Annotated in this window: 53 protein-coding genes, 1 tRNA gene and 1 pseudogene (2 of these 55 only partly in view); 25 read left to right on the top strand and 30 right to left on the bottom strand. The window is 70.0% G+C overall.

Annotated elements, in window-relative coordinates:
• Positions 1-261: the 3' portion of a group II truncated hemoglobin gene (locus tag N5I75_RS02345; RefSeq protein ID WP_476673689.1), read on the top strand. Its footprint begins 195 nt before the window's first position; the window shows 261 of its 456 coding nt (coding positions 196-456); its start codon lies beyond the left edge, outside the window; its stop codon occupies positions 259-261.
• On the opposite strand, the gene N5I75_RS02340 is transcribed toward N5I75_RS02345, so the two are convergent.
• A complete protein-coding gene (locus N5I75_RS02340) occupies positions 251-1,096 on the bottom strand; it encodes an ATP-grasp domain-containing protein (RefSeq protein ID WP_476673687.1) in 846 nt (281 codons plus the stop codon). The genes N5I75_RS02345 and N5I75_RS02340 overlap by 11 nt on opposite strands.
• 174 nt (positions 1,097-1,270) lie before the next feature.
• Positions 1,271-1,666 (bottom strand): superoxide dismutase, Ni, encoded by a 396-nt coding sequence (sodN, locus tag N5I75_RS02335; protein ID WP_476673685.1) that lies wholly within the window; start codon positions 1,664-1,666, stop codon positions 1,271-1,273.
• A gap of 157 nt (positions 1,667-1,823) precedes the next feature.
• On the opposite strand from sodN, the gene sodX reads away from it, so the two are divergent.
• Complete coding sequence (sodX, locus tag N5I75_RS02330; RefSeq protein WP_476673683.1) at positions 1,824-2,276, top strand: nickel-type superoxide dismutase maturation protease; 453 nt, start codon at positions 1,824-1,826, stop codon at positions 2,274-2,276.
• Here the strand turns inward: sodX and N5I75_RS02325 are convergent.
• Positions 2,171-2,809, bottom strand: a complete 639-nt coding sequence (locus tag N5I75_RS02325; protein ID WP_476673681.1) for a CGNR zinc finger domain-containing protein — start codon at positions 2,807-2,809, stop codon at positions 2,171-2,173. The genes sodX and N5I75_RS02325 overlap by 106 nt on opposite strands.
• A 139-nt stretch (positions 2,810-2,948) precedes the next feature.
• On the opposite strand from N5I75_RS02325, the gene N5I75_RS02320 reads away from it, so the two are divergent.
• Positions 2,949-3,710, top strand: a complete 762-nt coding sequence (locus tag N5I75_RS02320; RefSeq protein WP_476673679.1) for a class I SAM-dependent methyltransferase — start codon at positions 2,949-2,951, stop codon at positions 3,708-3,710.
• 324 nt (positions 3,711-4,034) lie between these two features.
• Here the strand turns inward: N5I75_RS02320 and N5I75_RS02315 are convergent, their stop codons facing one another.
• From N5I75_RS02315 to N5I75_RS02305, 3 genes are all read right to left on the bottom strand, one after another.
• A complete protein-coding gene (locus tag N5I75_RS02315; protein ID WP_476673869.1) occupies positions 4,035-4,787 on the bottom strand; it encodes an amino acid ABC transporter ATP-binding protein in 753 nt (250 codons plus the stop codon).
• 26 nt (positions 4,788-4,813) lie between these two features.
• Positions 4,814-5,749: an amino acid ABC transporter permease gene (locus N5I75_RS02310; RefSeq protein ID WP_476673677.1), complete on the bottom strand. Its 936-nt coding sequence runs from the start codon at positions 5,747-5,749 to the stop codon at positions 4,814-4,816.
• Positions 5,750-5,834: 85 nt separating this feature from the next.
• Positions 5,835-6,812 carry an ABC transporter substrate-binding protein gene (locus tag N5I75_RS02305; protein WP_476673675.1) on the bottom strand — a complete coding sequence of 326 codons (978 nt, stop codon included), beginning with the start codon at positions 6,810-6,812 and terminating at the stop codon, positions 5,835-5,837.
• 578 nt (positions 6,813-7,390) lie between these two features.
• Here N5I75_RS02305 and N5I75_RS02300 point away from each other — a divergent pair.
• The 4 genes from N5I75_RS02300 to N5I75_RS02285 all read left to right on the top strand — a co-directional run bounded on the left by N5I75_RS02300 (position 7,391) and on the right by N5I75_RS02285 (position 10,600).
• Positions 7,391-8,614 carry an NAD(P)-dependent malic enzyme gene (locus N5I75_RS02300; protein WP_476673673.1) on the top strand — a complete coding sequence of 408 codons (1,224 nt, stop codon included), beginning with the start codon at positions 7,391-7,393 and terminating at the stop codon, positions 8,612-8,614.
• 148 nt (positions 8,615-8,762) lie between these two features.
• Positions 8,763-9,725 carry a zinc-binding dehydrogenase gene (locus N5I75_RS02295; RefSeq protein ID WP_476673671.1) on the top strand — a complete coding sequence of 321 codons (963 nt, stop codon included), beginning with the start codon at positions 8,763-8,765 and terminating at the stop codon, positions 9,723-9,725.
• 108 nt (positions 9,726-9,833) lie between these two features.
• Complete coding sequence (locus N5I75_RS02290; protein WP_476673669.1) at positions 9,834-10,043, top strand: helix-turn-helix domain-containing protein; 210 nt, start codon at positions 9,834-9,836, stop codon at positions 10,041-10,043.
• Complete coding sequence (locus N5I75_RS02285; protein WP_476673867.1) at positions 10,043-10,600, top strand: Clp protease N-terminal domain-containing protein; 558 nt, start codon at positions 10,043-10,045, stop codon at positions 10,598-10,600. Before N5I75_RS02290 ends, N5I75_RS02285 begins: the two co-directional genes overlap by 1 nt.
• 140 nt (positions 10,601-10,740) lie before the next feature.
• On the opposite strand, the gene N5I75_RS02280 is transcribed toward N5I75_RS02285, so the two are convergent.
• A complete protein-coding gene (locus N5I75_RS02280; protein WP_476673865.1) occupies positions 10,741-11,736 on the bottom strand; it encodes a PadR family transcriptional regulator in 996 nt (331 codons plus the stop codon).
• A gap of 27 nt (positions 11,737-11,763) precedes the next feature.
• On the bottom strand, positions 11,764-12,801 hold the full coding sequence (locus tag N5I75_RS02275) for a DUF4097 family beta strand repeat-containing protein (RefSeq protein WP_476673667.1): 1,038 nt from the start codon (positions 12,799-12,801) through the stop codon (positions 11,764-11,766).
• 153 nt (positions 12,802-12,954) lie between these two features.
• On the opposite strand from N5I75_RS02275, the gene N5I75_RS02270 reads away from it, so the two are divergent.
• Complete coding sequence (locus N5I75_RS02270; protein ID WP_476673665.1) at positions 12,955-13,788, top strand: hypothetical protein; 834 nt, start codon at positions 12,955-12,957, stop codon at positions 13,786-13,788.
• 173 nt (positions 13,789-13,961) lie between these two features.
• On the opposite strand, the gene N5I75_RS02265 is transcribed toward N5I75_RS02270, so the two are convergent.
• The 5 genes from N5I75_RS02265 to N5I75_RS02245 all read right to left on the bottom strand — a co-directional run bounded on the left by N5I75_RS02265 (position 13,962) and on the right by N5I75_RS02245 (position 20,952).
• Positions 13,962-14,147 (bottom strand): DUF6104 family protein, encoded by a 186-nt coding sequence (locus N5I75_RS02265; protein WP_024761804.1) that lies wholly within the window; start codon positions 14,145-14,147, stop codon positions 13,962-13,964.
• Between the two features lie 99 nt (positions 14,148-14,246).
• Complete coding sequence (locus N5I75_RS02260; protein WP_476673662.1) at positions 14,247-18,059, bottom strand: multifunctional oxoglutarate decarboxylase/oxoglutarate dehydrogenase thiamine pyrophosphate-binding subunit/dihydrolipoyllysine-residue succinyltransferase subunit; 3,813 nt, start codon at positions 18,057-18,059, stop codon at positions 14,247-14,249.
• 234 nt (positions 18,060-18,293) lie between these two features.
• Complete coding sequence (locus N5I75_RS02255) at positions 18,294-19,436, bottom strand: HAMP domain-containing sensor histidine kinase (RefSeq protein ID WP_476673660.1); 1,143 nt, start codon at positions 19,434-19,436, stop codon at positions 18,294-18,296.
• Positions 19,433-20,170: a response regulator transcription factor gene (locus N5I75_RS02250; RefSeq protein WP_361064207.1), complete on the bottom strand. Its 738-nt coding sequence runs from the start codon at positions 20,168-20,170 to the stop codon at positions 19,433-19,435. The genes N5I75_RS02255 and N5I75_RS02250 overlap by 4 nt, the downstream gene beginning before the upstream one ends.
• Before the next feature lie 95 nt (positions 20,171-20,265).
• A complete protein-coding gene (locus N5I75_RS02245; RefSeq protein ID WP_476673657.1) occupies positions 20,266-20,952 on the bottom strand; it encodes a spermidine synthase family protein in 687 nt (228 codons plus the stop codon).
• Between the two features lie 147 nt (positions 20,953-21,099).
• Between N5I75_RS02245 and N5I75_RS02240 the strand changes: the two genes are divergently transcribed.
• On the top strand, positions 21,100-21,924 hold the full coding sequence (locus N5I75_RS02240) for a rhomboid-like protein (protein ID WP_476673655.1): 825 nt from the start codon (positions 21,100-21,102) through the stop codon (positions 21,922-21,924).
• Here N5I75_RS02240 and N5I75_RS02235 read toward each other — a convergent pair.
• Positions 21,849-22,511 carry a GNAT family N-acetyltransferase gene (locus N5I75_RS02235; RefSeq protein WP_476673653.1) on the bottom strand — a complete coding sequence of 221 codons (663 nt, stop codon included), beginning with the start codon at positions 22,509-22,511 and terminating at the stop codon, positions 21,849-21,851. The two genes, N5I75_RS02240 and N5I75_RS02235, sit on opposite strands and share 76 nt — an antisense overlap.
• 162 nt (positions 22,512-22,673) lie before the next feature.
• Here N5I75_RS02235 and lon point away from each other — a divergent pair, with 162 nt between their 5' ends.
• Positions 22,674-25,091, top strand: a complete 2,418-nt coding sequence (lon, locus tag N5I75_RS02230) for an endopeptidase La (protein WP_476673651.1) — start codon at positions 22,674-22,676, stop codon at positions 25,089-25,091.
• Between the two features lie 139 nt (positions 25,092-25,230).
• On the opposite strand, the gene N5I75_RS02225 is transcribed toward lon, so the two are convergent.
• Entirely contained in the window at positions 25,231-26,052 is an 822-nt protein-coding gene (locus tag N5I75_RS02225; RefSeq protein WP_476673649.1) for a lysozyme, read from the bottom strand.
• 312 nt (positions 26,053-26,364) lie between these two features.
• Here N5I75_RS02225 and N5I75_RS02220 point away from each other — a divergent pair, with 312 nt between their 5' ends.
• Complete coding sequence (locus tag N5I75_RS02220) at positions 26,365-26,865, top strand: MarR family winged helix-turn-helix transcriptional regulator (RefSeq protein ID WP_476673863.1); 501 nt, start codon at positions 26,365-26,367, stop codon at positions 26,863-26,865.
• Positions 26,866-26,940: 75 nt separating this feature from the next.
• Here N5I75_RS02220 and N5I75_RS02215 read toward each other — a convergent pair whose 3' ends face one another.
• Positions 26,941-27,729: a protein phosphatase 2C domain-containing protein gene (locus N5I75_RS02215; RefSeq protein ID WP_476673647.1), complete on the bottom strand. Its 789-nt coding sequence runs from the start codon at positions 27,727-27,729 to the stop codon at positions 26,941-26,943.
• 503 nt (positions 27,730-28,232) lie between these two features.
• Between N5I75_RS02215 and N5I75_RS02210 the strand changes: the two are divergent.
• The 6 genes and pseudogenes from N5I75_RS02210 to N5I75_RS02185 all read left to right on the top strand — a co-directional run bounded on the left by N5I75_RS02210 (position 28,233) and on the right by N5I75_RS02185 (position 34,161).
• Positions 28,233-31,117: pseudogene (locus tag N5I75_RS02210) on the top strand (sensor histidine kinase).
• Positions 31,114-31,326: a hypothetical protein gene (locus N5I75_RS02205; protein WP_476673645.1), complete on the top strand. Its 213-nt coding sequence runs from the start codon at positions 31,114-31,116 to the stop codon at positions 31,324-31,326. Before N5I75_RS02210 ends, N5I75_RS02205 begins: the two are co-directional and overlap by 4 nt.
• Positions 31,323-31,850, top strand: coding sequence for a roadblock/LC7 domain-containing protein (locus N5I75_RS02200; protein WP_476673643.1), 528 nt, complete (start codon positions 31,323-31,325; stop codon positions 31,848-31,850). The genes N5I75_RS02205 and N5I75_RS02200 overlap by 4 nt, the downstream gene beginning before the upstream one ends.
• A complete protein-coding gene (locus N5I75_RS02195) occupies positions 31,847-32,251 on the top strand; it encodes a DUF742 domain-containing protein (RefSeq protein ID WP_476673641.1) in 405 nt (134 codons plus the stop codon). Before N5I75_RS02200 ends, N5I75_RS02195 begins: the two co-directional genes overlap by 4 nt.
• Complete coding sequence (locus tag N5I75_RS02190) at positions 32,232-32,861, top strand: GTP-binding protein (protein ID WP_476673640.1); 630 nt, start codon at positions 32,232-32,234, stop codon at positions 32,859-32,861. Before N5I75_RS02195 ends, N5I75_RS02190 begins: the two co-directional genes overlap by 20 nt.
• A gap of 49 nt (positions 32,862-32,910) precedes the next feature.
• Positions 32,911-34,161: a styrene monooxygenase/indole monooxygenase family protein gene (locus N5I75_RS02185; RefSeq protein WP_476673638.1), complete on the top strand. Its 1,251-nt coding sequence runs from the start codon at positions 32,911-32,913 to the stop codon at positions 34,159-34,161.
• A 5-nt stretch (positions 34,162-34,166) separates the two neighbouring features.
• On the opposite strand, the gene N5I75_RS02180 is transcribed toward N5I75_RS02185, so the two are convergent.
• From N5I75_RS02180 to N5I75_RS02165, 4 genes are all read right to left on the bottom strand, one after another.
• Positions 34,167-35,312 carry a C40 family peptidase gene (locus N5I75_RS02180; protein ID WP_476673636.1) on the bottom strand — a complete coding sequence of 382 codons (1,146 nt, stop codon included), beginning with the start codon at positions 35,310-35,312 and terminating at the stop codon, positions 34,167-34,169.
• Between the two features lie 128 nt (positions 35,313-35,440).
• Positions 35,441-35,710 (bottom strand): hypothetical protein, encoded by a 270-nt coding sequence (locus N5I75_RS02175; protein ID WP_476673634.1) that lies wholly within the window; start codon positions 35,708-35,710, stop codon positions 35,441-35,443.
• 130 nt (positions 35,711-35,840) lie between these two features.
• Positions 35,841-36,566, bottom strand: a complete 726-nt coding sequence (locus tag N5I75_RS02170; RefSeq protein WP_476673632.1) for a TetR/AcrR family transcriptional regulator — start codon at positions 36,564-36,566, stop codon at positions 35,841-35,843.
• Between the two features lie 40 nt (positions 36,567-36,606).
• Positions 36,607-37,545 (bottom strand): AurF N-oxygenase family protein, encoded by a 939-nt coding sequence (locus tag N5I75_RS02165; RefSeq protein WP_476673630.1) that lies wholly within the window; start codon positions 37,543-37,545, stop codon positions 36,607-36,609.
• 129 nt (positions 37,546-37,674) lie between these two features.
• Between N5I75_RS02165 and N5I75_RS02160 the strand changes: the two genes are divergently transcribed.
• Entirely contained in the window at positions 37,675-38,781 is a 1,107-nt protein-coding gene (locus N5I75_RS02160) for a ferritin-like domain-containing protein (protein ID WP_476673628.1), read from the top strand.
• A gap of 30 nt (positions 38,782-38,811) precedes the next feature.
• Here the strand turns inward: N5I75_RS02160 and N5I75_RS02155 are convergent, their stop codons facing one another.
• The 5 genes from N5I75_RS02155 to N5I75_RS02135 all read right to left on the bottom strand — a co-directional run bounded on the left by N5I75_RS02155 (position 38,812) and on the right by N5I75_RS02135 (position 44,411).
• On the bottom strand, positions 38,812-40,284 hold the full coding sequence (locus N5I75_RS02155) for a penicillin-binding transpeptidase domain-containing protein (RefSeq protein ID WP_476673626.1): 1,473 nt from the start codon (positions 40,282-40,284) through the stop codon (positions 38,812-38,814).
• Positions 40,281-41,666, bottom strand: coding sequence for an FtsW/RodA/SpoVE family cell cycle protein (locus N5I75_RS02150; protein WP_476673624.1), 1,386 nt, complete (start codon positions 41,664-41,666; stop codon positions 40,281-40,283). The genes N5I75_RS02155 and N5I75_RS02150 overlap by 4 nt, the downstream gene beginning before the upstream one ends.
• Before the next feature lie 40 nt (positions 41,667-41,706).
• Positions 41,707-42,186, bottom strand: coding sequence for an SH3 domain-containing protein (locus tag N5I75_RS02145; RefSeq protein WP_476673622.1), 480 nt, complete (start codon positions 42,184-42,186; stop codon positions 41,707-41,709).
• 159 nt (positions 42,187-42,345) lie between these two features.
• The gene (locus tag N5I75_RS02140) at positions 42,346-43,650 is read right to left on the bottom strand and encodes an ATP-binding protein (protein WP_476673620.1); all 1,305 of its coding nucleotides are present in this window, start codon (positions 43,648-43,650) and stop codon (positions 42,346-42,348) included.
• A complete protein-coding gene (locus tag N5I75_RS02135) occupies positions 43,647-44,411 on the bottom strand; it encodes a hypothetical protein (RefSeq protein ID WP_476673618.1) in 765 nt (254 codons plus the stop codon). Before N5I75_RS02135 ends, N5I75_RS02140 begins: the two co-directional genes overlap by 4 nt.
• Before the next feature lie 228 nt (positions 44,412-44,639).
• Between N5I75_RS02135 and N5I75_RS02130 the strand changes: the two genes are divergently transcribed.
• A complete protein-coding gene (locus N5I75_RS02130) occupies positions 44,640-45,443 on the top strand; it encodes a nuclease-related domain-containing protein (protein ID WP_476673616.1) in 804 nt (267 codons plus the stop codon).
• An 86-nt stretch (positions 45,444-45,529) separates the two neighbouring features.
• Here the strand turns inward: N5I75_RS02130 and N5I75_RS02125 are convergent, their stop codons facing one another.
• Positions 45,530-46,426 (bottom strand): ATP-dependent DNA ligase, encoded by an 897-nt coding sequence (locus N5I75_RS02125; protein WP_476673614.1) that lies wholly within the window; start codon positions 46,424-46,426, stop codon positions 45,530-45,532.
• Positions 46,423-47,316, bottom strand: a complete 894-nt coding sequence (gene ligD, locus N5I75_RS02120; RefSeq protein ID WP_476673612.1) for a non-homologous end-joining DNA ligase — start codon at positions 47,314-47,316, stop codon at positions 46,423-46,425. The genes N5I75_RS02125 and ligD overlap by 4 nt, the downstream gene beginning before the upstream one ends.
• 117 nt (positions 47,317-47,433) lie before the next feature.
• Between ligD and ku the strand changes: the two genes are divergently transcribed.
• Positions 47,434-48,417: a non-homologous end joining protein Ku gene (gene ku / locus N5I75_RS02115; RefSeq protein WP_476673610.1), complete on the top strand. Its 984-nt coding sequence runs from the start codon at positions 47,434-47,436 to the stop codon at positions 48,415-48,417.
• A gap of 48 nt (positions 48,418-48,465) precedes the next feature.
• On the opposite strand, the gene N5I75_RS02110 is transcribed toward ku, so the two are convergent.
• Entirely contained in the window at positions 48,466-49,602 is a 1,137-nt protein-coding gene (locus tag N5I75_RS02110; RefSeq protein WP_476673608.1) for an acyltransferase family protein, read from the bottom strand.
• 247 nt (positions 49,603-49,849) lie between these two features.
• On the opposite strand from N5I75_RS02110, the gene N5I75_RS02105 reads away from it, so the two are divergent.
• Together N5I75_RS02105 and N5I75_RS02100 are read left to right on the top strand one after the other, a co-directional pair.
• Positions 49,850-50,275 carry a BlaI/MecI/CopY family transcriptional regulator gene (locus N5I75_RS02105; RefSeq protein ID WP_476673606.1) on the top strand — a complete coding sequence of 142 codons (426 nt, stop codon included), beginning with the start codon at positions 49,850-49,852 and terminating at the stop codon, positions 50,273-50,275.
• A gap of 5 nt (positions 50,276-50,280) precedes the next feature.
• Positions 50,281-51,204: a M56 family metallopeptidase gene (locus N5I75_RS02100; RefSeq protein WP_476673604.1), complete on the top strand. Its 924-nt coding sequence runs from the start codon at positions 50,281-50,283 to the stop codon at positions 51,202-51,204.
• 98 nt (positions 51,205-51,302) lie between these two features.
• Here the strand turns inward: N5I75_RS02100 and N5I75_RS02095 are convergent.
• Both N5I75_RS02095 and N5I75_RS02090 read right to left on the bottom strand, forming a co-directional pair.
• Positions 51,303-51,381 (bottom strand) — tRNA-Ser (locus tag N5I75_RS02095).
• A gap of 80 nt (positions 51,382-51,461) precedes the next feature.
• Positions 51,462-53,456, bottom strand: a complete 1,995-nt coding sequence (locus N5I75_RS02090; RefSeq protein ID WP_476673602.1) for an ATP-binding protein — start codon at positions 53,454-53,456, stop codon at positions 51,462-51,464.
• A 238-nt stretch (positions 53,457-53,694) separates the two neighbouring features.
• On the opposite strand from N5I75_RS02090, the gene N5I75_RS02085 reads away from it, so the two are divergent.
• From N5I75_RS02085 to N5I75_RS02075, 3 genes are all read left to right on the top strand, one after another.
• Entirely contained in the window at positions 53,695-54,735 is a 1,041-nt protein-coding gene (locus N5I75_RS02085) for a DNA cytosine methyltransferase (RefSeq protein WP_476673600.1), read from the top strand.
• 222 nt (positions 54,736-54,957) lie between these two features.
• Complete coding sequence (locus tag N5I75_RS02080; protein WP_476673598.1) at positions 54,958-56,061, top strand: GmrSD restriction endonuclease domain-containing protein; 1,104 nt, start codon at positions 54,958-54,960, stop codon at positions 56,059-56,061.
• Between the two features lie 89 nt (positions 56,062-56,150).
• A protein-coding gene (locus N5I75_RS02075; RefSeq protein WP_476673861.1) for an MAE_28990/MAE_18760 family HEPN-like nuclease crosses the window boundary here: on the top strand, positions 56,151-56,668 show its 5' portion. It continues 46 nt past the right edge of the window; 518 of the gene's 564 nt are visible here — the first part of the coding sequence; its start codon is at positions 56,151-56,153; its stop codon lies beyond the right edge, outside the window.

Raw genomic sequence — 56,668 nt, 5'->3', positions numbered from 1 at the left:
CGTGACCTGGGCTTCCGCCACCTCATCGACGTGCACAGGAACCTGGCGATCACCGAGGAGCAGCGGGCGCGCTTCGCCGAGCTGTACGAGGAGTCGCTGGACGAGGCGGGGCTGCCCGACGACGGGCCGTTCCGGGAGGCGTTCCGCTCGCACATCGAGTTCGGTACCCAGGTCGCCCGGCAGAACTCCCTGGCCGGGAGCGAGGAGGAGTTGCACCCGTTGCGTGAGGTGCCGCGGTGGCAGTGGCCCGCTAGTGGGTGAGGGCGGCGCGGAGTGAGGCGGTCATCGCCGTCACGAACGCGTCGCGTGCCGGGGCGTCCAGGACGTCGAGGGAGAGGTACGGGTTCAGGTCCTCCAGCTCGACGAGGAGGAGGTCGCCGGCGCGGGTGCGGCAGGCGTCGACGCGCTGGATGCCGTACGGCAGGGCGTTCCAGTCGATGAAGTGCTGGGCGAACGCGCGGTCGGCGGCGGTGGGTTCGTACGGGCGCAGCTGCCAGCGGCGCTCGGGGTCGGGGGCGTGGAGCGCGTACTGGAGCGTGCGGTCGACGAAGTAGAACGAGACCTCGTAGACGAAGTCGATGCGGGGCTGGATCAGGAGCGCGTGGGCGGAGTGGGTGAAGTGGGTGGCGGGGAGGTCGCGGAGTTCGGTCGGGGACACCACGCGCATACCTGTCGAGTCCGCGCCCAGTTTCGGCTTCACCACGTACGCGGCGGACTCGGGGAGGCGGTCGAGGTCGGCGGTGCTCTCGACCGTCGGGATCACCGGGTGGCCGGCGCGGGACAGGTCCGGCAGGTACTGCTTGCCCGCCATGTCGGCGCGGCCGGTCAGCGGGTTGTAGACGGTCGTGCCGCGGGCGAGGGCCGCGGCGCAGAAGGCCGCGTACGCCTCCGGGTGGGCGAGGACCGGGCCGCTGTTGCGGACCACGACGGCGTCGAAGCCGTCCATGAGCGCGGTCGCGTCCAGGGGGTGACAGAGCGCCAGGTCGAAGGCCGGCCGCAGACGCGAGGTGAGGTGGATGTCCTCGTCGCAGTAGCGGCGGCCACGGGCCTGGTAGGCGAGGTCGGTCACGTACAGGACGCGGGGGCGGCGGGGCACGGGTCTCCTGGAGGTGGTGTACGCCGAAGGGGCCCGGCCGAGTTCTGTCGGCCGAGCCCCTTCTATCGGTCCGGGGCCCGCGAGGGTGCACCGCCCGCCGGTCACCGGAACCGGTGAATTCAGCAGCCCTGGATCAGGCTGTGAAGACCGTGATCAATCTTGATCAGGCCTTGATCAGGCCTTCTTGGTCTCCCAGAAGATCTTGTCGATCTGGGCGATGTAGTCGAGCGCCTTCTGGCCCGAGGCCGGGTCCGTCGACGCCTTGGCGGCCGAGAGGGCCTTCAGGGTGTCGTTGACCAGCTGGTGCAGCTCCGGGTACTTCTCGAAGTGCGGCGGCTTGAAGTAGTCGCTCCACAGCACCGAGACGTGGTGCTTGGCGAGCTCGGCACGCTGCTCCTTGATGACCGTGGCGCGCGCCTGGTAGTGCGGGTCGTCGTTGCCGGCCATCTTCTCCTGGACGGCCTTGACCGACTCGGCCTCGATACGGGCCTGGGCCGGGTCGTACACGCCGCAGGGGAGGTCGCAGTGGGCGCTGGCCTTCACCTTGGGGGCGAACAGGCGGGAAAGCATGTGCTGTCCTTCCTCGTGATCGTCTTCTCGGATGCGACATTACTCCGTGCAGCACGTGTTTTCGCGGGTGCCCCCGGGGGCTTAGGCCAAAAGTCCAGGGTGACACTGGGACAGGTGGAGGATGGGACCGGCGGACGGAAACCGGGGAGGTCGGCAGATGCCCGAGACGATCGAAGAGGGGCGCGGGACGAAGGTGCCGTTTCAGATCATCGAGGTGGACGGCCCGTCGATGGTGCCGACGCTGTACCACGGGGACTGGATGCTGGTGCAGTACGGCGCGCGGGTGCGGCCCGGCGACGTCGTCGTCCTGCGCCACCCCTTCCAGCAGGACCTGTTGGTGGTGAAGCGGATCGCCGAGCGGCGCGAGGGCGGCTGGTGGGTGCTCGGCGACAACCCGGGCGCCGGCGGTGACAGCACGGTGTACGGGGTCGTGCCGGACGACCTCGTGCTCGCCAAGGTCCGCGGGCGGCTGCGGCGGCGCAGGCCGTGGGCCGAGGGCGAGGGTCAGCGCTCGGCGGCCGCCGTGGTGTCCTGGGCGCTGGGCGCGGTGCGGCCCGTGCTCTCGGGCCGGTCGGGCCGCTCGGCCTCCAGGCGCTTGCGGGCACGGTAGGCGGCGACGTTGGCGCGGGTCGCGCAGCGGTCGGAGCAGTAGCGCCGGGAGCGGTTGGTGGAGGTGTCGAGGTACGCGTTGCGGCACGGGGACGCCTCGCACAGGCCGAGGCGGTCCACGCCGTACTCGGTGAGGTGGAAGGCGAGGCCCATCGCGGCGATCGCGGCGTAGCCCGCCGACGCGTTCGAGGGGTGGTCGGCGAGGTGCATGTGCCACAGGGGGCGGCCGTCGTCGTCGCGGTGGTCGTGGCCGGAGATCTGCGGGCTCACCGGGAACTCCAGGAGAAGCGAGTTCAGCAGGTTGACCGCGAGGGTCTCGTCGCCGCCGTCGGCCGCCTCGAACACCGCGCGCAGGCGGGCCCGGACGCTCCTGAACCGGGTCAGGTCGGCGTCCGCCGCGCGGCGGGCCGCCTCCTGGTTGGCGCCGAACAGCGCGCGCACCGCGTTCACGGACGTCAGGCTGTCCTTGCCGCGGACCGGTTCCTCGGTGTTGACGAGGCGCACGGCGTAGTCCGAGTAATAGGCCAGTTCCACTTGTAGTCCTTACGGGGGCGGGCTAGGGTCCGAGCAGGGCGCTTGTAATGCCTGTTCTGGCTTTCAGGGTATTACTCAGCGTATTACGCACTGGCTGACGCAGGGCATCACGCACACGATGCCCGTACGGGAGGGCTTCATGACCGAGATCGCCGCAGGTACCGACTGGCAGGCCTGGCAGCGGAGCTGGGACCGGCAGCAGGAGTGGTACATGCCCGACCGCGAGGAGCGGTTCCGGGTGATGCTCGACATGGTCGAGGCGTGCGTCGGGCGGGCGCCCCGCGTCCTCGACCTCGCCTGCGGCACCGGCAGCATCACCGCGCGGCTCCTCGCCCGGTTCCCGGAGGCGACCAGCGTAGGGGTCGACCTCGACCCGGCGCTCCTCGCCATCGCGGGCGGCACCTTCGAGGGCGACCCGCGCGTCGAACTCGTCACCGCCGACCTCAAGGACCCGCGCTGGACGGAGGCGCTGCCGCACACCTCGTACGACGCCGTGCTCACCGCCACCGCCCTGCACTGGCTGCACTCCGGACCCCTCGCGACGCTCTACGGCCAGGTCGCCGGAGTCGTCCGGGACGGCGGCGTCCTGATGAACGCGGACCACATGATCGACCAGTCGACGCCGCGGATCAACGCCGCGGAGCGGGCGCTTCGGCACGCGGGTATGGAGGCGGCGAAGGCGCGGGGGGCGCTCGACTGGGCCGCGTGGTGGGAGCTGGCCGGCGCGGATCCTCTGCTGGCCGGGCCCACCGCTCGGCGGTTCGAGATCTACGGGGAGCATGCGGAGGGGGATACGCCGTCCGTGGGGTGGCATGTGGGGGCGCTGCGTGATGCGGGGTTCTCCGAGGCGCGGGCGGTGTGGGGGTCGCCGTCCGATGCGATGGTGCTGGCGCTGAAGTGACGTTGGCGCGGTGCTGGAGTGAGGTGCCGGGCGCGTCTGCGGGGTTCTGGTGCGTCGCGGGGTGCGGCTCTCGTCGTGGCCGGTCGCGCAGTTCCCCGCGCCCCTGAAGGCGTGCGGCTGCGCCGCGCCTTCCCCTCGGCGTACCCGCGCCCCTGAAGGCATGCGGGCGCGCCGTGCCTTCCCCGATGGGTGACCCCGCGATCACATGTCCCGCGCACGCGAGCCCCGCGCACTCGCGCCCCTGACATGGCGCACGTAGTGCGCATGTCAGGGGCGCGGGGAACTGCGCGAGCAACCACGACGAGAGCCGCGCTGTCAGGACGGCTAGAGGACCTTCGAGAGGAAGCCCTGCGTCCGCTCGTGCTGCGGGTTGGTCAGGACATCGCGGGGATGGCCTGATTCCACGACCACGCCCTCGTCCATGAACACGAGGCTGTCGCCGACCTCGCGGGCGAAGCCCATCTCGTGGGTGACGACGACCATCGTCATGCCGGACTCGGCGAGCCCGCGCATGACGTCGAGGACGTCACCGACCAGCTCGGGGTCGAGCGCGGAGGTGGGCTCGTCGAAGAGCATCAGCTTCGGGTCCATCGCGAGCGCCCGCGCGATGGCGACGCGCTGCTGCTGACCGCCGGAGAGCTGCGAGGGGTAGTTCTTCGCCCGGTCGGCGAGGCCGACGCGTTCGAGGAGCTGCCCGGCCTTCTCGCGGGCCTGGGCCCGGGAGACGCCCTTGACCTGGACCGGCGCCTCCATGACGTTCTCGAGGGCCGTCATGTGCGGGAAGAGGTTGAAGCGCTGGAAGACCATGCCGATGTCGCGGCGCTTGAGGGCGACCTCGCTGTCGCGCAGCTCGTACAGCTTGTCGCCCTTCTGGCGATAGCCGACCAGCTCCCCGTCCACGTACAGGCGCCCGGAGTTGATCTTCTCCAGGTGGTTGATGCAGCGCAGGAACGTCGACTTGCCGGAGCCCGACGGGCCGATGAGGCAGAACACCTCGCCCTGCTTGACCTCCAGGTCGATGCCCTTGAGGACCTCGACGCTGCCGAAGGACTTGTGCACGCCCTCGGACTTGACCATGGCAGCACTCGCGGAGCTGTTCGTGCTCATGCCGTGCCTCCCTTCGGGCGGCCGACGACGGTGCGCAGGCGCTGCAGCGGAGTCGGGGGCAGCGAACGGGACGTGCCGCGCGCGTAGTACCGCTCGATGTAGTACTGCCCGACGCTGAAGATCGAGGTGAGGACCAGGTACCAGGCGGCGGCCAGGAAGTACATCTCCACCGTGGAGGCGGACGACTGGCCGATGTCGGAGGCCACCTTGAACAGGTCGAGGAACTGCACGGCCGAGACGAGCGAGGTCGTCTTCAGCATGTTGATGACCTCGTTGCCCGTGGGCGGCACGATGACGCGCATGGCCTGCGGGATCACGATGCGGCGCAGGGTCTTGGAGTGGCTCATGCCGAGCGCGTGCGCGGCCTCGGTCTGGCCTTCGTCGACGGCGAGGAGGCCGGAGCGGCAGATCTCCGCCATGTACGCGGCCTCGTTGAGGCCGAGCCCGAGGAGCGCGGTCAGCAGCGGGGTCATGAACGAGGACCAGTAGTCCTTGTAGATGAACCCGAGGTTGATGTACTCGAAGACCAGGCCCAGGTTGAACCAGATGAAGAGCTGGACGAGGACCGGGGTGCCGCGGAAGAACCAGATGTAGAACCAGGCGATGGTGCTGGTCACCGGGTTCTTGGACATCCGCATCACGGCGAGGACGATGCCGCCGACCACGCCGATGATCATCGAGAGGACGGTCAGTTCGAGCGTCTTCCCGACGCCGGTGAGGACCCGGTCGTCGAAGAAGTAGTCCGGGATCGTGCCCCACTCGATCTTGCCCTGCGAGAAGGCGTAGACGATGGCGCCGAGCAGCGCCAGGGCGACGGCCGCGGAGACGTAGCGGCCCGGGTGCCGCACCGGGATGGCCTTGATGGCCTCCGGCGGGGCACCCGCGGACGCGCTGTCCGCGGGCTCGTTCGCCTTGCTGAGGGGTGGAGTCATGGGTGGTGCCTTTCAGGCCTGTCAGAGTGCCCGTCAGAGGGGAGAGGCCCGCCGCCGGTTCGGGGGCGGGCCGGGGTGACAGGGGTCAGGAACCACCGTTGATCTTCGACTCGGTGACGGCGCCATCGTCGACGCCCCACTTCGCGATGATCTTCTTGTACTCGCCGCTCTCGATGATCGCGGTCATGGCGGCCTGGAGGGCGTCGCGCAGCTGCGTGTTGTCCTTGGCGACGGCGATGCCGTAGGGGCCCGCCTCGACCTGGTCGCCGACGATCTCGAAGTACTTGCCGCCGCCGGACTTCTTCACCGAGTACGCGGCGATCGGGTAGTCGGCGGAGACGACGTCGGCGCCCTTGGAGCGCATCCGGGTCTCGGCCTCCGGGTTGGTGGCGAAGTCCTCGACCTTCAGCGCCTTCTTGCCGTCCTTGGCGCACTTCTTCGCCTGGTCCTTGGCGAGGTCCTGCGAGAAGGTCGCGGTCTGCACGGCGATCGTCTTGCCGCACAGGTCGTCCCAGGTCTTGATGCCCTGGTCGTCGCCCTTGTTGGTGTAGAGCGAGACGCCCGCGGTGAAGTAGTCGACGAAGTCGACGCCCTTGCCGACCTTCTTGCCGGTGTCGCTGTCGATGCCGTTCTGCCGGTCCATGGTGTCCGTCATGGCCGACATGGCGATGTCGTAGCGCTTGGAGGCCAGACCGCCCACGAGGTCGGCGAACTTGCCGTTCTGGAAGTTGAACTCCACGCCGAGCTGCTTGCCGAGCGCCGCGGCGATGTCCGGGTCGATACCGACGGCCTTGCCCGAGTCGTCCTTGTACTCGACGGGTGCGTACGCGATGTCCGAACCGACGTTGATGACGCCCTTGTCGCGGATCTGCGCCGGCAGCTTGTCGGCGAGCGGCGCGGACTTCGACGAGCCGGACGCGGAGGACGAGTCGTCGTCCTTCGACTTCGTCTGGTCGCCGCAGCCGGTCAGGAGCAGGGCGCCGGCGACCGCGATCGCGCCGACCGCGGCTATCCGGGACTTCGCGGAATTCGCGGTCGTGCGACGGGTGGTGCTTGCGGTCATGGTGGGGTCCTCCGGCGGAATGGGTGGAGTTGCCGTTCGGTCGCCTGGGCACACACCTTCGGGTGTCGCGACCTCGTGCGATGTCGTTGCGATGAACGGCATCTTGCCATTCGGACGGGCGGCCGCAGGGGGTCGGCGATGTCAAAATCGGATAACAGGTCCGCCAAGACGGCCAACACGGCGGCACATCAGGGTGCATGGAGCCGCATCTTCTGCGGGTCCGCCGCGCGGCGACGGGAAATTCTCCGGCGAACCGTCCGTCGTCTCACCATTTGAACCGCTTTCCGGCGGACGTCGAGCGCGACTTGAGGACTTGTCCACATATTCGGCTATGAGTCATGTCACCGGGCTGTGATCGATCACGTATGGGGTCGTCCGCACCCTGCTCCGTCGGGTAAGAAGGTTCTTTACACCCCTCATCCGGGGCTCAGGGCGCGCGTGCGGCGCGCCCGTCGTGTACGCACCTGTGCAGCGGTTCCCCAACAGGAACCGAGTGGGGCGTACGCGGTGCCCGCCCGCTCCTCAACCAGGAGCGGATCCACCCTCACCTGATGTTCAAAACCTAAGGGGTAAGACAAGTGGCAGCGGAGATCGTCAATCCTCGCAGCGACAGCGGTACCGGCACCGAAGGCAGCAGCGACCTCGCCGATCCCTTCGATCCGGCGTTCGCGCTGCACCGCGGCGGCAAGATGGCCGTGCAGGCCACCGTGCCGGTCCGCGACAAGGACGACCTGTCCCTGGCGTACACGCCCGGCGTCGCGAAGGTGTGCAGCGCGATCGCGGAGCAGCCGGAGCTCGTCCACGACTACACGTGGAAGTCGAGCGTCGTGGCCGTCGTCACCGACGGCACGGCCGTGCTCGGCCTCGGCGACATCGGCCCCGAGGCGTCCCTCCCGGTGATGGAGGGCAAGGCCATTCTCTTCAAGCAGTTCGGCGGCGTGGACGCGGTGCCGCTCGCCCTCGCGACGACCGACGTGGACGAGATCGTCGACACCGTCGTGCGGCTCGCCCCGTCCTTCGGCGGCGTCAACCTGGAGGACATCTCGGCACCGCGCTGCTTCGAGATCGAGCGCAGACTCCAGGAGAAGCTGGACATCCCCGTCTTCCACGACGACCAGCACGGCACGGCCGTCGTCACGCTGGCCGCGCTGAAGAACGCGGCCCGGCTCAGCGGCCGTACGCTCGGCGAGCTGCGCGCCGTGATCTCCGGCGCCGGTGCGGCGGGTGTCGCCATCGCCAAGTTCCTCCTGGAGGCGGGGCTCGGCGACGTCGCGGTCACCGACCGCAAGGGCATCGTCAGCCGCGACCGCGAGGACCTCACCGCGGTCAAGCGCGAGCTGGCGGAGATCACCAACAAGGCGGGCCTGTCCGGTTCCCTGGAGGACGCCCTCGCGGGCGCCGACGTCTACATCGGCGTCTCCGGCGGTACGGTCCCCGAGGCCGCGGTCGCCTCGATGGCGCCGGGCGCCTTCGTCTTCGCGATGGCCAACCCGAACCCCGAGGTCCACCCCGACGTGGCGCACAAGTACGCGGCCGTCGTCGCGACCGGGCGCTCGGACTTCCCGAACCAGATCAACAACGTCCTCGCGTTCCCGGGGATCTTCGCGGGCGCGCTGCAGGTCCGGGCGTCGCGGATCACCGAGACGATGAAGATCGCCGCGGCGGAGGCGCTGGCCGCGGTGGTGGGCGACGACCTGTCCGCCGAGTACGTCATCCCGTCGCCGTTCGACGAGCGGGTCGCTCCCGCGGTGACGGCGGCCGTGGCCGCGGCCGCTCGGGCCGAGGGTGTCGCGCGACGCTGAGTCCCGCGTCCTGCTTCTTGACAAGGGCCCCGCCGAACGGCGGGGCCCTTTCCTTTCCTTTCCTTGCTCGCCGCCTCGGTGTCCACAGGATGTGTGTCACAGGCGGAGGTGGTTCCTTGGGTCCCGCCCGGCGCCTATCGTCAAGGTCATGTTCGCCGCCTACGCCGCCCGCATCGACCGCGACCAGCCGCTGAACGGACTCGAGTTGGGGGAGCGGCCCGCCCCCCAGGACCGGCCCGGCTGGACGACCGTGAACGTCAAGGCCGCCTCCCTCAACCACCACGACCTCTGGTCCCTGCGCGGGGTCGGGCTCGGCGAGGAGGCGCTGCCCATGATCCTGGGCTGCGACGCCGCCGGTGTCGACCGCGACGGCAACGAGGTCGTGCTCCACTCCGTCATCGGGCAGTCCGGGTACGGCGTCGGGCCCCGCGAGGGCCGCTCCATCCTCACCGAGAAGTACCAGGGCACCTTCGCCGAGCAGGTCACGGTGCCCGAGTGGAACGTGCTGCCCAAGCCCAAGGAGCTCTCCTTCGAGGAGGCCGCGTGCCTGCCGACGGCGTGGCTGACCGCGTACCGGATGCTCTTCACCAACGCGGGCGTGCGGCCGGGCGATTCGGTCCTCGTGCAGGGCGCGGGCGGCGGTGTCGCCACGGCCGCGATCGTCCTCGGCAAGGCCGCAGGGCTACGGGTCTTCGCCACCAGCCGCGACGAGGCCAAGCGCAAGCGCGCCCTCGAACTCGGCGCCGTCGAGGCCGTCGAGTCCGGGGCGCGGCTGCCGCAGCGGGTGGACGCCGTGATCGAGACCGTCGGCGCCGCGACCTGGTCGCACTCCGTCAAGTCGCTCAAGCCGGGCGGCACGCTGGTCATCTCCGGCGCGACCAGCGGGCCGAGCCCCAAGTCCGCCGAGCTGAACCGCATCTTCTTCCTGGAGCTGAAGGTCGTCGGCTCCACGATGGGCTCCAAGGACGAGCTGGAGGACCTGCTCTCCTTCTGCGCGGCGACCGGGGTGCGGCCCGTCATCGACGAGACGCTGCCGCTGGACCGGGCGCGGGAGGGGTTCGAGAAGATGGCGGGCGGGGAGCTGTTCGGGAAGGTCGTGCTGACCGTTTGAGCCTTGGAGGGGAGGCCGGTCGGGGAAGGGGCGCTGCGGCGCCCCTTTTTCGCGGGGTATCTGTCAACTGTGGTTGACGCCAGCGCTCCGTCAACCTACATTGACACCATGACCGAGGCCACAGATCTTGCCGAGCAGGCAGGCGCCCCCGACCCGCGCGTCGGGCTGCGCTCCGTCGCCGCCCTGCGACGGCTGCTCGAGCGACTGGAAGCGGTACAGGTGCGCAGCGCGCGCAATCAGGGCTGGTCGTGGCAGGAGATCGCGGCCGAGCTCGGGGTCAGCCGACAGGCCGTGCACAAGAAGTACGGGAGGCGATGATGTTCGAGCGGTTCACCGAAGGCGCCAGGGACGTGGTCAAAGGCGCCGTCACCCACGCGGAACGAGAACGCGCCCCGCACATCGACGAGGGCCACCTCCTCCTCGCACTCCTCGACGCCCGTGGCACCCGGGGCTCCTTCGCCCTGGGCGCGCTCGGCGCGGACGCCGAGGGGAAGCGGGCGGCGATCGGCGAGGCGCTGCTCACCGCGCGCCGTCGCGCCGGGCTCAGCCAGGCCGACACGGAGGCCCTGGCCGGGCTCGGTATCGACGTGGACCAGATCGTCGCCCGGGTCGAGGACGCCCATGGCGTCGGGGCGCTGAGCGGGGGTCGTCGCCTCGGCGGACGGCGCCCCTTCACCAAGGAGGCCAAAGGCGTCCTGGAATCGTCCCTGCGCATGGCCCTGGCCCACCACGACCGCGCGATCGGCGACGAACACCTCCTCCTCGCCCTGGCGGCTCGCCCCGGCATCGCCGCCGAAACCCTGGCCGGGCACGGGGTGACGGTGCCGGCGGTGGAGCGGGTGCTTTATGGGGGCGGGGAGGCGGCAGCGGGCTGAACCGTGAGCCCGCGCCGGCGCCCCGGGGCTTGGGGGGAGTCGGGCCCAGATCCCTGGGCCCGACCTGCGCCCTTGGCGGGGCCGAGCCCAGGGCCCAGGATTCGGGCACCCCGGGCCCTCGCGGCTCAGCCCGCTGACCCTCACCCCTTCGGCGTTCGCAGTACCCCCGTGATCCGTGCCGCCGCCTCCGAGAGTGCCTCCCGGGCCGCTTGGAACTGGTCCTCCGTGACGCCGTGGTCGCGGGCCGTGTCGCGGATGTCGTCGCGGAAGCGGTCGAGGAGGCGGTCCAGGTCGCGGGCCGGGTCGCCGGTGGAGTCCTCCGTCGCCCAGGACGGGACGTACTCCGCCGACACCCGCTCCGACGCCGGACGGTATGCAGGCTCCTTCTCCGAAGCCGGGGTCGAGGTCGACGCCGGGGCGCCGAAGTTCCTGCCGAACTCGCCGAACTCCTTCGCCAGCTCGGACAACCCCTCCCGCACCCCCGACGGCCAGTCGCCCCGCGCGAAGTGGTCCTGCACCTGGTCCTGCACGCGCTTGGCCATCCGCTGGAACTCGTCCTGCGCCTGCGCCCGCACCTTGTCCTGCGCCTCCTTGGCCTGGCGGCGCGCCCGCTGGGCCTCCTCGCGGGCCCGGCGGCTCTCGTCCTTCGCGCGCCGCGCCTGCTCCTTCCACTCCTGTTTCGCGCGGCGCAGCTCCTCCTTGGCGGTGCGCCAGGACTCCTTGTCCGTGAAGTCCATGAGGCTGCTCAGGTCCGGCGCCGGGCCGCCACGGGCGCCGCGTGTCTGGGAGGTGGCGGCGCGGACCTCGCGGCGCAGATCACCCGCCGCGCCGCGTACGTCGTCCCGGATCTCGGCGGCCAGCTCGGCGACCGACTCGCGGATCTCCAACTCCAGGTCGGCCAGTTCGCCGCTGCGGTCGGCCAGCTCGGCGCGGCCCGCGTCGGTGATCGCGTACACCTTCCGGCCGCCCTCGGTGGTGTGGGTGACGAGCCCCTCGGACTCCAGCTTGGCGAGGCGCGGGTAGACGGTGCCCGCCGAAGGCGCGTACAGCCCCTGGAAGCGCTCCTCCAGGAGGCGGATCACCTCGTAGCCGTGGCGCGGGGCCTCGTCGAGGAGCTTGAGGAGGTAGAGCCGCAGGCGGCCGTGGGCGAAGACGGGGGCATGTCAGAGCACCTTCTTGTCGGCGGGGGCGGCGTCTGCCAGGCCGGGGCCGGCGGGACCGGTGTAGGTAGGGCCGGTGTCGGCGGGGGTGGCGTCTGCGGGACTGGCGTTGGCGGGGCCGGTGTCGGTAGGACCGGCGTCAGCGGGGCTGGGGTTGGCGGGACCGGTGTCGACAGGGCCGGCGTCGGAAGGGACCCCGCTCGGCGGCGCCGCGTCGGGGGTCGGGGCCTCGTCCTCGCCCGGTGGCCTGCGCAGCAGGGCGATCGAGCCGGAGACCGTGGTCGCCTTCACGCTGCCGGTGCCCGCGCCGAGGCGGCCGGCGATCTTGTGGGCGCCCCACTGGCCGGAGACGCGCAGCCCCTCGAAGGCGTTGGACACCGCGCCGCTCGCGGTGTTCGCCTCGACCTCGGTGTCGGCCGGGTGCGGGATGCGGATGGCTATCTCGCCGGAGACGCTCGTCAGGGCCACGTCCGTCGGGCCCGCCGGGTCCAGGTCCACGATCATCGAGCCGCTGACGGTCTCCGCCTTCACGAAGGGGCCCGAGCCCTCGACGACCGTCAGATCGCCCGAGACCGAGTTGAACCGCAGGCCACCGGTGACGGCCTGCGCCTCGACGCTGCCGGAGACCGTGCTGGTGCGCACCGGCCCCGTGACGCCCACGAGCGTGGTGTCGCCGGTGACGCTCTTCACCTCGGTGCGGCCCTCGACACCGGAGACGATGGCGCCCGCGCCCACCGCGCCCAGCTCGACCCGGGTGCCGCTCGGCACGGCGAGCGAGACGACCGCGCTGCGGTGCCAGCCCTTGCGGTCGAGCCACTTGAGGAGGTTCTTCCAGGGCAGGTCGTCATAGGCGACGGTGAGCGTGCCGCCCTCCTGCGTGACGCGCAGCGGCGGCCCCTCGATCTCCGAGACCTCGAGGCGGGCGGAGTCCCCCTCCGTGCCCACCACGTTCACCGTGCCGTTCACGATGCGTACGTGCAGGGCCGTGACCGGCTCGTCGAAGACGAGCTTCTGCGGCTCCGCGACGGACCACTCGGACATGGTGCGACCTCCTCCGGAGTGAACGCGCCATATCGCGCCCTCTGCACAACACGATATATCGCGGGCACGGGAAGTCAAGACTGTCGCGATCGCTGCCAAGTAGTGCTGCGGCATTTATGGCGATAAGTGACGTCATTGTCTTAGCGTGGAGCCATGCCGTCCCCGCGATCCGCCACCGGTGCCCTGCTGCTCTGCCGCGCCGAACCCGACGTCGTCGGCCCCGCCGCCCGCCTGCTCCGCCAGCGGATGCTGCTCACCCGCGCCGGGTCGGAGTGGAGCGTGCTCGTGCCCGAGGGCGAGCCGTGGCGGGCCACGACGGACGGCGCCGGCGACCCCGGCGAGGTCGTGGACCGGGTCCTCGGCGGCTGGGCGGGCGCGCTCGCCGTCGGCGCACCCTGGCCGGTGCTCGCCCTGTGGTGGGACGCCGAGCGCAGCGGCTTCACGCTCGCCTCCGGCTTCCGCCGCCCCGTCGGCTACGAGTGGCTCGCGAACGGTACGCCGGTCGGCGAGGAGGAGGCCATGCGCACCTTCGCCGCCCGCCTCGGTCTCGACCCGGTGCTCGACATGCAGTCCCTCGACGTGCTGACCACGCCCGACACCGCGGCCGACGCCCGTGCCCGGTTGCGTGGCCTGCTCGCGATCCTCACCCGTACCGGCCTGGCCCTGCCGCCCGGACTCGACCCCGGCGCATCGTCCGACCGCCTGCGGGGCGCCGCGCAGCGCGGCGGCGCCGAGACCGTCGAGTGGCCCGGCTGGCGGGACGCCGTCCACGCCGAGCTGGACGTCGTGGAGACCACCGGCATCGGCCCCTGGATGCGCGGCCCCAAGGGGCGCCGCCTGGCCGCCGCCCAGCTCGCGGCCGGGGTGCCGCTCACGGCGTACGGCCTGCGGCGGCGCAGCGGCGGCTGGCTCACGGCGGGCGGCCTGCTGCTCGTGCACGGCGTGCTCGGACTCGCGTACGACAGGGTGCGCGCGGCCCGCGACTGACGCCGCACCGACCACCCGTGGGCCGGACCACCCGTGGGCCGGACCACCCGTGGGCCGGACCACCCGTAGGCCGGACCACCCGTAGGCCGGACCACCCGTAGGCCGGACCACCCCTAGGACGGACCACCCCTAGGGCCGACCACCCCTAGGACGGACCACCCCGTAGGACGGACCTACTCGTCGTCGTCCTCATCGTCGTCCAGGCGCGCCAGCCACGTCGCGAGGCGCTCCACCGGCACCTCGAAGTCCGGGTTGAGATCGACGAACGTCCGGAGCTGCTCGGCGAGCCACTCGAAGGTGACCTCCTCCTCGCCGCGCCGCTTCTCCAGCTCTTCGATGCCACGGTCCGTGAAGTACATACCCCCAGGATAAGCGGGGGAATTACGGCGGATACGCGGCAGGGCCGCACCCCCTGACGGGGTTGCGGCCCTGCACGAAGAGCGGAGTGACCGGGGCGCCTACGCCTCGAACACCTCGCGCACGAGCTGCTCCTGCTCGGCCTGGTGGCGCTTGGCGGAGCCGACCGCGGGGGACGAGCCGTGCGGGCGCGAGATGCGCCGCAGCCGCTCGCCGTGCGGGATGTCGGCGCCGACGGCCAGGTCCAGGTGGTCGATCAGGTTGAGGGCGATGAACGGCCAGGCACCCTGGTTCGCCGGCTCCTCCTGCGCCCACAGGTACTTCTCGGCGTTCGGGTACTTGGCGATCTCCGCCTGGAGCTCGGCACCCGGCAGCGGGTACAGGCGCTCGACGCGGATGATCGCGGTGTCCGTGTGGCCGCTCTTCTTCCGCTCGGCCTCAAGGTCGTAGTACAGCTTGCCCGCGACGAAGACGACCTTGCGGACCGCGCTCGCCTCGACCGAGTCGTCGCCGATGACCGGACGGAAGCCGCCCGACGTGAACTCCTCCACCTTCGACGCGGCGGCCTTGAGGCGCAGCATCGACTTCGGGGTGAAGACCACCAGCGGCTTGTGGTGCGGGTTGTGCACCTGCCACCGCAGGAGGTGGAAGTAGTTCGACGGGAGCGTCGGCATGGCGACCGTCATGTTGTTCTGCGCGCAGAGCTGGAGGAAGCGCTCGACACGGGCCGAGGAGTGGTCCGGGCCCTGGCCCTCGTAGCCGTGGGGGAGGAGCAGCGTCACACCGCTCGTCTGGCCCCACTTCTGCTCGGCGGCCGAGATGTACTCGTCGACGACCGTCTGCGCGCCGTTGACGAAGTCACCGAACTGCGCTTCCCACATCACGAGGGACTCGGGGCGCGCGAGCGAGTAGCCGTACTCGAAGCCCATGACCGCGTACTCGGAGAGCAGCGAGTCGTAGACGTTGTAGCGGGCCTGCTCGGGCGAGAGGTACAGCAGCGGCGTGTAGTCCTCGCCGGTCTCCCGGTCGATGAGGACGGCGTGGCGCTGGCCGAAGGTGCCGCGGCGCGAGTCCTGGCCCGAGAGGCGCACCGGGGTGCCCTCCAGGAGCAGGGAGCCGACGGCGAGGGTCTCGCCCATGCCCCAGTCGATCGTCCCGTCCTCGATCATCGCGGCACGGCGCTGCAGCTGCGGCAGCAGACGCGGGTGCACCGTGACGTTGTCCGGGATGTTGACCTGGGACTCGGCGATGCGCTTGACGACCTCCTGGGAGATCGCGGTCTGCACGGGCACCGGGAACTCGGCCTGCGGCTCGGGCATCTGGGCCTCGCCCGGCTGCGCGACGGCCTCGCGGACCTCGGTGAAGACCTTCTCGAGCTGGCCCTGGAAGTCCTGGAGCGCCTGCTCGGCCTCTTCCAGGGTGATGTCGCCGCGACCGATGAGGGACTCGGTGTAGAGCTTGCGCACCGAGCGCTTCTTGTCGATCAGGTCGTACATCAGCGGCTGCGTGAACGCCGGGTTGTCCGACTCGTTGTGACCGCGGCGGCGGTAGCAGATGAGGTCGATGACGACGTCCTTGTTGAACGCCTGGCGGAACTCGAAGGCCAGACGCGCGACGCGGACGACGGCCTCGGGGTCGTCACCGTTCACGTGGAAGATCGGCGCCTCGATCATGCGGGCCACGTCGGTGGCGTACATGGAGGAGCGCGAGGACTCCGGGGCGGCGGTGAAGCCGACCTGGTTGTTGATGACGATGTGGACCGTGCCGCCCGTGCGGTAGCCACGCAGCTGCGACATGTTGAGCGTCTCGGCGACCACACCCTGGCCCGCGAAGGCCGCGTCACCGTGCAGGGCGACGGGCAGGACGGTGAAGTCCGTGCCGCCCTTGTTGATGATGTCCTGCTTGGCGCGGGTGATGCCCTCGATGACCGGGTCGACCGTCTCCAGGTGGGACGGGTTGGCGGCGAGGGAGACCTTGATCTGCTCGCCGTCCAGGCCGGTGAAGGTGCCCTCGGCGCCCAGGTGGTACTTGACGTCGCCGGAGCCGTGCATCGACTTCGGGTCGAGGTTGCCCTCGAACTCGCGGAAGATCTGCGCGTACGACTTGCCGACGATGTTGGCGAGCACGTTCAGGCGGCCGCGGTGGGCCATGCCGATGACGACCTCGTCGAGGCGGGCCTCGGCGGCGGAGTCGATGACCGCGTCGAGCAGCGGGATGACGGACTCGCCGCCCTCCAGGGAGAACCGCTTCTGGCCGACGTACTTGGTCTGCAGGAACGTCTCGAACGCCTCAGCGGCGTTCAGACGGCGCAGGATGCGCAGCTGCTCCTCGCGCTCTGGCTTGGAGTGCGAGCGCTCGATGCGGTCCTGGATCCACTTGCGCTGCTTGGGGTCCTGGATGTGCATGAACTCGACGCCGGTGGTGCGGCAGTACGAGTCGCGCAGCACGCCGAGGATGTCGCGCAGCTTCATCATCGACTTGCCGGCGAAGCCGCCGACGGCGAACTCGCGCTCCAGGTCCCAGAGGGTGAGCCCGTGCTCGGTGATGTCCAGGTCGGGGTGCTTGCGCTGCTTGTACTCCAGCGGGTCGGTGTCGGCCATGACGTGGCCGCGGACCCGGTAGGAGTGGATCAGCTCGAAGACGCGGGCGGCCTTGGTGACGTCGTCGTCGTGCGACGCGTCGATGTCCTTGAGCCAGCGGACCGGCTCGTAGGGGATGCGCAGGGCCTTGAAGATCTCGTCGTAGAACTCGTTCTCACCGAGGAGGAGGTTCGCGACGATGCGCAGGAACTCGCCGGAGGCGGCGCCCTGGATGACCCGGTGGTCGTAGGTCGACGTGAGCGTCATGACCTTCGAGATGCCGAGCTTGTTCAGGGTGTCCTGGGAGGTGCCCTGGAACTCCGCCGGGTAGTCCATCGAGCCGACGCCCATGATGACCGACTGTCCGGGCATCAGACGCGGCACGGAGTGCACGGTGCCGAGGCCGCCGGGGTTGGTCAGGGAGACCGTGACGCCGGTGAAGTCGTCCATGCCCAGCTTGCCGTCACGCGCGCGGCGGACGATGTCCTCGTACGCCTGCCAGAACTCGAAGAAGTTGAGCGTCTCGGCCTTCTTGATGCCCGCGACGACCAGCTGGCGGTCGCCGTTGGGCTTCACCAGGTCGATCGCGAGGCCGAAGTTGATGTGCTCCGGCTTGACCAGCGTCGGCTTGCCGTCCTTCATGGCGAAGGAGTAGTTCATCGACGGCATGGCCTTGATGGCCTGCACCATCGCGTACCCGATGAGGTGCGTGAAGGAGATCTTCCCGCCGCGGGCGCGCTTGAGGTGGTTGTTGATGACGATGCGGTTGTCGAACAGCAGCTTCACCGGGACGGCGCGCACGGACGTGGCCGTGGGGACCTCGATGGAGGCGTTCATGTTCTTCGCGACGGCGGCGGCGGGACCGCGCAGCGTCACGAGCTCGGGGCCGGCGGGGGCCTCGGTCGTCACTTGTTCAGCCTTCTTCGGAGCGGGGGCGGCGGGAGCGGGGGCGGCCTTCGCGGCGGGCGCCGCCTGAGCGGGCTTCGCGGGCGCGGCGGCGGGCTTCGCGGGCTCGGCGGCCTTGGCGGGCGCCGGCGCGGCGGGTGCGGCCTGAGGGGGCGCGGCGGGCGCCGACGGGGCCGTGGCCTGGGCCTTCTGGGCCGGCGCCTTCACAGGCTCAGTCGGCGCAGCCCCCGTGGCTGCGGCACCGGGCTTGTAGTCGGCGAAGAAGTCCCACCAGGCTCGGTCGACCGAGTTCGGGTCCTGGAGGTACTGCTGATAGATCTCGTCGACGAGCCACTCATTGGGACCGAAGCCCGCGGCAGGGCTCTTGCCCTGCTCGGCTTGGTCGGTCTCGGTGGAGATGCTCGAGTTACTGGGGGACTGTGGCGACACGGCGGTAACCGCCCTCTTCCGCTTCTCACAAGGTGATGGACAGCGGGAATAAAGGCTACGCCTCCATGAGCGGGACGTGCAGACCGGGCCGGTGATCCGTCGCGTAAGTCACACTGGAGATCGGGTTTCGGGCCGCGAAATGGCGGGAAACAACCGGGGTTCACGTACGTTCCATCGCGCGCCCGGCGCGCCGGGCGCGACTGGGCGCGGCTTGACCTCCGCCTGACCGGAACCCTACGTCAACTTTGCGGTCCCGGCCTGTCCCGGAAGGGTGACCCTGATCCGGCAGCCGCGCTCCGATTCGGCCACGCCGATCTTGCCGCCGTGCAGGTCCACGGCCCAGCGGGCGATGGCGAGGCCGAGACCCGTGCCACCGTCACCCTTGCCGTTCGCCGAGTGTCCGGCGTTGCCCCGGTTGAAACGCTCGAACACCCGGTGCCACTCCGACTCGGGTATCCCGGGCCCTTCGTCGAGCACTTCAAGGTCCAGGGACTCAGGGGTCAGCCCGCGTCGCGCGCGCACCGTGACGCGGCCGTGCGCCGGGGAGTGCTTCACCGCGTTGTCGATGAGATTCGCCACGACCTGGTGGATGCGTTCGGGGTCGGCGTGGGCCGTGAGTTCCGGCGGTGAGACGTCCAGGTGCAGATGGACGTCCGTACGCGTATGGGTGCCGGATCCCGAGGCGATGCCCGCGCGCTGCGAGACCGCCATGTTCGCCTCCTTGAGCACGCCCGACAGGTACGGCCAGACCTCGAAGCGGCGCGCCTTGAGCGGCACCACGCCGTTGTCCAGGCGGGACAGGTCCAGGAGGGTCTCGACGAGGCGGCCGAGCCGCTCCGTCTGTTTCAGGGCCGTGCGCATGGTCTCGGGGTCGGCGGCCATGACACCGTCCACCACGTTCTCCAGGACCGCGCGGAGCCCCGCGATGGGGGTGCGCAGCTCGTGCGAGACGTTGGCGACCAGCTCCTTGCGCTGCAGGTCCTGCGCGGCCAGCTCGTCGGCCATGCGGTTGATCGTCACCGCGAGGTCGCCCAGCTCGTCGCGGCGGTCCGCGCCGCGCACGCGGCGCGTGTAGTCGCCGTTGGAGATGGAGCGGGCCACCGTGTTCATCTCGTCCAGCGGCGCGGTGAGGCTGTGCGCCACGAACTGCGTGATGAGCAGCGTCGCGATGATCGAGAACACGGTGATGAAGCGCAGCTCCGTCGCCGTGTACATCGCGACCATGATCAGGCCCGTGGTGATGAAGACGGAGACGACGACGAGCGTGCCGAGCTTCGCCTTGACCGAGAAGGGGCGCAGACCGCCCGTCGCCCAGTGCGGGCCGAGGGGGTGCGGCCGCGCGGCGCGGGCGTGCGGTGTCCGGTCCCCGCCACTCATGGCGTCGGCGTCTCCAGGGCGTAGCCGACACCGTGCACGGTGCGGATGCGCTCGGCGCCGATCTTGCGGCGCAGCGCCTTGATGTGGCTGTCGACGGTACGGGTGCCGGAGGCGTCGGCCCAGTCCCAGACCTCGGCGAGCAGCTGCTCGCGGGAGAGGACCGCGCGCGGGGTGTTCGCCAGGCACACGAGCAGGTCGAACTCGGTCGGGGTGAGGTGCACGTCCTCGCTCCTGACCCGGACCCGGCGCTGCGCGTGGTCGATCTCCAGCTCGCCGAGGCGCAGGATGCCGCTGCGCGGCGTCGCGGCGGCGAGCGCCGCCCGCTCGACCCGGCGGAGCAGCACGTGGACCCGCGCGGCCAGCTCCCGCATGGAGAACGGCTTGGTCATGTAGTCGTCGGCGCCGACGCCGAGCCCGACGAGCATGTCCGTCTCGTCGTCCCGCGCGGTCAGCATCATGACCGGCACCGGCCGCTGCGCCTGCACGCGGCGGCAGACCTCGAGCCCGTCGAAGCCGGGCAGCATGATGTCGAGGATCAGCAGATCGGGCTGCCAGGCCTCCGCCGTGTCGACCGCCGAGGGGCCGTCCTGTGCGGTTTGCACGAGGAATCCCTCGGCCCGTAGCCGGGCGGCGATGGCGTCCACGATCGTGGGGTCGTCCTCGACGACCAGGACCCGGCGCTGGGCGCCCGGGGTCGCCGTGCTGCCGTTGTGGGAGGTGTGTGTCTGCTCCATCGCCCGCCCCTGAGTGCGCGCACCGTCCTGGCGCGCTTGACGCTTGAATGATCTGGGTTTCGGACGTCAGCGTACGGGGAGTTACCGCCGGTCGGCTACGCGGCCCGTACTGCGAGGTGCACCACGTCGGGTACGCCCCGGACAACGGGGATCTCTTCGGTGCGGACCGCCCGGAATCCGGCATTCCGCAAGGTTCCTTCGAAATTTGCGGACGGCTGTGCGGACCAGACGGCGAGCACGCCGCCGGGGTTGAGCCGGGCCCGGCAGGCCGCGAGTCCGGCGGGGGAGTAGAGGCTGCCGTTGTCCTCGGTGACGGTCCAGTCCGGGCCGTTGTCGATGTCCAGGCAGAGCGCGTCGTAGGGGGCGGGCGCCTCGTGCAGGTGCCGTACGAGGTCGGCCTCGACGATCTCCGTACGGGGGTCGGCGAGCGCCTCGGCGGAGAGCGGCCGGAGCGCTCCCTCGCGGTGCCAGTCGATGACCGCCCGCTCGCGCTCGATCACGGTGATGCGGCCCCAGCGGGGCTGTGCGGCGGCGCGGGCCAGGGAGAACCCGACGCCGAGTCCGCCGATGAGCAGGCTCGGGGCGGGGCGCTCGGGCGGCAGGGCGGCGAGCGCCGCGTCGACGAGGAGCCGCTCGGAGCGGCCGTCGGAGGTGTCCATCAGGAAGGTGCCGTTGGCGATGATCTGGAGCAGGTCGCCGTGGCGGCGCAGCACGACCTCCCCGTACGGGCCCGTACGGCGGTCCAGGACAGTGGGCTGTTCCGTGAGAATGCTGTCGGACATGTGGTCATTCTGGCGGGCCGCGATGGAGGGGAGTTCCGGGACAGGAGAGGAAAGGCGCGACCGGTGCGGACGCGAGCGAAGTCCATGAGGTTGCTGTGAAACCAGTCACATTTGAGGCCGTGGTGAAATCCGTAACGGGCGATAAGGGTGTCTCGCGTGAAACCGGGCGCGACAGCCGGCGACGGGACGACGCCCGTCGCCGAGACGCGGCCCCGGCCTGCGCTGATCGGTGTCCCGGCGCAGCCGGGACCGCCCGCCGCCGAGACCGCGCCGCGGCGCCCCGCGACGCGCCGCCGCCGGCTCCTGCGCCTGCTGCCGACCCCCACCGGCACGCCGTTCACCTTCACGTACCGCTCATCCTCGTCGGCACGTCGCTCTTCACGGAGTTCGCCGACCCGGACACGGTCGCCGGGCGCTCCGGGCGTCCAGCACCGATGTCACTCATCTTGCTCAGTCGCCGGTGCTCGGCTGACGGCCAGCGCGCTGTGGATCGTCGGGCATCGCCTCACCGTTCATGTCGCGTTCGTGGTCGTGCTGACCGCCCTCGAACGGCGCACGGGCGGCCTGCGCACCGCCGCCGTCTTCGTGCTCGGCCACGTCCTCGCCACCCTGGCCACCGAGGTCCCCGTCGGCCTGTCGGTGATGGTGGGCCACCTGCCCCACACGTCCCTGCACCGGCTCGACTACGGCGTCAGCTTCGGCCTCGCCGCCAGCATCGGGGCGCTCGCCGGGCTGCTCACGCCCTGGCCGCGCTACGCGGTGCTCCTCGTCTTCGGCGCGATGCTCGTCGGCGACCTGCTCTCGTTCAGCGACCCGATGACGAGCTGGGGCCACCTCTTCGCCCTGGCGGCCGGGATCGCCACCTGGCCACTGCTGCGCCGCCGCCGGAACCGCCGTCAGTCGGCGGCCTGCGCGCCCCCATGCTTCGCGTTGGTCAGCGGCGCGACGATGCGCCAGCCCACCGACTCGTAGAGCAGGCGCCCCTCCGGCGTGCACGCCAGGACCGCGCGGGTGGCGCCCTGGGCGTGGGCCGCCGCGTGCAGGACGCCCATGATCACGGTGCCGAGGCCCTTGCGGCGGTGGTGCTCGGAGGTCTCGATCTGGTCGACGGTCGCGCTCGCGCCGACGGGGGCGACCTGGCCCCGCGCGGCGAAGCCGCCGTCCGCGTCGGTGAGCAGCGCGCGCGTGACGCCGCCGCGGTTCCAGGTGTGCAGGCGGTACCCGGCGGGGGCGGTGGGCGCGCTGGTGGAGGTGAGGTCCTTCGTCATCAGGAAGTCGCCCGAGCCGTACGGCTCCCACGCGGGGCCGAGCCAGGGCAGGACGCGCTCCGGGTCGGCGAAGACTTTGAGGTGCCATGCGCGCGCGTGCGTCGACTCGGCGACCTTGCGCACGTCGTCCTCGCGGACGGCGTCGTTGACAGCGCCGATCACATGCCGGCCCGGCTGCTCCACCAGGCCCACATGGACCGTGTAGCCCCAGGGCTCGGTGAGCGGGGCGGAGGCGCCGCGGCTGACGACCCAGCCGTCGACCCAGTCCCGTACGTGATCGACGGCTGCCATGCGTTACCCCCTGTAATGGTTCCTCTTGACTTCCGCACCTTACTTACGTCGTTTTCCCTGGCGGCAGGGGCGATCGCTGAGAGCGAACACATACCGGGGAACATCCGGAGGCACCCAAGCATTGAGTCCACATAGCTCAACTTGAATGCCGAAGGGGAGATCATGGCTTCGACGTCCACACCGCTCACCTTGCCCGTGCTGCCGCTCGACGACGAGGTCGTGCTGCCCGGCATGGTCGTGCCCCTGGACCTGAACGACACGGACGTACGCGCCGCCGTGGAGGCCGCCCAGGCCGCCGCGCGCTCCGACGGCGACAGCAAGCCGAAGGTGCTGCTTGTTCCGCGGATCGACGGCACGTACGCGAACACCGGCGTGCTCGGCACCGTCGAGCAGGTGGGCCGGCTCGCCGACGGCGACCCCGGCGCCCTGATCCGCGGCCGCGGCCGCGTGCGCATCGGCGCGGGCACCACCGGGCCCGGCGCCGCCCTGTGGGTGGAGGGCCTGACCGTCGCGGAAGAGGTGCCGCAGCCACTGCCCGGCGCCGTCGCCGAGCTGGTCAAGGAGTACAAGGCGCTCGCCACGAACTGGCTGAAGAAGCGCGGCGCCTGGCAGGTCGTGGACCGCGTCCAGCAGATCGACGACGTGTCCGCGCTCGCCGACAACTCCGGCTACTCGCCGTTCCTCACCACCGACCAGAAGATCGAACTCCTGGAGACCGCCGACCCGGTCGCCCGCCTCAAGCTCGCCACCGAGCAGCTCCGCGAGCACCTCGCCGAGCAGGACGTCGCGGAGTCCATCGCCAAGGACGTCCAGGAAGGCGTCGACAAGCAGCAGCGCGAGTTCCTGCTGCGGCGCCAGCTGGACGCGGTCCGCAAGGAGCTGCGCGAGCTGAACGGCGAGGCCGAGGGCGAGGAGTCCGACGACTACCGCGCCCGCGTCGAGGCCGCCGACCTGCCCGAGAAGGTCCGCGAGGCCGCCCTCAAGGAGGTCGAGAAGCTGGAGCGGTCCAGCGACCAGTCCCCCGAGGGCTCGTGGATCCGCACCTGGCTCGACACGGTCCTCGAACTGCCGTGGAACGAGCACACCGAGGACGCCTACGACATCAAGGGCGCACAGCGGATCCTCGACGCCGAGCACGCGGGCCTCCAGGACGTGAAGGAGCGCATCACCGAGTACCTGGCCGTGCGCAAGCGGCGCAGTGACCGCGGGCTCGGGGTCGTCGGCGGCCGTCGCGGCGGTGCCGTGCTCGCCCTCGTCGGCCCGCCCGGCGTCGGCAAGACCTCGCTCGGCGAGTCCGTGGCGCACGCCATGGGCCGCAAGTTCGTCCGCGTCGCCCTCGGCGGCGTCCGCGACGAGGCGGAGATCCGCGGCCACCGCCGTACGTACGTGGGTGCCCTGCCGGGCCGCATCGTGCGGGCGATCAAGGAGGCCGGGTCGATGAACCCGGTGGTCCTGCTCGACGAGATCGACAAGGTCGGCTCCGACTTCCGCGGCGACCCGGCCGCGGCCCTGCTCGAAGTCCTCGACCCGGCGCAGAACCACACCTTCCGCGACCACTACCTGGAGGTCGAACTCGACCTCAGCGACGTGGTGTTCCTCGCGACGGCGAACGTGCTCGAAGCCATCCCCGAGGCGCTGCTCGACCGCATGGAGCTGGTCCGGCTCGACGGCTACACCGAGGACGAGAAGGTCGTCATCGCCCGCGACCACCTGCTCCCGCGCCAGCTGGAGCGGGCCGGACTGGCGAAGGACGAGGTCGTCATCGACGAGAGCGCGCTGCGCAAGCTCGCGGGCGAGTACACCCGCGAAGCCGGCGTCCGGAACCTGGAGCGCGCCGTGTCCCGGCTGCTCCGCAAGGTCGCGGCGCAGCACGAACTCGGCGAGCGCGAGCTGCCGTTCACGGTGACCGACGCCGACCTGCGCGACCTCATCGGGCGCCCGCACCACGTGCCCGAGTCGGCACAGGACCCGGCCGAACGGCGCACGGCGGTGCCGGGTGTCGCGACCGGACTCGCCGTGACCGGCGCCGGTGGTGACGTCCTCTTCGTCGAGGCGTCCCTCGCCGACCCGGAGACGGGTGCGGCGGGCCTGACCCTCACCGGTCAGCTCGGTGACGTGATGAAGGAGAGCGCGCAGATCGCCCTGTCGTTCCTGCGCTCCCACGGGGCCGAGCTGGAGCTGCCCGTCGCCGACCTGAAGGAGCGCGGCGTGCACATCCACTTCCCGGCGGGCGCCGTGCCCAAGGACGGGCCGAGCGCGGGCGTCACCATGACGACCGCCCTCGCCTCCCTGCTCAGCGGGCGTCTGGTCCGTACGGATGTGGCGATGACCGGGGAGGTCTCGCTGACCGGGCGGGTGCTGCCCATCGGCGGCGTCAAGCAGAAGCTGCTCGCCGCGCACCGGGCCGGGATCACCACGGTGATCATCCCGAAGCGGAACGAGGCGGACCTCGACGATGTCCCCGCCGAGGTCCTGGAGAAGCTCGATGTGCACCCGGTGACGGATGTGCGGCAGGTGCTCGAACTGGCCCTCGCTCCCGCCTCCGCCTCGGCGGACCTGGAGGTTCCGGTCGCGGCGTGACGGGCGCGGCCGGATGGTGAAGGCCCGGGGTTCCATTTGCGAGCCCCGGGTCTTCGCGTGCCGTCACGGGGCTCTGCCCCGGGCCCCGGTCCTCAATCGCCGGACGGGCTTGAGTGTGGCGGACGTGGCGTTTAAGGGCTCAACCGTTCGCCAGGGCCTGGACTCGGTCGAGGGCGCCGTTGAACTTGTTGTGGTCGCCGACCGTCGGGCCGCTCGACGTGTACTGCCAGATCGTCTGGAAGCTCCAGCCCGCGGGCAGCGTGCCCACCGTGGAGGCGTAGCGGGCGATCCACAGCGGGTTCGTCGAGCCGAACGCGCTGGAGTTGCCGGTGCACTGGGTCCACCAGCTCGTCGCCGTGTAGATCACGGCGTCGCGGCCGGTGCGCGCCTTGTACTGGTTCACGAAGTCGCGGATCCACGTCACCATGCCGGCGGCCGTCTTGCCGTAGCAGGCGGCGCCGTACGGGTTCCACTCGATGTCGAGCACGCCGGGCAGCGTCCTGCCGTCCTTGGACCAGCCGCCGCCGTGGTCCACGAAGTAGTTGGCCTGCGTGGCGCCGTTCGTGGTGTCGGGGGTCGCGAAGTGGTAGGCGCCGCGGATCATGCCCACGTTGTACGAGCCGTTGTACTGCTGCGCGAAGTACGGGTTCGTGTAGTACGTGCCTTCGGTGGCCTTGGTGTAGGCCCACTTCACGCCGCTGTTCCACAGGGTCGACCAGGCCACGTTGCCCTGGTGGCTGCTGACGTCGACGCCCTCCGTCTGGGTGGCGCGGCCGATCGGGCCCTGGCCGGTGTCGCCGTCGTGCGCGGCGACGCCCATGCCCAGGTGGGCCGTGCCGCGGGCGGGCACATCGGCGGCCTGTGCGGCGTTCGGCAGGGCGAAGAGGAGGGAGAGCGCGGCGAACAAGGCGCCGGTGGCGACGGTTCTGCGCTTGCGGGATCCGGGTCTGTGCACGGGCATTGCATGCCTCCATGAAGGCCGTGGGGGACCAGCGAGGCGCCGGTCGGGGACCTGTGCCGGGTGTGCGACCTCTCGGCATGTCACAGGTGGGGATGGCACCGTGGACGTCCGTGTACGTCACTGACCTGGACGCCGCTGGTGTGGACATGCCATGCACGACGCTACGCATGTAGACCCGGGGGAGGGAAGAGGGTCCGGATGCCGCCGTTGGTCTACTCCTGCGAAATACTGACGGAGCTGCGGTGATTGCCGCGATTGGCGAAAACTTTCAGAACTGGGAAACCCGGGGAAACTCTGGCCATGGGTGCTGACGTGCACGAAGACGGGAACGGGGAGCGGCGCGCCGCCGAACGCGGCGGGAATTCCGCGCCGGGGCGAAATGGTGTGGACCAGGAATTCCTCGCACTGGAACGGGAGTTGACCGTCTTCCTGCGCCGCGCCCGCGCCTCCTCCGGCGAGATGGCCCGCGAGGTCCATCCCGATCTGGAGCCGGCCGCGTACGGGCTCCTCGTGCGCCTTGAGGAGTGCGGGGCGCAGCGGGCCACCGAGCTCGCCGCGTACATCGGGGTCGGCAAGGCGACGATGAGCCGGCAGTTGCGCGCCCTCGAGGAGCTGGGATTCGTCTCCCGGGAGCCCGATCCCGCCGACGGGCGCGCCTGGCTCGTCTCGCTCACCGAGCGCGGGCGGGTTGATTTCGGGCGGGTTCGGGATGCCCGGCGTGAGCGGTATGTGCGGCAGCTTGCCGGGTGGGATCGGGTGGAGGTGGCTGAGCTTGCCCGGCTGCTGCATCAGTTGAATGCCGGGGCGGAGTAGTTCGGGTTTGTCGGGCGCACCGTCACGGGGCTCCGCCCCGGGCCCCGCTCCTCAATCGCCGGAGGGGCTGACATGTCACAACTCGGCGTATACCAGGGTGGCGTCGTCATGGAGCTTGCTGCGGCGCAGGTATGTACGGGACTCCGCGTCCGCGTCCTCCAGTGCCCGGACCCGGGCCACTGTCGCCTCCGCGCCCTCCTTGCGTACGAGCGCGAACAAGGCGGGCCAGTCGCCCTCCTTGAACTTCTCCACCCAGCGCGTCACCCCGTCGGTCATCGCCGCCAGCGCTCGGACCTCGGAGCGGGGGAGGGTGCCGGTGACGGCGCGGGTCGCCACCGTCGGGTCTGCCGCGGCCGTGAAGAAGCCGCCCTCCTTGTTGCGTGCGGTCGCGTCGGCCACCGCGTCGGAGACGAGGTTCGCTCGGGGCACCCGGTCCAGGCGGTCGTCGAGCAGGGCCGTCACCGTGCCGTCCGGCGCCTCGACCAGGAGTGCGGAGTCCGACAGCACCAGGTGGGCGACGCGCTCCGCGTCCCAGCGGGCCAGTACGACGGTTGCCTGAGGCGTGCGCGGGTGAGAAAGGTCACAGGTCGCGCGGTGTGCGTCGGCGGTGCGCGCGAGCGCCGCCGCGAGGATGTCACGCAACGTCATATCCAGGCGCGAAGCGGACAGTTCGGCGAGTGCGCCACCCAGGCGGGACGTGAACCAATGGACGGAATGCAGACAACCGTCGTCGCCGGTCGGAGGGGTGACACCGTCCAGGACGACCAGGGTGCCGCCCTGTCCGGAGGCCGGAACCGCGACCGACGCGTAGTCCTCGTTCGGGCGGTCCTGGGTGCCGGGTTCGGTGGCCAGTTCGATGCGCATTCGGCCAGTCTGCCCGAGGGGTGCGATGGCGCGCCGTGAGCGCGGGGTTCGGGGCGTACGGGCAGGTCGGGCGGGTGTTTTGGGGCGGAATGATCGGCTCCGTCGGAGCGTGGCGGGGCATCTTTTCAAAGCCTGTGGGAGACGTCCAACCGGCGCACCGCCGGGGCCCCGACACGGTGCCCGGGGAACTTGCTCCTCAACTCCCGCTCGATGTTCACTCCTTCGGGTGGCGGGCAAGGTGATGTGCGCCCCCTGCTCACGGGCACTGGAATGGTCGGGAGCCATGCCAGAGGGGCGCGTGGGTTGTCGGACCGTCACCTGCGCCCATGGGTAGGACGAGTCAGGAATGCGAGCACCAGGTGCGGAACACCTCCGGCAGTGACGTGGCCAGCGGGACGGGTGGGCCGGAGGGTGCGGGTGGCTTGGAATCGGCCCCCTCTGTGACGGAAGCGGCCGCGTCCTCGGCCTCGGGCCGGGCGTCTGAGGAATCGGTCCGGCCGGGTGTGAAGCAGCCCGGCCCCGCGACCGCCGTGCCCGTCGGCAAGGGCAAGCGGGCCCGGGTGCGGAACCGGCTCATCATCGCCGTGGCTGTCGTGGCCGCCGCCGTCGTCGGTGCCGGGGCGCCCGCCCTCCTCACCGCCTCCGGACGCGTGTCCGAGTCCCAGGGGCTCGTGGACGACGCGGAGCGGACCCAGCGCGCCGTCGCCCTGTCGCACGCGCTCTCCGACGAACGCGACGAGGTCAGCGCCTTCATCGCCGCCGGACGTCCCAAGGGGAAGGGGCTGAGCGAGCAGCGCAGCGCCCGGGTCGACCGGCAGGTCGAGGAGTTGCGGACCGACGCCGAGGGGTCGCTGCGGCGCACCGTCGACGACATCGCCGCCGTCCGGCGCGCCGCCCTCACCGGCAAGGGCACCGCCCTGGAGGCCCACACCTCGTACTCCGAGGCCATCACGGAGCTGCACCGGCTCGCCGAGGAGCTGGCCGACGCGATGCCGCCCCGCGCGGGTGCCGGCGCGCACGCGCTCGCCGACCTCGACCGCGCCGTCGACCAGGCCTCCGCCGCCCGCGGGCTGCTGCTCGCCGCGTACGCCGTCCCCGAGTCCTCCACCACGACGACCATCGACCCGATCACGGGGCTGCCCACCACCGTCCGGAACACCGACTCGCCCGAGAGCAAGCAGCGCGACGGGCTGAGCGCCGCCGCCCAGCGGGCCCGCGTCCGCGAACAGGCCGCTCTCGACGACTTCCGGGACTCCGCCCCGGCCGCGTCCGTCTCCGCGTACGACTCCACCGTCACCGGCGCCGACATCGAGAAGGCCGACACGTACCTGGCCCGGCTGACGGACGCGCCGACGCTCTCCGAGGACGAGCTGGGGTACAACGCCAAGAACGTCGACGCCGCGCTCACCGCCCGGATCGACGCGATGCGGGGCGCCGAGTCCGCGCTCGGTGACCAGCGCGTCAAGAGCCTGGAGCGGCTGCGCGACGACGACGTCGACGACCTGGAGATCCGGATCGCCCTCGTCGGCGTCTGCCTGCTCGTGGCGCTCGGTTTCGCGATGGGCGCGGCGCGGTCGCTGACGCGGCCGCTCGCGGTGGTCCGGATCGGGTCCGCGCGGGTCGCCGAGTCCCCGGCGACCGAGGAGCCGGTCAAGTTCACCGGGCGCAACGACGAGTTCGCCCAGGTCGTCCGCTCGGTCAACGCCCTCCACGCGCACGCCGTCGCCCTCCACGAGCGGCAGGGGACCCTGGAGGCCGACCGCAAGCACCTCGTGGGCGAGCGCCAGCGCATGGCCGACGACCGGGACAAGCTCCGCGCCGAACTGGCGGACGCGACAGCTCAGTTGGAGCGGGCCAAGCACTCCATCAACGGGACCTTCGTCAACCTCGCGCTGCGCACCCTCGGGCTCGTCGAGCGCCAGCTCGGCATCATCGAGAGCCTGGAGGACCGCGAGCAGGACCCGAGCAGCTCGCCACCCTCTTCAAGCTCGACCACTTCGCGACCGTCATGCGGCGCCACAGCGAGAACCTCCTCGTGCTCGCCGGCGCCGAGCACGGGCAGCAGCACGCCGGGTCCGTGCCGCTCGTCGACGTGCTGCGCGCCGCCGTCTCCGAGATCGAGCGGTACGAGCGGGTCCGGATCGCCGCGCTGCCGCCGCACGCGCACATCGCCGGGTTCGCGGCGGACGACCTGAGCCATCTCGTGGCCGAGCTCCTGGAGAACGCCACCTCGTTCTCGCCGCCCGACGCCGCCGTCGAGGTCTCCGCCTGGCTCCTGGAGAACGGCGAGGTCATGCTCTCCGTCCAGGACGAGGGCATCGGCATCGCCGACGACAAGCTGCGCGAGCTGAACGGGCGCCTCTCGGAGTTCTCCGCCGACCAGACCCACGACCCCGAGGACTCCGACGGGCTCGGCCTCGGCCTCTACGTCGTCGCCCGCCTCGCGGCGCGGCACGGCGTACGGGTCCGCTTGCGCGAGCAGAAGCAGGGCGGGGTCGCGGCGGTCGTCGTCCTCCCCACCGCGCTCCTCGCCGCCGTCCCCGCGGTGGCGGCACCCCCGCCGGTCCCGGTCCCGGGCGGCGCCCCGGCGGTCCACCTCCCCGGCTCGGAGGCGGAGGCCAACTCCAACGTCCTGAACGGCCGTCAGGTGAGCGCCGACCCGGAGCAGGCACCCGTGGCCGACCCGGAGCAGGCGTCCGCCGCCGACCTGGAGCAGGGCTCGGACGACGGTTCCGGTCCGGACACAGGCGGTGCCTCCGCACCGGACGGGCCCGCACCGGACGGGCCCGTGCCGGACCCGGTCGACACCGCCGACCGGGCTCGGGCCACCGCGGCCCAGGGCATAGCGGACCCGCTCATCGAGGCCGCCGAGGAGGCCGTGCGGGAGGCGGGGCTCGACTCCGGCGCCCAGGGCGGCGACGAGGACGCCGCGCAGGCCGAACCCCGGGTCGCCCGTGGACCCGAGTCCGAGTCCGAGTCCGAGACCACGATGGAGCTCCTCGCCCCGCCCCCGCCGGAGACCCCTGCGCCCCTGCGCGAGCAGGACGCCGAGCCCGCGCGCGGGCAAAACGCCGCACTCGCGTCGCCGCGCGCCCAAAACCCCGCGCCCCAGCGCGAGCAGGACGCCGAGCTCACGCCGCCGCGCGCCCAAAACCCCGCGCCCCAGCGCGAGCAGGCACCCGCGCCCGCCCAGGACCCGAGCGACCAGCTCCCCGGGCCAGCCCAGGACCAGGACCCCGCGTCCACGCAGACCCCCGCCCCCGGCACTGGCACCCGCACCCCGGACGATCCCCCCGCCGACCCCCCGGAGGGCCACGTTCCGGCCCCCCGCCCCCGCGCTGGGAGCGCGTCACCGACAAGGGGCTGCCCAAGCGGACCCCGAAGGTGAGCGCGCCGGCCGCCGTCGCGAAGCCGCGTACGGGGGCCGTCGACGCGGACGCGCTGCGCCGCAGGCTCGGCGGGTTCCACAGTGGCGCCCAGAAGGGCCGCCGCGCCGTGGAGGCCGAGATCGAGGACGGGGCGCCCGCGACCCGGGCCGGGACCCGGGAACGTTTCGCAGAAGCCAAGGGGGACACAGCCGAGGAGGCAAGCAGTTGACTGCGCCCACCCCTGCACTCAACAACCCCGCGCTCAGCAGCGAGGCACGCAATCTGCACTGGCTGCTGACCAATCTCGTAGAGGAGGTGCCAGGGCTGCTCTCCGTCGCGGTCGTCTCGTCCGACGGGCTGCTCCTGCTCTCCTCCGACCCCGGGAGGAACACCGAGGCCCCCGTCGACCGCACCGGCGGCCCGAAGGGCTCCAGCGCCGACCTGGCCACCATCGTCTCCGGCGTCGGCTCCCTGACCATCGGCGCCGCGAAGCTGATGGACGGCGGCGGCGTCAAGCAGACCATGGTCGCGATGGAGGACGGCAGCCTCTTCGTCATGTCCATCAGCGACGGCTCCCTGCTCGGCGTGCACGCCACCCCGGACTGCGACATGAGCGTCGTCGCGTACCACATGGCGCTGTTCGTGGGCCGCGCCGGACACGTCCTGACGCCCGAACTCCGCAGCGAGCTGCGCCAGTCCATGGAGCAGAACCAGGGCGACCAGAGTCATCAGAGCGGAGAGAGCACCCGGTGACCAGCCCCAAACTCCCCGTACGCGGCGCCGACCGCAAACCGGCCCGTGTACGCCCCTACTCCCTGACCGGCGGCCGCACCCGCTTCGGCCACGTCCTCCTCGTGGAGACGTTCATCGCGAGCACCGCCGCGATCGAGGGCCCGGACGAGCGCCTCGAAATAGGGAAGGGAACGCTCGCGGGCGTCATGCCCGAGATGCGCGCCATCGTCGCGCTGTGCCGCCGCATGCGCACGGTCGCCGAGATCGCCGCGCTGTTGAAGATGCCCCTGGGCGTGGTCCGCGTCCTGCTGAGCGACCTCGCCGACCAGGGAAAGATCCGCGTGTACGGAACCGGTCACGGCCCGGGACAGCCGGACCGCGCGCTGCTCGAAAGGGTGCTGAGTGGACTCCGCCGTCTCTGACCTCCTCGCCGGTCTGCCCGGCGAGGAGGAGCAGCTGCAGCCCTGGCAGACGGACACCACCCGGGCCCCCGTCGCCACGAAGATCGTGGTGGCGGGCGGCTTCGGCGTCGGCAAGACGACCCTGGTCACCGCCGTCTCCGAGATCGAGCCCCTCCAGACGGAGGCGCTGATGACGCGGGCGAGCGAGGACACCGACGACCTCTCCGCGACGCCGGACAAGACGACCACGACCGTCGCCATGGACTTCGGCCGCCTCACGCTCGACGACGATCTGGTCCTGTACCTGTTCGGCACGCCGGGGCAGGACCGTTTCTGGTTCATGTGGGACGACCTGGTGCGCGGCGCGATCGGCGCCGTCGTCCTCGCCGACACCCGCAGGCTGGACGACTGCTTCCCGGCCCTCGACTACTTCGAGAGCTGCGGACTGCCGTACGTCGTGGCCGTCAACCACTTCGACGGGACCGAGGAGTACGAGGAGGAGGACGTGCGCGAGGCCTTGACGGTGCCGTCGCACGTACCCGTACTGATCATGGACGCGCGCCGCCGGATATCGGCGATCGAGACCCTGCTCGCCCTGGTCGGCCACGCCCTGGACGTCACCCCCGAGTGACCCCGAACTCCCGTCCCCCTACTCATCAGTGATCAGTTAGAGGCAGCGTATGTCGCGGAAGATACTCGTCGTCGGAGCCGGCCAGTCCGGTCTCCAGCTCGCCCTGGGCCTGCAGTCCCACGGCTACGAGGTCACCCTGATGTCCAACCGCACCGCCGACGAGATCCGCTCCGGCCGGGTCATGTCGACGCAGTGCATGTTCCACACCGCGCTCCAGCACGAGCGCGACCTCCAGCTCAACTTCTGGGAGTCGCAGGCGCCGAAGATCGAGGGCCTCGGCGTCTCCGTCGCCGCGCCCGGCTCCTTCGACCCGGGCCCCTCGCAGCGCGCCATCGACTGGGTCGGCAGGCTCGACGGCTTCGCGCAATCCGTCGACCAGCGCGTGAAGATGGCCGGCTGGATGGAGACGTTCGCGCAGCGCGGCGGCCAGCTCGTCATCCACGGCGCCGCCGTCTCCGACCTGGACTACTTCTCGCGCACCTACGACCTGGTGCTCGTCTCGGCGGGCAAGGGCGAACTCGTCTCGATGTTCGGCCGCGACGCCTCCCGCTCCCCGTACAGCGAGCCGCAGCGCGCCCTCGCGGTGGCGTACGTGCACGGGCTCGACGTCCGCCCCGAGCACCCGGACTTCGACGCCGTCCGCTGCAACCTCGTACCCGGCGTCGGCGAGCTGTTCATCATGCCGACGCTGACGACGTCCGGCCGCGCCGACATCCTCTTCTGGGAGGGCGTCCCCGGTGGCCCGCTCGACGTGTTCAAGGGTGTCAAGGACCCCTCCAAGCACCTGGCGCTGACGCTCGAACTGATGGAGAGGTTCGTGCCCTGGGAGTACGCGCGCGCCACGAAGGTCGAGCTGACCGACGCCAACGGCACTCTCGCCGGGCGCTACGCCCCGACCGTCCGCAACCCCATCGGGCGGCTGCCCGGCGGCGGCGCGGTCCTCGGCGTCGCCGACGTGGTCGTGGCCAACGACCCGATCACCGGGCAGGGCTCCAACTCGGCGTCCAAGTGCGCGGCCTCGTACCTGGCGTCCATCGTCGAGCGCGCCGACCAGCCGTTCGACGAGGAGTGGATGCAGTCGGCGTTCGACCGGTACTGGGAGACCGCGCAGCACGTCACGAAGTGGACGAACGCGATGCTCGGCGCCCCGCCGGAGCACGTCCTCAACCTGATCGGCGCGGCCGGTCAGCTCCAGCCGGTCGCCGACCGTTTCGCGAACGGGTTCAACAACCCGGCCGACTTCGAGAACTTCTTCTACGAGCCGGAGAAGACGGCCGCGTACCTGGCCTCGGTGAGCTGAGCCGGTCAGCCGCCGGCGTCACCCGTGTCATAGCCCGCGTCATAGCCCGTGTCGTCGCCCGCTGTCGCTCCGCGCGGCAGCGGCGGCGGCCGGTACCCGGTCATCGCCTTGGCCTCCGGGTCCGGGCGGACCGCCCCGAGCACCGGGTTCGCCGCGATCGGCGACACCTTCACCCGGGACCCGGGCCGCGGCGCCTGCACCACCTGCCCCTTGCCGAGGTACAGGGCGACGTGCGTGGCCTTGCGGAAGTAGACGACGAGGTCGCCGGGGCGCAGCCGGTCCATCGCCACCTTCGGCAGATTCGCCCACTGCTGCTGCGAGGTGCGCGGGATCTTCCGCCCCGCGTGCGCCCACGCCTGCGAGGTGAGCCCCGAGCAGTCGAACGACTCCGGTCCCTCCGCGCCCCACACGTACGGCTTCCCGACCTGTCGCAGGGCGTACGCGAGCGCCGCCCCGCCCGCCTTCGACGGCGCCCGCCCGACCGAGCTGAGCGCTCCGGAAGCCATGAACGCCCGCTGCGCGACCGCGGTCCCGGCGTCCTCCAGACGGCTCACCTCGGCGAGCTGCTCGGGGGTGAGGGACGCGAGGAGCTCCTCCACCTCGCGGAGCCGCCCCCGCACCGCGTCCCGGTCCTTCTTCCGCGCGTCCGCGAGCCGCAGCTGCTCGTCGAGCGCGGCCCGCGCCTGCGTGGCGAGCGTGTCGGCCTTCTTCTCGTCGCCGGTCAGCCGGTCGACGGTGGCCATCCGGTCCCGGGCGGCCCGCAGGACGACATGGCCCTGGTCGAGCGCGTGCTGCGGGTCACGGGCGAGGAGCAGCCGTACGTACGGGGAGATGTCGCTGCGCCCCTGGTACTGCTCCCGCGCGAGCCGCCCGGCCGCGAGACGGCTGCCGTGCAGCGAGCCCCGCGCGGCGGCCAGTTCCTCGGCGAGCGACTCGGCCCGCGTCCGCCGCTCCCTCAGCTCCTCCTCGGTGGCGTTGTACGCCTCGGTGGCCTCCTCGGCCTGCCGGTACAGGCCCCGCAGCTCCGTCAGCAGCCCGGCGACGGACGGCTCCCCACCCGGCGGCCCCGGCACCGCGCCCGCGGTACCCGGCGCGAGGACCGCCCCCATGACGGCCACCGCGCACACCCCGCGCACCACTCTGCCCGACACCTCATCACCTCCGGCGCGGACCGCCCTGCGCGCCCCGCACCGTGAACATCACAGCCCCCGCCCGTCCCTACGCGCGGGGCTGCGCGGTTCGGCCCAACGACACCACTCCTGCGGGCGGGCGGCGCCCCTCACGCCCCCGACCTCGACCAGGGCCACCGCACGCTCCGCCGCACCTTCCCGTCGGGCACGAACGCGTACCGCCACTTCTGCACGAGCCGCACGGCCTTCCCGTCGGGCACGGGCTCACGCACGTACACGAGCACGGTGTCGGGCCCACCACCCGCGTCCGGCACGGGCACCTTGTACACCTTGGGCGGGTTCCCGGTGGCGGTCACCAGAACGGGCAGCGACCGCCCGTCGAGGGGCCCGCCGACAAAGGGGATGTCTTCGCTCTTCACGCCACCAGTGTCACCGCTTTCACGCCATCGGCGTCACAGCGGGCGGCCCCCGGTGTCACCGCGGGCGCATGCACACCGCGTCACGGCATGCGCATGCACACCGCGTCGCCGCAGGCGCACGCCACCTGCGTCACAGCAGATGCACCGCCCCGCTCACCACCGGCAGCACGCGCCGCGCCAGATGGCCCACCGGGCCGTCCGGCTCCTCCATGTCGAGGGCGCGGCGGACGACCTCGGCGGTCTGGGGGTCGCGGGTCGCCGTGGCCGTGAGGGCCGCCATGAACTGGTCGACGAGGCCGTCGCGCAGCTCGCTCAGCGGGGGCTGCTTGCCCTCGTCGAGCCAGATCAGGGACGCCGCCTCGACGGCGGTGATCCACATGCGGACCGTCATCCGGAGGCGCGGGCCCGGTTCCGTCGCCAGGAGGTGGCTGAGGATGTGGTGGGCGGCGGCGCGCCGGACGCCGTCCACGATCGCCGTCGTACGGGAGGTCTCGACGACGCTGCCGCCCTGGAGCAGCGCCGCGAACCCCATGTCGTGCCCGTCGACGAAGGCCAGGTAGCGGTCGAGCGCGCGGGCGAGGCGAGCCGTCAGCGGGCCCTCGGCGGGCTCGGCGAAGCACCCCTCAAGGACGTCGGCGGCGGAGCGCAGCGCGGCCTCGTACAACTGCTGCTTGCCGCCGGGGAAGTAGCGGTAGACGAGCGGCCGGGAGACGCCCGCCGCCTCGGCCACGTCGTCGAGCGAGACCTCCTCGGGTGCCCGGTGCGCGAAGAGCGAGAGGGCCGTCTCGAGGAGTTGCGCGCGCCGTTCCCCGACGCTGAGCCGTCTGTAGGCGGGCGTGCCCGTTGCCGACGTCATGCCCGGAAGAGTAGCCGTCACCTGGTCCGTCCCGTCAGGCTCAGGCGAGGAGCCCGGACGACCGCCACATGCGGCGGCCCACGCCGCGCAGCACGCCGATGTCGTCGAGGAAGTCGGTGAGCCGCTTCGCGCCGGTCTGCATGATCTCGCGGCGGTGCCCGCTCGCCTTGACCTGCGCGACGGCCTCCCGCCGGTCGAGTCCGACGTTCGTGTAGACCTCGGGGTTGATGAACGCCTCCGAGAAGACGCGCGCGAACTCACCCGAGGTGAGCCGCGTGAACTCCTGCGACCAGCGCGGCGCCGTCACCATCTGGCGCCGCAACTCCTCACGCGCGTACCGGACATGCCGCGCCTCCTCGACCACGTGGATGCGGGTGACGCCGCGGATGAGCGTCTGCACGCGCTCGTCCGGGAAGGTCAGGCGCTGCATCCAGTCGAGTATCTCCTCGCCGAGCAGCGTCGCCGTGAACGATCCCGGCGTCGTGGAGATCGTCTTGAACAGGCGGCCCAGCGCGTGGTGGACGGGCGCCACGGGGTAGTACGGGGTCTCGCCGCGGGTGATCAGCCGCGCGAACATCTTGGAGTGCCGGCACTCGTCCTCGATCTCGGTGAGCGCGTACCGGACGTGCTGGCTCGTCGCCGCTTTGTCGTAGACGTGCCGCACGAGGAGCTGCATCAGAATCAGCTCGAACCAGATGCCGAGGGAGGCGAGCGCCGCCGCCTCGTGCCGGGACAGGTCGATGCGCTGCTGCTCGCTCATCCGGCGCCACAGCGGCGTGTCGTACAGGGAGACCAGCTCTGGCGGCCAGAACCACTTGCCGTCCTCGAAGGGGGCGTCCCAGTCCAGCTCCTTGTCGGGGTCGAAGGAGTGCTTGGCGGAGGAGTCGAGCAGCCGCTCGGCCACCTGCTCGCGGTCCTTGAGCAGACCGAGCGCGTCCCGCAGTCCGTCCACCGCGTCCGCATCCGTCATGGTGGTCATCGCCGAACTCCCTGTTCCCTGATCCGCTTCCCGGTGTGCCCGTCTTATGAGACTGCGCGTCAGTAAGCACGTCAATCCCTCCCGCACGACTTGTTGACCCCGCGTACAACACCGTGTGAGCCTGCCGGTATGTCGACGCACGAGCTGTACACCAGGGCCCCGAGCGAGCCCAACTGGCAGATACCGTCGGCCAGTTCGGCCCGCATGAGCTGGGAATACGACGACGGGCGCGACCGCCTGCTCGCCCTGTACCAGAAGGGCAAGGACAAGCAGTGGGACGGCGCCAAACGCATCGACTGGGAGCTGGAGGTCGACCCCTACGACCCCCTCGGCACCCCGGACGAGGCGATGTCCCTGTACGGCACGCCCCACTGGGCGAAGATGACCGAGAAGGACAAGGGCGAACTGCGCAAGCATTACGCCTCCTGGCAGTTCAGCCAGTTCCTGCACGGGGAGCAGGGCGCGATGGTGTGCGCGGCGCGCATCGTCGAGTCCGTCCCCGACCTCGACGCCAAGCTCTACTCGGCGACACAGACCATGGACGAGGCGCGGCACGCCGAGATCTACGGCCGCTTCCTGCACGAGAAGATCGGGATGCTCTACCCGATCAACGACAACCTCCAGGCCCTCCTCGGCGACACCCTCCGTGACTCCCGCTGGGACATGCCCTACCTCGGCATGCAGGTCCTCATCGAAGGGCTCGCGCTCGCCGCGTTCGGCCTGATCCGCGACACCACCGACAAGCCGCTGCCCAAGCAGATCCTCGCCTATGTGATGCAGGACGAGGCCCGCCACGTCGCCTTCGGGCGGATGGCGCTGCGCGACTACTACAAGCAGCTCACCGACGCCGAACTGCGCGAACGCGAGGAGTTCGTCATCGAGGGCTGCTACCTGATGCGCGACCGGCTGCGCGGTGAAGAGGTCCTGGCGGACTTCGGCATCCCGAAGGCGCAGGCGGTGGAGTACTCCGAGCAGTCCGAGTTCCTGGCGATCTTCCGCCAGTTGCTGTTCTCGCGGATCGTGCCCTGCGTCAAGGACATCGGCCTGTGGGGTCCGCGCCTCCAGCAGGCCTACGTCGACATGGGCGTCTTCGAGATGGGCAACTCCAACCTCGACGCGCTCATGAACGAGGACGAGGAGATCGCCGAGAAGCTGGACGCGGACCGGTTCGCGGCCGAAGAGCAGGGGCGGGTCGCGGAGGTGCAGGAGGCGATCAGGGCGGGCGCGGAGGGCTGAGCCCTGAGGGCAGCGATGGACCGGGACCGGTCAGCCGTCCCCGGTGTCGAGCACCGCCCGCATCACCGACCGCGCGATCGGCGCCGCGCTGCCGCCGCCGCTGATGTCCGCGCGGTCCGCCGCCGCGTCCTCCACCACCACGGCGACCGCCACCTGCGGCGTGGACGCGTCGGCGGCCTGCGCGTAGGAGATGAACCAGGCGTAGGGCACGCCCTCGTTGCGCACGCCGTTCTGCGCGGTGCCCGTCTTGCCGCCCACGGTCGCCCCGGGGATCCGCGCGTTGGTGCCGGTGCCCTTGGTCACGACATCGACCATCATCTGCTGGAGCCGGCTCGCCGTGTACGCCGACATGACCTGCTTGTAGGTCTTGCCGGACGTGGTGCGCACGGGGGAACCGTCGCTCGCCGTCGCCTTCCCGACGAGGTACGGGGACATCAGCGTCCCCCCGTTGGCGACGGCCGCCGCGACCATCGCCATCTGCAGCGGGGTGGCCCGGGTGTCGTACTGCCCGATGGAGGAGAGCGCGAGCTGCGCCTTGTTCATGCCGGTGTCGAAGTTCGACGCGGCGACGCTCATCGGGATGCGGATCCCGCTGTCGTTGAAGCCGAACTTCCGCGCCGTCCGCACCATGCCGGAGAGCCCCACCTTCACCCCGAGCCTGGCGAAGACGGTGTTGCAGGACCACCGCAGCGCGTACTCCAGGGTCGCGTCCTCGCAGTCGTCGGACGAGGACTCGTTGGTCAGCCGGGTCGTGGTGCCCGGCAGCGTGTAGGGGGAGGGCGTGTCGGTCTTCTCGTCGGGGGAGTCGACGACCCGGTTGTCGAGCACCGCCGCCGCCGTGACCACCTTGAACGTCGAACCCGGCGGATACGTCTGCCGGATCGCCCGGTTCAGCATCGGCTGGTCCGGATCGCCGGTGAGCCGCGCCCACGCGCCGGTCGAGGCCCGCCCGGTCCCCGCGATCTCCGCGGGGTCGTACGAGGGCGTGGAGACCAGCGCGAGGATCTTCCCGCTCGACGGATCGACCGCCGCGACGGCGCCCTTCTTGCCGCCGAGCCCCGCGTACGCGGCCTGCTGCGCGGCGGGCAGCAGGGTCGTCTCCGCGTCGCCGCCGGCCTGCTGCGAGCGGGTGATCTCGTTCCAGAACGGGATCGGCGCGAGCAGCGGATCGGTGCCGGACAGGATGCCGTCCTCGGCGTTCTCCACGAACGTCGTGCCGTACGTCTGCGACGCGTACCCGGTGACGGGCGCGTAGAGCGGCCCGTTCTTGTACGTCCGCTCGTACCGCAGCGGCTGCCCGGTGTCCCTCGACCCCGTGATGCTCTTCCCCCGTACGAGGATGTCGCCGCGGGGCTGGCTGTACCGGGTGATGGTGGGGCGGCGGTTGGCGGCGTTGTCGTCGAGGGCGGACGCCTGGAAGATCTGCACCCGGGCCGCGTTGACGAGCAGCGCGGCGAGGAGGAGCAGGCAGAAGGCGGCGGCGTGCCGGATGTACCTGGTCACCGGGCGCCCTCCGCCGGGCCGCCGCTCCTGGCCCGGTCGCTGACCCGGACCAGGAGGGCGACGATGATCCAGTTGGTGACGAGCGACGAGCCGCCCTGCGCGAGGAACGGCATCGCCATGCCCGTCAGCGGGATCAGACCCATGACACCGCCCGCGATGACGAAGACCTGGAGCGCGACGATCGAGGCGAGGCCGATGGCGAGCAGCCGGCCGAACGGGTCGCGCAGGGCGAGCCCGGCCCGGTAGCCGCGCTCCACGAGCAGCGCGTAGAGCAGGAAGATCGCGGTCAGTCCCACCAGACCCAGTTCCTCGCCCGCCGTCGCCAGGATGAAGTCGGACTTGGCGGCGAACCCGATGAGGATCGAGTGCCCGAGCCCGAGCCCGGTGCCGAGCATCCCGCCCGCCGCGAACGCGAACAGCGACTGGGCGAGCTGGCCGGGACCGTTCCCCGCGTCGACGGAGGCGAAGGGGTGCAGCCAGTCCTCGACGCGGCCGTGCACATGCGGCTCGAAGGAGGCGACGACGAACGCGCCCGCCGCGGCGAGCAGCAGCCCGATGGCGATCCAGCTGACCCGGCCCGTGGCCACGTAGAGCATGACGATGAAGAGACCGAAGAACAGCAGCGAGGTCCCGAGGTCGGTCTCCAGGATGAGCACACCGACGCTGAGCAGCCAGATCGCGAGGATCGGCGCGAAGACGCGCATCGTCGGCAGTTGCAGCAGCCACAGCTTCTTGCCGGTGTAGCGCAGGGCGGTGCGGTTGGCGGCGAGGTAGCTGGCGAAGAAGACCGCGAGCAGGATCTTGGCGAACTCGCCCGGCTGGATGGAGAACCCGCCGATCCGGAGCCAGATCCGGGCCCCGTTCACGGCCGGGAAGAAGATCGGCAGGATCATCAGGGCGAGCGCCACGACGACGCTCAGGTACGCGTACCGCTGGAGCACCCGGTGATCGCGCAGCAGAAGGACGCAGACGATGAACAGGCCCACGCCGAGCGTCGACCAGACGAGCTGGGTGAACGCCGCCTCGTCGCCCGGGGTCGACAGGTCGAGGCGGTAGATGAGGACGAGGCCGAGCCCGTTCAGGAGCACCGCGATGGGAAGCAGCAGCGGATCCGCGTACGGGGCCCGGAGCCGGACGGCGACATGCGCGAGCAGCGCGAGCACGCCGAGCCCGGCGCCGTAACCGGCGGCGCCGGGCGGGAGAGTGCCGTTGCGGGCGAGGCCCACGTCGCAGTAGCCGTACACGCTGAGCAGCACGGCGAGGACGAGCAGGGCGAGTTCGGTGCCGCGGCGCCGGGGGACGCGTACGGCGGGAACCGGCGGCGGCCCGGCCTCCGGTCTCGCCGGCCCCGCCGGTCCTGCTGATCCCGGTGAACCGGTCATGCGGGGAACGTAGCAAGCCGGTCCGCGATATCCGCTTATGTCAGCACCAGCGGGGCGCGGCGCCGATGTTGTCGATGTACTTCGCGGCGCCCCAGGCCCAGGTGCCGTCGGTCAGCAGGTACCAGAGGCGGTTGCCGCCCACGTCCTGCCCGCGCGTCTTGCAGTTGATGTGCACGATCGCCCGGTACGGCGCCGAACGGATCACCTTGCTGCCCCGGGTCGGCGAGTCACGCAGCAGGAGGCCGGACCTGGCGGTGATGCGGCCCTTGTAGACGGGGGAGTGGCCCTGCTTCGCCTCCTGCTGCTTCTTCTGAGCGAGCGTCAGCTTCGGTTCCGGCTCCGGCTTCGGCTTCGTGTTCGGCTTCTGTGCCTGCTGTTGCTGTTGCTGCTGCTCCTGCTTCTGCTCCGGCTTTCCGCCCGGGGTGCCGTCGGCGAGGGCGGGGGACGCGGCGGCCGCGGTCAGGGACAACGCGGCGAACGCGACGGCGAGTCTCTGTACCTGCGTCTTCTGTACGTGCATGGAGGCCTCCTGGGACGTGCGGACGTGCGAACGTGCGGACAGGGCCGGCCCGGCGCCTTGGCCCCGCCTCATACCTAAGGGGCGGCACGCGGATGCGCACGGCGACGGCCGCCGGAGGGGTGAGGAGACCGCCGCAGGAGTGAGCGGCACGGGCCCTGTTCAGCCGACGGGCTCGTCGTAGGGGAGGGTCAGCGTCGCGAGCGCGCCACCGCCCGGAGCGTTCGTGAAGGCCAGCCGGGCGCCGAGGATCTCGGCCTGGCCGCGCGCGATGGTCAGCCCGAGACCGTGCCCCTTCGTACCGCCCTCGGTACGGAAACGCTGCGGCCCGTGCTCCACCAGGTAGTCCGGGTAGCCGTCGCCGTGGTCGCGGACGCTGATCACCGGTCCTTCGACGGTCAGCTCGACGGGCGGCGCGCCGTGCCGGTGCGCGTTCGCGACGAGGTTGCCGAGGACGCGCTCCAGGCGCCGCCGGTCGGTCACCACGCACACGTCGCGGACGATGACGACGGAGGGCGTCTTGGTGGGCGCCGTGGTGGGCGTCGTGGCGGCCGTCGTGGTGGCGCGCACGACCCGTTCGGCGACCGGCCCCAGCCATGTCGCGTCGAGATCGACCCGCTCGCTGCGCGCGTCGAGCCGGGAGATCTCCAAGAGGTCCTCGGTGAGCGTGCGCAGCGCGGCGACCCGGTCGCGCACCAGCTCGGTGGGGCGGCCGGGAGGCAGCAGTTCGGCGGCGGCGTGCAGCCCGGTCAGCGGCGTACGCAGCTCATGGGCGACGTCCGCCGTGAACCGCTGCTCGGTGAGGATGCGGGCCTGCAACGACGACGCCATGCGGTCCAGCGCCCCGGCCACCGCGGCGACCTCGTCCTGGTGGCGGTGCGGGTCGCGGGTCCGCGGATCGTTGACCCGGGCGTCGAGGGCGCCCGCGCTGATCTTCCGGGCGACCCGCGCCGTGGTGTGCAGGCGCCGCGTCACCCGGGTCACCGCGAACGCGCCGACCAGGAGCGTCGCCCCGATGGCCAGCGCCGACGAGCCGAGGATCGCCCGGTCGAGCCCGTCGATGGTGCGGGCCCCCTGCGCGTAGTCGACCTGCACCGCGAGCGCCTTGCCGCCCGCCGCCGGGCCCGCCGCCCACATCGTCGGGCGCGACTCGTACCGGGCGACCATCGTGCCGCGCTGCCCGCTCACCGCGAGCTCCCGCAGCGACGCGGGCAGGCCCGGCGGATCGAGCGCCGCGCCCGGCACCTGCCGCCCGCCCGCCTGGAACGCGGCCGTCGCCTCGTCGAGCCGCGACAACGCCCGCTCCCGCGCCTCCCGCACCGTCTGCTCGGTGACCGAGACGTGCACGAGGATGCCGAGCAGCGCGGCGAGCGCACAGCAGATCACCGCGAGGAACGCGACGGCCTTCCAGGTCAGGGACGCCGTCCACGCGGGCAGCGCGGTAAGGCGCGGGGCGCGGCGCGTCACGAGGGGCTCGCGGAGGGGCGCGCCGAAGGGCTTGCCGAGGGGCTTGCCGAGGGGGTTCCCGGACGGGTGGCGTCCCCGGACGGCGTCTCCGGCACGGGTGTCTTCGGCGGCCCCGTCCGCACGATCTCGTCGCGGGTCGGCAGCATCGCCCGCTGGTGGCTGTCGTACGACCAGGAGGTCCGGTACTCGTAGCCAGCGAGGTCGGCGACGGCGCGGACGACGACGCTTCGGTCGGCGAGCTGGACGCTGATGACGGCGTCCTCGTCGTCCATGATCTGGGTCAGCTTGCCGTCCGCGTACATGTAGACCCGCACGAAAAGCTGCCCCTTGGGGGCGCGCACACCGACGACCATGTCCTCGCGGCCGTTGCCGGTGAGGTCGGAGTAGTAGGCGTGGAGGACGGGGCAGGTGGTGCTGTCATGCCCGGATGCGCCACAGGTGGCGAGCCCTTCCGCGATGTCCTTGTACGCGTCCGGGTCGGCGTCCGCCTGCGCGCGGACGACCGTCACCGGGTCCACCTTGCGGAGGTCGCCGCCCGGCACGTCGACGCCCTTCACCACCTCGGTCTCGCCGGCCCCGTAGTCGTCGGCGGGCGCGGACGCGGGGGTGAGTGTCGGCCACAGGTCGCGGGGCCCCACCGCCGTCGGGGCCGGACCCGCGCCTTCGAGCCCGCCGGCGTCGCCGCACCCCGCGAGCAGCGGCAGGGCGGCCGACACGGCGAGGGCCGTGAGGGCGGTGGGACCGGGGCGCCTGGGCGGCACTGCACTCCTGCCTAGCGGATGAGGGTGATGTCGTGGCGGATGAGGGCGAGGGTGATGTCGTAGCGGATGAGGGTGATGTCGTCCAGTACACCTTATTGGCCGCAATGGTGGCGCAATGGCGGGGAAGTCCTTTTCCGCTGCCCCGCGCCTCGACCGTGCGCTCCGGCGCACCCCGCCTTCTTGCCCTGCGGCGGGCTTGCTGCTCCCATGGTCGGGGGGTGATGGGCCATGAACGGACTGCGCGTCGTACCGACCTGGCGCCACGGTCAGGAACGGCTCTACGTGTACGGGGACGACGGCAGGAACGTCGCCTGGTACGACCGGGAGGCGGGCCGGGTCAACCTGCTCGCCGAGTCGCACAGGGAGGCGGTGCTCGCGGCGCTGCGCCCGTTCATCGCCGGGCCTGTGGCGGTCGGGCCCCCGCCGGTGCCGACCCCCGCCGAACTGGCCCGGCTCAGCCTCCACCCGGACGACGACCTCGCCCCGAACCGCCCCGGCGAGGCCCTCGTGATCGCCCTGGACCGCGACCCGGCCCCCCAGCGCAGACTCCGCACCGACCCCCGGCGCCGGGCCCTGGCCGCTCAGCAGCTCGTCGGCGAGGCGCTGGACGCGCTCGAAGGGGCGGGCTGGCGCGTACTGCACTCGGTACCGCTGCCGGGCGGCGCCTGCATCCACCACCTGGTGATCGGCCCCGGCGGCCTGTTCGCCCTGCACGTCCTCCCGGCGCACCGCCAGCGGGTACGGGTGAGCGACCCGACGGTCACGGCGGGCCGGGGCGAGTCGCGCCCGCTGCTCCGCGACGTACGGGCGGACGCGTCCCGGGCGTCGTTCGCCCTGACGGCGGAGGTACGGGCGGGCCTGGTGCTGGTCGAACCGTCCTTCGTGGACGTGCAGGTGGCACCGAGGGGCGTCCGCCTGCTGACGGACAGGGAGGTCACCGGCCTGGCGAGGTCCGGCGGTCTGCTGAAGCCGGCGGATGTGGAGGCGCTCCATGCGATGGCGCGGGATCGGGGGACGTGGGTCCGGGTCTAGCGGGCTGGGGGCCGGGAGCCCGAGGGTGCGGGTTCCGGTTCAGCGGGGCGGGGCGGGGCCGAGCCCGGCAGGGCCGGCGCTCGGCCTCACCGGAACCTGACCGCCTCCGCCGTGAACGCCCCGTGCCGGGTCGTCCGCTGCCGGACTTCCAACGTCACCGGCGGAGCCACCGGCAGCACCCGGTACGTCACCTCGCCCACCCCCACCGCGATCACAGCCGCCTCCTCCCCGGTCGCCGGAGGCAACACCGCCGCCGCGTCCGCCCGCAACCCCGCAGGCAACGGCGTGGTCAGCAGCGGAGCGCCATCACCGGGCAGCGCGACGACGAGGGCCCGCGGCCCTGTCGCCGGACCGGTGAACCCGACCACCACGGCATCCCGGGTGTCGCTGTGCCGCAGCTTCCGCCAGGCGCGGACGCCACCCCGGTACGCCCCGTCGACCCGCTTCGCGACCAGCCCCTCGATGCCGGACGAGGGGAGCAACTCGTACCAGGTCAGAGCGGTCTCCCGGTCGGTCGTCGACGGAACCGGCTGCAACGGCGGCCCGAGCGGCGTGAGGACCCGGACCAGCCGCTCCCGCCGCTCGCGGTACGGCAGCGCCCGCAGATCCGTACCGCCCTCCCCGGCGAGCAGATCGAACGCCGCGTACGAGGCGGGCAGCTCGCGCGCCAGCGCCCGCGCGCGGCCCGCCGACGCCGCGGCCGCCCGGCGCTGCACCATCGCGAAGTCGGTACGCCCTTCGTGCCAGACCACGACCTCCCCGTCGAGCACGGCCCCGGCGGGCAGCCCGTGCGCGGCGGCGACGAGCTCGGGAAACGCCCGCGACACCTCCCGCCCCGAGCGCGCGTGCAGCGAGACCTCCCCCTCCGCACTCCGGGCCACGACCAGCCGATGCCCGTCGAAGTTGGGCTCGAACGCCCACCCGTCACCCGACGGCAACGACTCCACGGACTCGGCGAGCGCCACAGCGACCGGCACCTTCACGACGGCAGCCGCCCGGCCCGCTCCGCGTCGTTCAGCGGCCCGAGCAGATCCCCGTACCGCTGCAGCCGAGGCGCGATGTCCTCAGCGAGAAACACCAGGTCAGATGCGTCCCCGCTGTCCCGGCAGCCCTCCACCTCCTCCCAGGTGACGGGCGCCGAAACGGTCGGCTCGGCCCGGGCCCGCAACGTATAGGGCGCGGCGGTCGTCTTGGCGGCGGAGTTCTGGCTGTGGTCGACGAACACCTTCCCGGGCCGCAGACTCCGCGTCATCCGGTGCACGACCAGCCCCGCCAGCTCGGCCTCGGCCTCCTGCGCGAGCTTCTTCGCGTACGCACTGGCCCGCTCGGACGGCACCGGAACCAGCGGTACGAGCAGATGCAGCCCCTTGGACCCGGAGGTCTTGGCGTAGGCGTCGAGCCCGTCACCCGCGAGCCGCTCACGCAGCCACAGCGCCACTTCACAGCACTGCACGACGTCGGCGGGCGCCCCGGGATCGAGGTCGAGGACGAGCCGGTCGGCCTGCGCGGGCGCGCCCGCCTGCCACTGCGGCGTGTGGAACTCGGTGACGAGGTTCGCCGCCCACATCAGCGAGGGCAGGTCCTGCACGAGGACCTGCCGGGACACGCCGTCGGAGCGTGGCACGTCGGTCGTCCTCACCCAGTCGGGCGCCCCCGGCGGCACGTTCTTGGCGAAGAAGTGCTGGCCGTCGGGCCCGTCGGGAAAGCGGAGGAAGGAGATCGGCCGGTCGCGCAGATGAGGCAGCAAGGCATCCGCAGCGGTCGCGTAGTAGTGCAGCAGCTCGCCCTTGGTGAACCCGGTGGCCGGATAGAGCACCTTCTCCAGATTGCTGAGCGGCAGCCGCCGCCCCTCCACTTCTGTGATCGGCGTCATACCGTAATACTCTGACATTCCATGCCAAAGCGGCGCGCCGGGCGGGTCGATCGGCGGGCCGGTGAGCCGGTGGGTTGCTGGACAGGGTCGGTGGACAGGAAGGGAGTGAGTCTGCTCGTGCGCTCCATATGGAACGGTGCCATCTCCTTCGGCCTGGTCAGCATCCCGATCAAGCTGATGACCGCCACCGAGAACCACTCCGTCTCCTTCCGCCAGGTCCACCTGGAGGACGGCGGCCGCATCCGCTACCGCAAGGTGTGCGAGCTGGAGGACAAGGAGGTCGAGACGGCGGAGATCGGCAAGGGCTACGAGGACGCCGACGGCTCGGTCATCCCGATCACGGACGAGGATTTGGCCGCGCTCCCCACCCATACGGCGAAGACGATCGAGATCCTCGCCTTCGTCCCCGCGGACAGCATCGACCCGCTCCAGATGGACACGGCGTACTACCTCTCGGCGAACGGCGTCCACGCCACAAAGCCGTACACACTCCTCCGCGAGGCCCTGAAGCAGAGCAAAAAGGTGGCCATCGCGAAATTCGCCCTGCGCGGCAAGGAACGCCTCGGAATGCTGCGCGTGGTGGACGACGTCATCGCGATGCACGCCCTGCTCTGGCCGGACGAGATCCGCTCACCCGACGAGGTCGCCCCCGACACCCACGTCACGGTCCGCGACGCCGAACTCGACCTGGCGGACGCCCTGATGGACACACTCGGCGAGGTCGACATGGCCACGCTCCACGACGACTACCGCGCGGCGGTGGAGGAGCTAATCGCGGCGAAGGCCGCCGGCGAACTCCCGGCGGAGCCCACGAAGCCTGCCCCGAGCGGCGAAGGCAAGGTGATCGACCTGGTCGCCGTACTGGAGCGGAGCGTGCGCGCGGCGAAGGAGGCGCGGGACGGCTCGCAGGGCGGCTCACCAGGCGAGGAGATGGCGGAGGTGACGTCGATGGAAGGCCGTACGCGTACGCGCAAGAAAGCGGCACCGGCGACGTCGAAAAAGAAGACGGCGTCCGGTGCCGCGAATACGAAGAAGAAGACGGCTTCGGACTCGACCGGGACGAAAAAGAAATCAACGTCCCGGAAGAAAAACACGGCCTGACGGGACGAGGGGAGTGGCGAGCAGTGGCGAGCGGGGAACGGGAAAGGGTTACCGCTTCCGCGCCAAGTCCCCGGCGTCCCGTCTGAACGCCCACTCCATCTTGGGCTCCATGACGAACCGGAAAACGCGCTGAACGGGCGGCGTACACAACAAGGTGATGACGGCAACGGCGACGAATGTCACCACAACCTCACCCACCGGCGTATGCACCCACCGCACGTCGTACCAGTCCCAGAACCGGGACCCCTTGGCGAGGAACCCGTGCAGCAGATACCCGTACAAGGTGCCGGCACCAAGGGCGGTGACCCAGAGCCTGCGCCCGGGCACCCACGCGAGGAAACAGGCGACGAGCAGCATCGAGCACCCGAACATGGCGAGCGTCATGACGACCCCGGCCCACCCGGGAGCGGCCAACTCCTGTGCGCTGTCTCGGCGATAGAACCAGGCGGCGTTCATACGAGGAGCGGCCCAGTAGGCGAAGAGCAGGGCGGAAGCGAGAACGGGCAGGGCCAGAATCCGGGCCTCACGCCGCCGTACGAGCCGGAAATGCTCGGGCTTGAGCCGAAGCCCGAGCACGAAGAAGGGCAGGAACTGAAGAACGCGCTGCAGATCGAGGTCATCCCCGATATCGGGGGAGACGGACGCAAGCGCAGCAATGGCAAGCGCGACGGGCAACGGCCAGCGCACGACCTTCCAGATCGGCGTGGAGAGCCGCCACACGAACAACGCGATGAGGAACCACGTCAGATACCAGGGATCGAGCAGACTGAACGGATAGTCCGGATCGTCCCCGGCGGTCCGCTTGAAGACCGTATAAGCACACTCGAAAACGACATACGGCACGGCGACGCCGGTGATGAGCCGCTTGAGCCGCCCCGGACTGGCGTCGAAACTCCGCGAGAAATACCCGGAGATGACGATGAACGCGGGCATGTGGAACGCGTACACGGTCATGTACAGCGCCGACGCGGCACGACTGCCGTCCCGCAACGGCTCCCAGGCGTGCCCCATGGCGACGAGCACGATGGCGAGGTACTTCGCGTTGTCGAAGTAGGAGTCACGCGAGGCGCGCGGCTTGGACGCGGGGGCCTTCCCCGGTGCGCGCGAGGGGACTGGAGGGGAGTCGGCCCGCTGCTGTGGCGGCAGGGGCGCCCGCGTGGCGCTCAGCTGAACCTGTTCGCTCACGTTCCCTCCCGCGTGGAACCCCGACTCCAGATTTCGCATCTTCCAAGGTTTACGGGGTTCATGTGGCTGCGAGACATTCAACGCACCGTAGTCACCTATCGAGGCGCACGTAAACCTGTGCTGGTCATGGGTGGCGCCTGTCACACGAACTCGGCCCACGAACCCGGACATGACACCCTCGTGCCCGACCGGCACGCCCCTACGATGACGTGGACGGGCGAGGGCGACAGGGAGAATGACGCATACCGTGCCGAATCAGAACGCAAGCGGACGCCGCCGGGGGGACGGGGAGGGCGGACGCAGGCGCGGCCAGGGTGAACTGGAGAGCCAGGTTCTGACGGCCCTGTGCGAGGCCCCGCACCCGGTGACGGCAGGCTGGGTACGCGAACACCTGGGCAGCACCCTCGCCTACACCACAGTCATCACGATCCTCACCCGCCTCCAGGCCAAGGGCGCCGTGACCCGCGAACGAGAGGGCCGCTCCTTCACCTGGACAGCCGCTTCGGACGAGGCCGGCCTGGCGGCCCACCGCATGCGCAGGGTCCTGGACGGGGAGACGAACAGGGCGGCGGTCCTGGCAAGCTTCGTGTCGAGCCTGTCGGACGGGGACGAGCAACTCCTGCGCGACCTGCTGGCCCCGCAGGACGGCACGGAAACCGCCGGAGACGCCTGATCCTGATGGGCGTAGCGGTCTTCCTCCCCTTGATCCTCCCGCTGACGGCGTGGCCGGTGTCGCGCTTGGCGGAACGCCACTTGCACCCGCGCGCGGCGACACTCCTCCTCACGGCGGCAGCGGTAGTCCTGGCCATCTGCAGCACGCTCTCCCTGGCGTTGCTGGCGGTAGTCGGCACGGCCCAACTCCCCGGCAACCCCCTCCCGGACGGCTGGGCGGACCCGGAGGTACGCGCGGCGGTCCCGCACGACGAGGTGGTGGGCAAAGCAGCGATCGCCGGCCTGACAGCGGCGGTCACAGCCTGCGCAGCACTCGTACACCACCGCAACGCGACAACCCGCAAGGCGTCAGAGGCCCTGTCCGGCCTCCCACCCCACCACCGGATAGCGGTGCTCCCGGACCCGACCCCCTACGCCCACACACTCCCCAATGGCAGAATCGTCGTCTCAACGAGCATGTTGGCGGGGCTGAACTCCCCGGAACGCAGAGCCTTGTTCGCCCACGAACGGGCCCACCAGTCAGCCCACCACCACCGCCACCTGCTCCTCACGGGCTTGGCAGCGCGAGCGAACCCCTTCCTCCGCCCCCTGCACACGAGCGTGACGTACACGGTGGAACGCTGGGCGGACGAGGAGGCGGCGCGAGCGGTGGGCAGCCGCAGAGTCACGGCACAAGCGGTAGGCAAGGCGGCCCTACTGTCCCCACCGACCGCACCAGGCACCCCCTTCGCGGTGCCTGCGGGCCCGGTCCCCCGCAGAGTGGCGGCCCTACTGTCCCCGCCCCCCGCCCCACGCACCTGGCCACCCCACTTCACAGCAATCGGCGCAGCGGCATGGGCAGCCCTGGCGGGCACGCTCATGTCAGCAACAGCCTCAGCAACCTCAACGGTCACCCTGATCACAATCCTGCAAGCGGCGACACCGCTGTAGGCAACCCGGCCACGGACCTGCAAGTACCTGCACATACACGAAGACCCCGACCTCAGCGTTTCCGCTGATGACGGGGTCTCAGACACACTTGCACAGTGTGCCCCCGGCAGGATTCGAACCTGCGCACACGGCTCCGGAGGCCGCGTTGGTCCTGGGCGTGTGCGCAGGTCACGGGGCTGTAGCGTCGCCTCTGGACGGTGCTGGTCCACTCATAGTCCACGCCTCGATGCGCAGTCCGCCAATGGACTTGCTGAGGCCTACGGGGTGTCGAGCCCTCCCGGGTCGCGCCGCAGTTTCTCGACCTTCCGTAGGAAGTCCTGATGCGCCTGATCAGTTTGTTCCAACAGGTCGTACCAGCTACGCCGTTCGACGTTTGCACTCTCTTTGAGGAGTCTGCGGTTGGTGCGACTCAGACGATCGATGTGATCCACGATGAAGGTGAGCCGGCGGATGGGGAAGTGAGCCCCAAATTCCGGGGTGTCGTCCAAGAATTCTTCGAGGCTCTCTAGGTAATCGACCGCCCGGGTGAACTCATCGTCGGTAAGGTGATAGTCGACTCTTTTGATTTCGACTACCCAAATTGTTCCTCTGGGGCCGTTGAGGAGAACGAAATCTGGTCGGCGTTCCGGGTCCCGTATAGCAGTGGTAGCGATCAGCTGGTTCGATTTCTTGAAGTACCAGGACTCGAAACTGTTGCGTACGCGTTCGAGTGCCTCGTTCATCCCCAGCGGGGTCCATTCGGGTGCCAGCAGCCACGGAGCCTTCTCGATAAGCTCCTGAAGAGGACGTTCTAGCGTGGCTCCATCTGTGATCAGCTGCCGTAGCCTGGTGACAACCTCCACCCGTTCCTGCGCCACCTGGCCGAGAGCATAGTATTCCGCGACCCTGGCCTTCTGGAAGAGTGCGAGGACTATGTCGAGTGGACTGTCTACTTCCTTGGAAACTTGGTGCAGTGTTTCCAGCAGTTCCTTGTGCGGTGCGATGTTCCTGGACAACTGCAGGTAGCGCTCAACTCGCTGAGGGTCTGATGCCGCTTCACGGTCGCTGTCGGCGACCAAGACACGGAATGCCTCCTTCACTGAATTTCGGTATTGCGGGTCTCCTGGGGCCTCGACAAGAAGTCGCGCATCGAGATCCGCGGCTTGCTCGAATACCTCACGGGTCCGTCTCCGGACCGACGACCTGCCCCGCTTGGCCAGCGCCTTGACCTGCTTCGCGCCCCAAGTTTGGAGTACTTGGCCAAGATCGGATGTCCAGATGATGTCCTGCCGGTCGGAGCGGACTAGATCTTCACCCTCGTCCAACCACTCGACGTGGATCTCACCAGTTAAATACGATCGAACGCTCCATTCCCCCGTGAAACCAGCCGTTGCCCCGAAGTCTCGGGTCGTGGCTACGATCTTTCCGCGAGCATAGATGCGCACGCCAGCCATCACCTCGTCTTTGTACGGGTCTTTGGCAAAGGCGAGCCAACCTGAAACCGGAAGCGGATCCGAACCTTCCGGCCCGATAGGGGTTCGGTCGAATGTGACCTTGGTGTCCTCCTGAAGATCAATACTCAATTCGCCGAGACGAAAAGACTCCTGCAGAAGTCCGGGGAGTGCTTGACTTTCTCGCGTATTGAATACTTCTACATCCCAGTCATCGCGCCGGATTCCGAAGCGAGCACAGAGTTGCCGATGCAGTTCATCGCCCTTGGGGACTAGCTTCCGGTTAAATTCTGTGAGTCGGATGCTCGTGCCGTGATGTTGCCGAAATGTGCCGTCGAGATGGCCGACTTTGGGGATGTAGTCGTCCTCGGAGTCAAACATCATGTCGTCTAGATGCAACTTTATGTGGGATACACGATATCCCTGGTCGGTCGGGTCGCCCCCGGCTGTGATTACCTCTACGGTCCGACAGATGCCGAAAGGGGCCAGCTTTCCAATTCCCTTCCTGCCCATGACGCGCCGCCCCTTGAGGCGGGAGGTGTCCTTGCCGAACCGCCCACGCCGATCGGATCCCACGAGCAGGTAATGGGTGTTGACCTCATCGGCCGTCATCCCGTGCCCGTTGTCCTCCACGGTGATCTCATACTGATCCGCAGTCGGCTTGCCGGGCAGTGAAGCAAGCCAAGTCCCGAACGGCAGACGGACCTTCACCTCTGTGGCGTCCGCGTCGTAGGCGTTGGCGATGATCTCTGCGAGGACCGCGGAGACGCGGTCATACAGCCTGATGCCGAGCTTATCGACGGTGAGCCGGCTGATCCGCATGCGGTAGGGCCCGGTGGCATCGCCTGAGGCGGCAGCGCTCCTACCAGGAACGTCGTGGCTCCGGTCTTTCTGCCTTGGCACTACTGGGAAGAGGCCATCAGTCTCCGGCCGCTCCGGACCCACATGCGTCACGAACCCACCCCCCGGTGTCATCAAGTACCCGCCAGCTAAGCACAGCTGAAAGCCTGTCAAAAGATGTACCTGACGCGTTGACGCCCTGACAGACTAAGATCACGCCATGCCCACGTACAGCGCTGTGGATCTGTTCGCTGGGGCGGGGGGCGCAACACGAGGCCTGAGAGATGCCGGTTTCGCGATGCTCGCCGCCGTGGAGAATGACCTGGAGGCGGCCGCAACCTACCGTAGGAACCACCCCAGAGTGGCCCTCTCCGTTGAGGACATCCGCACTGTGGAACCGCAGGCACTCCTTGCCGGCACCGCCCTCGCTCCAGGAGAACTTGATCTGCTCAAGGCCTGCCCGCCCTGTCAGGGGTTCTCTACCCTCGCGAAGGGACTGGTCGACGAGCGGCGGAACGACCTCGTGCTGGATACCTTCCGCTTCGTCGAAGCGCTGCGGCCGCGAATCGTCTTGCTTGAGAACGTCCCGGGACTGGCCAGGGATCGTCGACTACCTAAGCTCCAAGCCCTCCTAGTGGAGGCTGGGTATCAAATAAGGACAAGCACAATGGACGCCGCCGCGTTCGGGGTGCCCCAGCGTCGCAAGCGCTTCATCTGCTTCGCTATCAGGGAAGATGTCCCCTTCGCGTTCGATGGCAATCTCACGGATCTGTTGCCTCGTGGCTTCCAGAGGTCCCCGCGGACCGCCGGGCAGGCGCTCGCACACCTGGCGCGCCGTTCCCGTCCCGACGACCCGCTGAACGTGCACCGCAAGAGTTCGGCCTCCGTCGAAGCGCGGATTGCAGCCATTCCGGTGGGTGGCAACCGTTTCGATCTACCGGAGGAGCACCAGTTGGACTGTCACAAGCGACTAGCTTCGCGTAACGCCAGCTCTTCTTACGGCAGGGTCAAGCTTGATGAACCTGCCCCCACTATGACCACACGGTGCACTACTCCAGCCTGTGGCACGTTCATACATCCGACCGAGAACCGTGGCTTGACACTGCGTGAGGCAGCTACGTTTCAGACGTTTCCAGTGAACTACAAGTTCTACGGTCACTACGGTTCTATCGAGCGCCAGATCGGCAATGCCGTCCCGGTACGCATGGCGAAGGGGCTTGGGCTGATCGCGTCCAGCATCCTGAGCGGATCGCTCCATTGAGCCACATGTACGGGCGGGAGACCCCAGTACCGAAGCGACATGGGCGGCTGCCAAACCCTGGACTGGTGCGCCTCTCGCCTCCTGCGATGGTCCACAGACGTCCGCACACCGTAGGCGCCTTCAGGGCGCCGGCAGACGCTCCGCTCAAGCGCGCAGAGCCGCATGGGGTGATGTTCAGGAGAACTAGAGACTTCGGGAACCTATGAATGCTAGCATCGCGGAATGACACTGGAATCCGAACTCGAAATTTATCGGCAGCGAATCACCACCGATTCGTACCCAATGTCAATTAGCGAGATCGCGAATCTCTATCGCGACGGCGAGATGGACATCCATCCGGAGTTTCAGCGTATCTTCAGGTGGTCTGGTGCCCAGAGGACCAAGCTGATTGAGAGTGTCCTGCTGGGAATCCCTCTTCCGAGCATATTTGTAGCTCAGAACGAGGATGGGGTTTGGGACGTAGTGGACGGCGTTCAGAGGCTGTCCACGATCTTCCAATTCATGGGGATTCTCCGAGATGATGAAGGAGAACTCGTCGAACCTTTTGTCTGCGAGGCCGCCCCATTCCTGACCAGCCTCGAAGGAGTGGCGTTCGAACCCTTCGAGGGGGCAGGGAAATCGCTGACTCGCGCTCAGCAGCTCGACTTCAAGCGGTCGCGCGTCGATGTGAAGATTATTAAGCGTGAGAGCGATAATCGAGCCAAGTATGACCTCTTTCAGCGCCTCAATTCTTACGGAAGCATTGCGACCCCCCAAGAGCTCCGAAACTGCCTCCTTGTTAGCCTCAGCAGAACTCACTTCGATTGGCTTCAGGACGTAGCATCATCGAAGGATTTCAAGGATGTGCTGAATCTGCCAGAACGGCTCATTAAAGAGCAGTACCATCTCGAACTGGCCCTCCGATTCATCACCTTGCGCTTGCTGCCTGAAGAAAAAATCTCCAGCATCGGAAACATCGGGGAGTTTCTTTCTGCAGAGATCCTGTCTCTTGTGGAGAAGGGATACTCTGAACTGCGGGCAGAGAAGGAAGCTTTCGATATCTGCTTTAGAACGCTGAACGACGCCCTCGGGGGTGACGCAATGCGCAAGCTGAACCCCACCACTGGCCGTACAGAAGGTGCCTTTTCCTCTACTGCCTTCGAAGTGCTTGCTCTCGGATTGGGGCACTATTCCCCCGGGCTTGTAATCGGATCAGACGATGTGCAGCGGGCTCGCGAATCACTATGGAATGATCCGGCATTCGCCCCCGGGCATGCGACTGGGCAGCGCGCCGATCAGCGAATGAAGAGGACCATTCCGTACGGACGACGACTGTTCTCTGCGTGACTGGGGGATTCGTGGATCCGACGCGATTCATCGAGGGTATTGATCGCCAGCTAGCGCGCAGAAAGGTCGAGCTCTCAAACCTGAGCATTATGGTCTCAGAGCAGAACCCCGACCCGCACCGACTCAGCTGCATTGCGAGGTCTGCTGTAGTCCTCGCATACGCTCATTGGGAAGGTTTTGTGAAAGGAGGAAGTGGCTCCTACGTGCGATTCGTCAACAATGCGGGCGTCAAAGTCGCTGACCTCAAGTTCCCTTTCCAGGCCGCGTATGTACTCTCTACTTTCAAGAGGGCCTCAAATAGCGTAAAGGCGCGGTACCTTGGTGAGCTCCTGGAAGAGATCGATGTTCGGCGAGCCGAGATTTTTACGGTCTCCCCAGATAAATGCATAGATACCGAGAGTAATCTCTCTTCCAGTGTTTTCAAGGAAATCGTCCAGGGTGTCGGATTGGACATCCTCCCCCTGTATGAAACTCGCAGCGTATTCATCGATCAAAGAATTGTCTTGGCGCGGAATCAGGTCGCTCACGGCGAACTGGTCAGCTTCGATGCGGGAGACGTCAGGGATCGCATTGATGGCGTTCGTCTTCTAATCGATACATATGCAAA

The organism is Streptomyces sp. R818 (genome assembly GCF_056172735.1).
This window is presented reverse-complemented; position numbering and strand designations above follow the sequence as displayed.

Bases quoted from the DNA above. Each gene is read 5' to 3' on its own strand.
- N5I75_RS02085 (WP_476673600.1), top strand. From the start codon at position 53,695: ATGCCCACGTACAGCGCTGTGGATCTGTTCGCTGGGGCGGGGGGCGCA.
- N5I75_RS02255 (WP_476673660.1), bottom strand. From the start codon at position 19,436: ATGAGTGGCGGGGACCGGACACCGCACGCCCGCGCCGCGCGGCCGCAC.
- N5I75_RS02165 (WP_476673630.1), bottom strand. From the start codon at position 37,545: ATGACCACCATGACGGATGCGGACGCGGTGGACGGACTGCGGGACGCG.
- N5I75_RS02160 (WP_476673628.1), top strand. From the start codon at position 37,675: ATGTCGACGCACGAGCTGTACACCAGGGCCCCGAGCGAGCCCAACTGG.
- N5I75_RS02225 (WP_476673649.1), bottom strand. From the start codon at position 26,052: ATGCCCGTGCACAGACCCGGATCCCGCAAGCGCAGAACCGTCGCCACC.
- N5I75_RS02290 (WP_476673669.1), top strand. From the start codon at position 9,834: ATGACCGAGGCCACAGATCTTGCCGAGCAGGCAGGCGCCCCCGACCCG.
- N5I75_RS02185 (WP_476673638.1), top strand. From the start codon at position 32,911: ATGTCGCGGAAGATACTCGTCGTCGGAGCCGGCCAGTCCGGTCTCCAG.
- N5I75_RS02305 (WP_476673675.1), bottom strand. From the start codon at position 6,812: ATGACCGCAAGCACCACCCGTCGCACGACCGCGAATTCCGCGAAGTCC.
- N5I75_RS02270 (WP_476673665.1), top strand. From the start codon at position 12,955: ATGCCGTCCCCGCGATCCGCCACCGGTGCCCTGCTGCTCTGCCGCGCC.
- N5I75_RS02295 (WP_476673671.1), top strand. From the start codon at position 8,763: ATGTTCGCCGCCTACGCCGCCCGCATCGACCGCGACCAGCCGCTGAAC.
- N5I75_RS02250 (WP_361064207.1), bottom strand. From the start codon at position 20,170: ATGGAGCAGACACACACCTCCCACAACGGCAGCACGGCGACCCCGGGC.
- N5I75_RS02310 (WP_476673677.1), bottom strand. From the start codon at position 5,749: ATGACTCCACCCCTCAGCAAGGCGAACGAGCCCGCGGACAGCGCGTCC.
- N5I75_RS02245 (WP_476673657.1), bottom strand. From the start codon at position 20,952: ATGTCCGACAGCATTCTCACGGAACAGCCCACTGTCCTGGACCGCCGT.
- N5I75_RS02130 (WP_476673616.1), top strand. From the start codon at position 44,640: ATGAACGGACTGCGCGTCGTACCGACCTGGCGCCACGGTCAGGAACGG.
- N5I75_RS02235 (WP_476673653.1), bottom strand. From the start codon at position 22,511: ATGGCAGCCGTCGATCACGTACGGGACTGGGTCGACGGCTGGGTCGTC.
- sodN (WP_476673685.1), bottom strand. From the start codon at position 1,666: ATGCTTTCCCGCCTGTTCGCCCCCAAGGTGAAGGCCAGCGCCCACTGC.
- ligD (WP_476673612.1), bottom strand. From the start codon at position 47,316: ATGACGCCGATCACAGAAGTGGAGGGGCGGCGGCTGCCGCTCAGCAAT.
- N5I75_RS02080 (WP_476673598.1), top strand. From the start codon at position 54,958: ATGACACTGGAATCCGAACTCGAAATTTATCGGCAGCGAATCACCACC.
- N5I75_RS02100 (WP_476673604.1), top strand. From the start codon at position 50,281: ATGGGCGTAGCGGTCTTCCTCCCCTTGATCCTCCCGCTGACGGCGTGG.
- N5I75_RS02150 (WP_476673624.1), bottom strand. From the start codon at position 41,666: ATGACCGGTTCACCGGGATCAGCAGGACCGGCGGGGCCGGCGAGACCG.
- N5I75_RS02315 (WP_476673869.1), bottom strand. From the start codon at position 4,787: ATGGTCAAGTCCGAGGGCGTGCACAAGTCCTTCGGCAGCGTCGAGGTC.
- N5I75_RS02170 (WP_476673632.1), bottom strand. From the start codon at position 36,566: ATGACGTCGGCAACGGGCACGCCCGCCTACAGACGGCTCAGCGTCGGG.
- N5I75_RS02145 (WP_476673622.1), bottom strand. From the start codon at position 42,186: ATGCACGTACAGAAGACGCAGGTACAGAGACTCGCCGTCGCGTTCGCC.
- sodX (WP_476673683.1), top strand. From the start codon at position 1,824: ATGCCCGAGACGATCGAAGAGGGGCGCGGGACGAAGGTGCCGTTTCAG.
- N5I75_RS02215 (WP_476673647.1), bottom strand. From the start codon at position 27,729: ATGCGCATCGAACTGGCCACCGAACCCGGCACCCAGGACCGCCCGAAC.
- N5I75_RS02090 (WP_476673602.1), bottom strand. From the start codon at position 53,456: ATGCGGATCAGCCGGCTCACCGTCGATAAGCTCGGCATCAGGCTGTAT.
- N5I75_RS02265 (WP_024761804.1), bottom strand. From the start codon at position 14,147: ATGTACTTCACGGACCGTGGCATCGAAGAGCTGGAGAAGCGGCGCGGC.
- N5I75_RS02285 (WP_476673867.1), top strand. From the start codon at position 10,043: ATGTTCGAGCGGTTCACCGAAGGCGCCAGGGACGTGGTCAAAGGCGCC.
- lon (WP_476673651.1), top strand. From the start codon at position 22,674: ATGGCTTCGACGTCCACACCGCTCACCTTGCCCGTGCTGCCGCTCGAC.
- N5I75_RS02275 (WP_476673667.1), bottom strand. From the start codon at position 12,801: ATGTCCGAGTGGTCCGTCGCGGAGCCGCAGAAGCTCGTCTTCGACGAG.
- N5I75_RS02320 (WP_476673679.1), top strand. From the start codon at position 2,949: ATGACCGAGATCGCCGCAGGTACCGACTGGCAGGCCTGGCAGCGGAGC.